Origin of the sequence: Paraburkholderia fungorum (assembly GCF_046027605.1) — a bacterium.
Taxonomy (GTDB): Bacteria; Pseudomonadota; Gammaproteobacteria; order Burkholderiales; family Burkholderiaceae; genus Paraburkholderia; species Paraburkholderia fungorum_F.
This window is the reverse complement of the sequence record NZ_JAQQEF010000001.1, coordinates 1-56,799: the sequence shown is the minus strand read 5'-3', so window position 1 is coordinate 56,799 and position 56,799 is coordinate 1. Positions and strand designations below refer to the sequence as shown.

Below are 56,799 nucleotides of genomic sequence, written 5' to 3'. Positions count from 1 at the left end.
GATCCGCCGCCGGGGCAACCGCGCTTGATCGGTGCCGATGCGTCGCATGCGTGGGTGTCCGTGCATTGCCCGGAAGTCGGCTGGATCGATCTGGATCCTACCAATGACGTGCTTGCCGATGTGGATCATGTAACGCTCGCGATCGGGCGCGATTACAGCGACGTGTCGTTGCTGCGCGGGATGATTCTGGGGGGTGGTGCGCATCGGGTGGATGTGGGGGTGACGGTGTTGGCGCTTTGACTCGCGGTTTAATCCGCTACTACTGCACGGTGTTTTCCCGCTTTGTCCCTCAGTGAGGCCGCTTTCTGGTCGGGCAAGTTCACCCCGCGTGCCGCGCCATCAGCCGCGGTACGCCCTTTTATCCCGCTTTCGGGGAAAACCCTCTCCCTCCATTCCCACTCCCCGGGAATCCAATTTTTGAAAACCGAGAACGTTCTGGCATTCTGATTCCGTTATTCATCGTGGATAGCTTCATCGTGAACGCGGAACAGGGTGTGACAGGGGCTGAACGGGTGCTGCTGGTGCTGGCGGCGCTCGCCAGTCATGGCAAGGCCATGTCGGTCAAGGATCTGCTCGCCGTTACCGGTCTCGCGCAAAGCACGCTGTACCGGCAGATCGCCTTGCTCAAGCGCTGGGGTTTCGTCGCGGAAAACGCGGGCCATTACGCGCCCGGCCCGATCAGCCTGCAACTCGCGCTCGGCTTCGACGTGAATTCGCTGCTCGTCGAAGCGAGCCGTAGCGAAATGCAGCAACTCGCGCGTGCTTCGCAGGAAAGCATCGGGCTGGTAGTCGCGGTCAAGCATCAGGTGATGTGTCTGGAAATGGTCGACAGCCAGCACTCGTTGCGCTGCTCATTTGAAAAAGGCCGCGCGGTGCCGCTGAAAGCCGGCGCTTCGGCGAAATCGCTGCTGGCTTTCATGGCCGACAAGGCGCGCACCGAGGTCCTCGATACGGTGTTCGACAACGACCCCGCCGGCCGTGTCGCCATCGAAGCCGAACTCGAACAGATTCGCGCTCAGGGCTATGCCGTCAGCGACAGCGAAGTCGACCCGGGCGTGTGGGGCGTGAGCGCCCCGATCTTTCATCGCAGCGGACGCGGCGTGGGCAGCAGTGCGTCGATCACGCTGATGGCGCCCTCCACGCGCGCCATCGGCCGCGAAAGCCAATTCATCGACGGGACGCTACGCACGGCCCGCGCTATTTCCGAGCATATGCAAACCGATTGATCGGGCAGGGCCGCTCGCGGCCGAATTCGATCTGGATACCGAACGAACTGAACGAACTGAACCAGCCAAACCAAACCAACCAGACCACAAGGAGCCCTCCCATGAAACTGAATCGCCTGTTTTCCCTCGCGTGCATCACGGTTGCAGTGACGTTTGCCGGCTTTTCCGGCGCGGCGTCGGCGCAAACGCCGGACGTGCTGAACGTCGCTACCGACGCGACCTTCCCGCCGATGGAATACACCGAAAACGGCGCCCGCACAGGATTCGATATCGACCTGATGAATGCACTCGCTAAAGCGATGGGCAAACGCGTGCAATGGACCGACATCGACTTCAAAGGCCTGATTCCGGGCTTGATCGCGCATCGTTTCGACGCAGCGATCTCCGGCATCTACATCACCGACGACCGCGCCAAGGTAGTCGACTTCACCGATTCGTACTACGCAGGCGGCCTCGTCGCGCTGGTGAAGAGCGATTCGCCGGTCAAGTCGGTCGCCGACCTGAACGGCAAGAAAGTGTCGGTCCAGGTGGGCACGAAATCGGTCAACTTCCTGCGCGACAATTTCCCGCAGATCAACCGCGTGGAAGTGGAGAAGAATCAGGAAATGTTCGACCTGGTCGGCATCGGCCGTGCTGACGCCGCTGTGACCGGCAAACCGGCCGCCTATCAGCTGGTAAAGACGCGCCCCGGCTTCCGTGTGCTGGACAAACAGTTGACGACCGAAGCCTACGGCATCGCCGTGCGCAAGGACGAACCGCAACTGAAAGCGGCCTTCAACACGGCACTGGCGAAGATCAAGGCGGATGGCACGTACGCGGCGATTCTCCACAAGTGGTTCGGCGCCACCGCGCAATAAACGGCTGAGCAGACACAATGGAACTCGATTTTTCGCCGGTGATTGCCGGTTGGCCGGACATCATGCACGGTGCACTGGTGACGGTCGAAGTGACCGCCGCCGCGCTCGCACTGAGCTGTGTGTTGGGCCTGTTGATCGGTATCGGCCGGCTCACGCCGAAGCGGCGCGTCGTGTACGCGTTCTGCACCGCGTACCTCACCTTCTTCCGCGGTACACCGTTGCTCGTGCAACTATTCCTGTTGTTTTTCGGGTTGCCGCAATTCGGCATTCTGTTACCCGCTTTCGTGTGCGGGATGCTGGGGCTCGGCCTGTATTCGGCGGCTTATGTGTCGGAGATCGTGCGCGGCGCGATTCAGTCGGTGGATCGCGGGCAGATGGAAGCAGCGCGTTCGATCGGCATGTCGTCGGGACAGGCGATGCGCGCGATCATTCTGCCGCAGGCAATCGTGCGGATGATTCCGCCGCTTGGCAACGAGTTCATCGCGTTGATCAAGAACTCGGCGCTGGTGTCGCTGCTGACGATCGACGATCTGATGCATGAAGGCCAGAAGATCATCAGCGTGTCGTACCGTTCGCTCGAAGTGTATCTGGCCATCGCGCTGGTGTATCTGGTGTTGACGCAGGTGACCAATTACGCGCTGCATCGTGTGGAGCGCCGCTTGCGTGCAGGAGGGATGGTGCAATGAATACCGTAGCCAAGGTAGTTGAACCTATCGTCAGCATTCGCGGGCTGACCAAATCGTTCGGCTCGCATACCGTGCTGAACGGCATCGACTTCGACATTCAGCCGCAGCAGGTGGTGGTGGTGATCGGACCGAGCGGCTCGGGCAAGAGTACTTTTCTGCGTTGCTGCAATGGGCTTGAAGAGGCTGAAGGCGGCACGATCGATATCTGCGGGCATCGCCTGGTCGATCAGGGCGCGATGCTCAAGGAGCGCTCGCTGAATGCGCTGCGAACTGAAGTGGGCATGGTGTTTCAGTCGTTCAATCTGTTTCCGCATCTGTCGGTGCTTCATAACATCACGGTCGGTCCGCGGATGTTGCGTGGCGCCAGCAAGGCCGAAGCCGAAGCGGCTGCGATCGCGTTGCTGGAAAAAGTCGGCCTCGCGCACAAGGCGCATGTGATGCCGGCGAGTTTGTCGGGCGGTCAAAAGCAGCGCGTTGCGATTGCCCGTGCGTTGGCGATGCAACCGCGTGTCATGCTGTTCGACGAGCCCACGTCCGCGCTCGATCCCGAGCTGGTCGGCGAAGTGTTGCAAGTGATGAAGCTGCTCGCGAGTGAAGGCATGACGATGGTGGTCGTCACGCACGAAATGGGTTTTGCAAAGGAAGTCGCCGATGTGGTGGTGGTGATGGACGGCGGCGTGATCGTCGAGGCCGGACCGCCGGCCGAGATTTTCTCGGCGCCCTCGCAGCCGCGCACGCGGGCCTTTCTGCAGGCGGTGTTGTCGCGCGCATGAGAGTTCCATTCGATGACAAGGTGTGGAGCGGCCGTTCCGACGACGGCGAACCCGGCGACACGCGGCGTGTTTTCAATCAGGTGGTGCCGTTTGCGTTCGGCCGCATGATGCGGCATGAGGATGGTTTGCGTGTTGCGCCGCGCATTGGAAGTGATGCGCCGGTGGTCGTCGGCTTCGGTTCCGATGAAGGCGTGCGGCGCAATCAAGGGCGTATCGGCGCGGCGCATGCGCCGAAGGAGCTGCGTCGCGTGCTGGCGGGTTTGCCGGCGAAAACGTCGATGGCGGCACTCGCCGATGCGGGCGATGTGGTGTGCGACGACGGCGACCTGGAAGGCGCGCAGGCGGAACTCGCGAACGTGGTGAGCGAAGTGCTCGCGAGCGGCGGCCGGCCGTTGGTGTTCGGCGGCGGACATGAGGTTGCGTGGGGGACGTATTGCGGTTTGCGCATGCATCTGGAGCGTGTGGCTATGGGCACAGGCGCAAGCGGCGGCGGAGGTGCGGATAGCGATGCGGTTTCGTCAGCGGCTGTCGCTGCGGCGAAAACACCCCGCAAGCTGCTCATCATCAACTTCGACGCTCACTTCGATCTGCGCCAGAAACGGCCAGCTAATTCGGGCACGCCATTCGACCAGATCGCGAACGATTGCGCCGAACGAGATGTCCCGTTCAACTACGCCTGTTTCGGCATCAGCGATCTGGGCAATACTGCTTCGCTGTTCGCACATGCGGAAGAACTCGGCGTGCGCTACGTGCTCGATATCGACATGCAGGAACCGCAATTGCCGCAGCGTTTAGCCGATCTGCAACAGTTGCTGGATACAGCGGACGACGTTTATCTGACCATCGACCTCGACGTGCTGCCGGCTGCCACGGCACCGGGCGTGTCGGCGCCGGCCGCGTTGGGCGTGCCCTTGTCGGTGGTCGAAGCGATGGTGCAGCGCGTGCGTGCGTCGGGCAAACTGCGCGCGGCGGATATTGCGGAGTACAACCCGTCGCTCGATCAGGACAAGCGGACGGCGAGGGCCGCGGCGCGTTTGGTGTATCGGTTGCTTTAGCTCGCAGCACGGCACCGCGTTTGGCGAGGCGGGGAGTGCAGAGTGACTAAACAAAACGGCTCGCCGGATTACTCCTGCGAGCCGTTCTTCATTTCCAGCATAGCGCGGGCTTACTGCACGAACGCCCCAATCGCCAGAAACGGATTCACCTTACTGGCATTATTCGCCGGATCGTACGTGGTGAACTGCTGGTTCACACCATTCATCAACACACCATACACAGGGCCGACCTTGACCATCACACCGGTGTCGCCGGCCTTGAAGATCGGCGTGGTGCCGGACAAGAAGTCCTTGGTGGCCGTGACGTTGACGAGACCGGGTTGCGTCTGCGTAAAGTCGAGTGTGAAGTTGGTCGCCGCGGTCGACGTGAACGGGTTCAACAGCGCTGCGGCAGGACTCTGGAACAGTGTCGCGCCGTAATTCACCCCGGCGTTGATCGATGCGCTGGCATCGAGGCAAGCTCCCGCTGACGGATAAATGATCTGCCCGTTGACCAGGCTCGCAAACGAGCTTTGCCCCGGATAGGCGACTACGCCGCACGCCGACGCACTATTCGCGCCGATATAGCCACCCGTCAGTGCGGTTGGCGCGATCTTCGTGGCAGGTGCAAGCAGCGAGATGCCGAGCTGATCGTCGATCACGTTCGCAAGCAGGTTGCTCGCGTCAGTGTGCGCATAACCGACGCGAATGATCACCGGCACCAACTGGCCGCCTACATTGCCGACAATCATGATGCCGTGGGCCGGATTCTGCGTGATCGCGAGTTGCAGGATGTTCACGCCGACCACGGGATAGTTGAGGGTGGCCGGTACCGCGCTGGTGAAGACGTTATCCGGTGTGCCGTCGGTATTGGTGCGCAGCGTCCACGGCATGCCGGTCGATATGCACGAGTACTTCGACGAATCGGCCGTGCAAGTGCCATCGGCATTGAATGTCTCGCTGGCCTGGATCGCATCGGGTTGCCAGCCGGCCATTGTCGAGCCATCTGCGCTTTGCGAAACCGTTCCTTCGGGCGTGACCCGGAAACCCAGTTCGTTATAGGTGCCGGCCACCTGCGTGAAATCGGTGACGGTCTGGCTAAAGCCGAGGAACGGATAGGAATCGAAAGTGCGTGAAGGTACCGTGCCCACGAACAGTCCCGGCACAAGTTCAAGTCCGTCATATTGAATCGTCGCCCCAGGAATCCCCCCGCCGATGATCCCCTGGCCGACGAACAGCATCGGCGGATCCTGCGGATTGATCGTGACGCTATAGCTGCCGTCGGCGGTCTTGCCGTTCTTGAGCATGATCGCGCAACGGTTCTGTTCGGCGGTCGGTAGCGCCAGTGCGCCGCTCGGATTGTCGTAGTCGCCGGTAATCGTCATGCCGGCGCGCGTATCGTTGACCTGGCCCGCGGAGGTTGGCACCGCCGATTCGATGAAGGTCATCTGGTATTGCTTCTTGGTCGAATCGAACTTCATTTTGATGTATTCGCCGCTGCCCGAACCGCCGGTGTAGGTGGTCGAATAATCGAGCGTGTCCGGGCACAGCCTGGCCGCTACGACCGGTGTGCCGGGTGGCTGGCCTTGAGGCGGGCAAGTGCTGCCTGAACATTGCGGCACGGATACGGCAGCCGGGTCGTCGGCTTTGCCGCCGCCGCACGCGGCGAGCAGCACCGGCAGCGCGAGCGTACCGATCAGTGTCGCAGTGGAGGAACCTCCACACAGTTTAAATGCCATTGTTTGTCTCCTCGTGAAGCGTCGTTCGTTATTAATCGGCGCGATTACGCTAGATCCACGCAGTGCCGTTGATCTTTTCCGTTTGCCGCATGAATTGCCGTCTGTGCGTATAGCACCCGCGGCTTTATCATTAAATGAAAGCCAAGGCAGGCGGGATAGCAACCGTACGGGATCGAACGCCAAAGCGAGACCACCGTTTTAAGCGGCCTCAAACTGCCACAAGCGATGCGGTCGGTAGTCTCGATGGCGGCGCGCGCTAGCCGGCCACTCAGTCAGGCGGCGAGCATTTTATTAGGTGAAACAGCGTAAATCAGGCGCGGTAGAAGCGGCTTTAATGTGGAAAATTGGCGTGGCATAGGCAATCCGGATTGCGGATCTTGCCTTGGTTGTTCTTAATGACATTCACGTCTCCTTGGCCTGTTATTTGATTTAATGTTTGCGGCTGAACATTAAGCTGCGGCTGAGGACTTGTACATAGTGGCATCAATCCAAACTCGTGCACCGGGTCTTCCTGCCGTGTGCTGGGGCTTACGTCGATATTTCAAACGGACGTATGTATGGATGCCGGCCTCGAGTCCACCGGTTGCCGGATCGCCGTGATTCCTGCGAGGTATGCCGCGAACGCAAGTAAACTTGACTCTGTGCGTATGCACATATAGACTGCCCAGCATGAACCGTCCTCTCTCTTACGACGAATGCAACTGCTTCGCGCTGCGCCAGGCGGCGCGGCACGTTACGCAGATCTACGAGCGCCATCTGGGCGCGGTAGGGCTGACGGCCGCGCAATTCACGATTCTCGCCAAGCTGGCGCGCACGCCGAACTTGCCAATGGCGGAGCTTGCGGACGCCATGGTCATGGAGCGCACCACGCTGGTTCGCGCCATGAAGCCGCTGCAGCGCGACGGCCTGGTGGTTGCCGAATCGGCGGAGCATGACGGCCGCACGTTTCTGTTCAGTCTCACGGAAAAGGGCGAAACAACCTTCGACCAGGCCGCCATCGCATGGCGCGCCGCGCAAAACGAGTTCGAAGAAAAGTTCGGCCACGCGCGTGCCAAGGTGCTGCGCGCCGAACTCTTCAGCATTACCGGGTAGCCAAAGCGTATGAGCTCGTTCCAACGAGCATTTGTACGCCTAGTTGTGTGCATACGCACTCACAGAAAAAGGAAGTGCATCGATGGACGGGCTCTTCGACGACGACTGCTTTGCAATTCGCCAGGCTGCACGCTATGTATCGCAGCTTTACGACCGTCACCTTGAGAATGTCGGCCTCACCATCACGCAGTTTTCGCTGATGGGCCGATTGAAGCGCACCGGTCCGATGACCATGAAGCAGCTGGCCGAAGCCATGCGTATGCAGCGCACCACGCTGGTTCGCACGATCCAGCCGCTGCGGCGCAACGGACTGGTATCGAGCGAGACACTCGGGGTGGACGCGCGGGCGCTGTCGATTGCACTGACGGCCGTGGGCGTTGAGCGTCTTGAAGCAGGGCGCAAGCATTGGTATGCGGCGCAAGCCGAATTCGAGGATCGCTTCGGCGAACAGCGCGCGGCGGCATTGCGCACCGAGTTGTTCGCCATCACAAGCGATCCGGTTTGAATCAAGCCCGCATGAAGCGGGTCAAGCCCCGGCGCAGCACAACGCGCCGTTTTTTTAGCTCAACGAGTGCATACGCACATTCGAAAATCATGTCCACTACACCTTCGACTATTGCACCGCCCAGCGTGGCAAGCGCCGCCAAACCGGCCCGGCGCATTCCGTGGATGCTGCTCGCCATCATCACGGTGCTTGCCGTGCTGGCGCTTGCTGTGTCGTACTGGTTCTTCGTCGGCCGCTTTGTCGAATCGACCGACGATGCATACGTGGGCGGCGATGTCACAGTGATGTCGCCGAAGGTGAGCGGCTTCGTCACGGACGTGCTGGTGCGCGACAACCAGTTCGTCCATGCGAATCAGGTGCTGATCCGGCTCGATGCGCGCGATTACGATGCCCGCCTCGCGCAGGCCACCGCGGAAGTGCAGAGCGCGCAGGCCGCCGTCACCGAGTTGCAGGCGAAGAAATCGCTGCAGCTCGCCACCATCAACGAACAGGCCGCCGAGGTGCGCGCCTCCGGCGCCGAGTTGACCCGCAGCGCCGCCGATCAGACGCGTTATCGCGAACTGGTGAAGGACGAGGCGGTATCGAATCAGGTCGTCGAACGCGCGGACGCCGATCTGACCAAGGCCCATGCCGCGGTAGAGCGTAGCAACGCCGGGTTGATTGCGGCGCAACGCCAGATCGCCGTGCTCGATGCGCAGATCGGTGACGCCCAGGCGCGCATCGCCACCGCCCAGGCGGCGCAGCGGGTTGCGGCATTGAACGTGGAATACACGACGATCCGCTCGCCGATCGACGGTTACATCGGCAATCGCACCGCACGCGTCGGCCTGCTGGCGAACACGGGCGTTTCGCTGCTGACCGTGGTGCCGTCGAGCGGATTGTGGATCGACGCCAATTTCAAGGAAGACCAGCTCAAGAAGATGCGTGTCGGCGATGGCGTCGACGTCGATCTCGACGCGTCCAGCCAGCGGATTCACGGCGTGGTGGAGAGTCTCGCCCCCGCGACCGGTGCGACCTTCAGCGTGCTGCCGGCGGAAAACGCCACCGGCAACTTCACGAAGATCGTGCAGCGCGTGCCGGTGCGTGTGCGTCTGGACGTGCCGAAGGACATGCAAGGCGTGCTGCGCCCCGGCCTTTCGGCAACCGTGAAGGTGCATGTCGACGCCCCCCAATCCCCCAAGCAGACGTCCATCGGGGCGGGGGACTTCCCTCGGGGCGCCGGCAATGCCCCGGCCCGTGGATAAACCGATCATGACTCAGGTCCCCGCCCCTTTCGCCAATCCGGCCGACCAGCCGACGCGCACCAAGTTCTTCGCGTTCGCGCTGATGTGCCTCGGCTTTTTCATGGCGACGCTCGATATCCAGATCGTTGCGTCGTCGCTCAGAGACATCGGTGGTGGTTTGTCCGCGAGCCAGGACGAACTCTCCTGGGTACAGACGTCCTATCTGATCGCAGAAATTCTCGTCATTCCGATGTCCGGCTGGCTCACGCGAGTGTTTTCCACGCGCTGGCTGTTCGCGTTCTCCGCGCTCGGCTTCACGATCACCAGCATGCTGTGCGGTCTCGCATGGGACATCAACTCGATGATCCTGTTTCGCGGCCTGCAGGGTGCGCTCGGTGCGGCGATGATCCCGACCGTTTTCACCACGGCGTTCGTGCTGTTCCCCGGCAGACAGCGGCTGATTGCGGCCACTACGATCGGCGCACTGGCCACGCTCGCGCCGACGATTGGTCCGGTGATCGGTGGCTGGATCACGGCGCAATGGTCCTGGCATTGGCTGTTTTATCTGAACCTGGCGCCAGGCATCGCCGTCACGCTGCTGGTGCCGAAATACGTTCACATCGACGAGGTCGATCTTTCGCTGCTGAAAAAAGGCGATTACCTCGGCATCCTGCTGATGTCCGGCTTTCTCGGCTGCCTCGAATACGTGCTGGAAGAAGGCCCGCGCAAGAACTGGTTCGGCGACGACGTGATCGTGCTGTGCACCTGGGTGTCGGCGATCTGCGGATTCCTGTTCATCGTGCATGCGTTCACCGCGAAAGAGCCGATCGTCGATCTGCGGGCGCTGGCGATTCGAAACTTCGGCATCGGTAGTTTGCTGTCGTTCATCACCGGGATCGGGATTTTCTGTACGGTGTTCTTGACGCCGGTGTTTCTGGCGCGCGTGCGGGGCTTCGATTCTTTGCAGATCGGTTTGGCCTTGCTGTCGGTCGGCTGCTTTCAGCTGGTCTCGCTGGTGGCGTACTCGACCTTGGCCCGGTTTGTCGATATGCGCAAGCTGATGGTGTTCGGACTGATTCTATTTGGACTCGGCTGTTATCTCTATGTGCCGTTGACCAGTCAGTGGGGTTGGAAAGAATTGCTGCTGCCGCAGGCGTTGCGCGGCATCGGCCAGCAGTTCTGCATCGCACCTATCGTCACGATGTCGCTCGGCTCCTTGCCGCCGTCGCGGCTGCGCTCGGCAAGCGGGCTGTTCAATCTGATGCGTAATCTCGGCGGCGCGATCGGCATTGCGGTGAGCAGCACGATGCTCAACGATCGGTTGAATCTCCATTACGAGCGGCTCGATGAACACTTGAACGCGGGGCGTCCGGTGGTTGAATCGATCTTGCGGCAGCAAAGCGCGCACTTCGCTGCAGTCGGCGGCAATGCGCTGAATGCGGCTAATGCGGGGCTCGGCCAATTGCATGCGCTGCTGATGCGCGAGGCGCTCGTGCTCACGTTCTCCGACACGTTTTTTGTGCTGTCACTGTGTTTTGTCGTGGGTTTGCTGAGCGTGCTGTTTACGCGCCCGTTCGGCGCTTCTGCTCCGCCGCCCGATGCTCATTGAGGAATCCAGCATGAAACCAATCGTTATCAAAGCACTGGCGAGCGCGGCGCTGTTGACGCTTGCGGCGTGCGCGGTGCAGCCCGAGACGCACGCGGACCTGACGCATACGGTTCAGACCCTCGCGCCGAGCGCATGGAATGTCGACGCGCCGCAAGACAGTGTGAGCGCCAACACGTGGTGGGCGCAATTCGGCGACCCTGTGATGCATCAATTGGTCGAGTCGGTGCTGACCGGCAATCTCGACGTGCAGGCCGCCGTGGAACGCGTCAAGCAGGCACAGGATCTCGCGACGCAGAATCGCGCGGCCTTGCTGCCCGAATTGAACGCCAGCGCGAGCGCATCCGACTCGCGCCAGAACACGCCGCCGCCGCTCGGCTATGTGCGCCAGGCCGGTATCGGCGTGACGGCGAGCTGGACGCCGGACGTCTTCGGCGGTGAACGTCTTGCCGTGCTGGCGGCGCAGGCGCAGGTGGCGGGCCGTCAGGCGGCCTTGAACCAACTGCGTCTGGCGCTCGCGGCGAACACGGCGGCGGCGTATATCGATCTGCGTTGGGCGCAATCGCAATTGCAGATTCTCAGCGACAACGAACAGATCCGCGCCCGGGCCTTGAAGCTCACGCAACAGCGTTTGCATTACGGACTATCGACACAACTCGACGTCGCGCGGGCGCAGAACCAGCTGGAGGATTTGCAGGCGCAGATCCCGCGCATGCAGTCGACGGTGCAGCATCAATTGAGTCTGATCGCGGTGTATTCGGGGCGCACGCCGGAAAGCGTCGACGGTTTACTGCTGGCCAATGCACGCGACATTCCGGTGCCCGCGCAAAGCGTGCCGCAGACGCTGCCGTCCGACGCGCTGTTGCAGCGGCCCGACGTGCGCACGGCCTACGCGACAGTGGAACAGCGCGCGGCGGAAGTGGGCGTGTCGAAGGCGCAGCGCTATCCGCAGTTCAAACTCAATCTCGCCGATGGCTTGCTGGCTTCGTCGTACCTCGGCTTGCCGACACTGACCGATAACCTGTTTAGCGCCGCATTGAATGCAACGAGTCCGATCTTCAACGCCGGGCGCATTACCGCGAACATCGACGCGAGTGAGAGCCGGATGCGCGAGTCGCAACTTGGTCTGCAGCAGACCATGCTGCAGGCGCTCAAGGAAATCGAGGACAACCGCAGCGATCTGGTGAGTGGCGCGGTGCAAGTGCAACGTCTGGGCGGCGCGCTCGACGCATCGAACCATGCGCTGCGTCTGTCGACGGAGCTTTACAAAGGCGGCGCGTCGAGTTTCCTCGATGTACTCGACGCGCAGGAAGCGTATCTGCGCGATTCGGAATCGTTGAATCAGGCCAAACGCGAGCACGCGCTCGCGGCCGTGGCGCTATACCGCTCACTGGGTGGCGGCTGGGATGTTCCTGACACGGTCGCGGCGGCATCGGCGAATTGATGCGCGTGCACGTGGCGATGAATCGAGTAGTCCAACTGGAGATGAATGATGAATACGCGAGAAGTGGTGATCTGCAATCCGGTGAGAACGCCGATCGGTGCGTTCGGCGGATCGCTGAAAGATGTGCCCGCAACCGAACTCGGCGCGGTCGCGGTGCGTGAGACGTTGCGTCGCAGCGGGCTCGATCCGGCCGCGTTGGCTTCGGTGGTGCTCGGCAATGTGATTCAGGCCGGCAACAAGATGAATCCGGCGCGTCAGGCGTCGATTGGCGGCGGTGTGCCGGTCGCCGTGCCCGCGTTGACGGTCAATCGTGTATGCGGTTCCGGTGCGCAGGCGATTGCGTCCGCGGCCCAGGAAATCTGGCTCGGCCTCGGCGACGCCGCCGTGGCAGGTGGCATGGAAAACATGGACCGTGCACCGTATCTGCTCGACGGCAGCCGCTGGGGCTATCGGATGGGCAACGCGCAAATCCACGACAGTCTGCTGCGCGACGGCCTGAACGACGCGTTTTCCGGCGAGCATTCCGGCTGGCATACCGAAGACCTGGTCGCACAGTTCGACCTTACGCGCGAAACTCAGGACCGTTGGGCTGCGCGTTCGCAACAGCGTTTTACCGAGGCGCAGGCGCGCGGCGATTTCGACGCCGAGCTGGTCGCCGTGGAAACCCAGGGGCGCAAAGGTCCTCAACATTTTACGAGCGACGAACAGCCGCGCCCGGATACCACCGTCGAAACGCTTGCCAGATTGCGTCCGGCATTCCGCCCGGACGGCACGATTACCGCGGGCAATGCGCCGGGATTGAACAGCGGCGCGGCGGCGATGCTGGTCGCCGAGCGTGGCTTCGCCGAGGCGCGAGGGATCGAGCCCTTCGCGCGGCTGGTGGCGTATGGCGTCGCGGCGGTCGAGCCGGGCATGTTCGGGCTCGGTCCGGTGCCGGCCGTGCAAATGGCCTTGGCCCGAGCGGGTTGGCAACTGGCCGACGTCGAACGCTTCGAGATCAATGAAGCCTTCGCTGCCGTACCCATTGCCGTGGCGCGCAGGCTCGGCATCGCGGATGAACTGATCAACGTGCAAGGTGGTGCAATCGCACACGGTCATCCTATCGGCGCGACCGGCGCCGTATTGACGACGCGCCTCTTGCATTCGATGCGCCGTGACGGCTTGAAACGTGGCATCGTCACGTTGTGCATCGGCGGTGGACAGGGGATCGCGCTGGCATTGGAAGTGATCTGAGATCGGCGGCGGCGCGTTGCCGGGTCCTGAAACGCCAACGCGCGCCGTGGCTATTTGTTGCCTTTTAGATATGCGGCGTATTAACTCCGATACCATTGCCTGGCAAACGCCGAATTGAAGCGAGGATCGTTGCATGAACATGGAACAACTGCTGGAACGGGCGGGTGTCGCGCGAGAAAAGGCTTATGCGCCTTATTCGAAATTCAAGGTCGGCGCCGCGCTGCTGACCAGAGACGGCACCGTATTCGACGGCTGCAACGTTGAGAATGCTGCATACGGACTGTGCAACTGCGCTGAACGTACGGCATTTTTCAGCGCGATTGCCGCGGGTTATCAGCGCGACCAGTTCGCCGCGCTTGCCGTGATCGGCGATACGGATGGACCGATCGCACCGTGCGGCGCATGCCGCCAGGTGATCATCGAACTGGGCGGCCCGGAATTGCCGATCCGCCTCGGCAATCTACACGGTGCGACGCGCGATACCACCGCGCGTGAACAATTGCCGGACGCATTCTATCTATGAGCAAGCACAAGGTTATCTACGACACCGACCCCGGTGTGGACGATGCAATGGCGCTCGTTTTTCAGGCACTGCATCCAGACATCGAATTGCTCGCTCTGACGAGCGTCTTCGGCAACGCCACGATCGAAACCACCACGCGCAATGCGCGTTTCCTGGCCGGACGGTTCGCGCCGGGTGTGCCGGTTGCACAAGGCGCCGCTGCGCCGCTCAAACGCGCGGCGCCCGAGCCGCTCGCCAGGATTCACGGCGATAATGGCTTGGGCAATATCGTGCTCGAGGCCGAGCGTGAAACCAGTCTTGAAGCAGCGCTCGACGATCGTCCCGCGCACCGCTTCATCATCGACACAGTGCGCGCGCATCCCGGCGAAGTCACGATGATCGCCGTGGGACCGCTGACGAACCTGGCATTGGCGCTCGCTGAGGATCCGCGGATCGCGACACTCGTCAAGCAGGTGGTGATCATGGGCGGCGCGTTCGGCACCGACGGCGTGTTCGGCAACGTGACGCCCGCCGCGGAAGCGAACATTCTCGGGGACCCCGATGCCGCCGATATCGTGCTCGGCGCGGCGTGGCCGGTGGTGATCGTGGGGCTCGACGTCACGCAGCGCACTATCATGAGCCAGGACTATCTGGCGTCGCTGCGCGATCGCGGCGGCGCGGCAGGGCAGTTCGTGTGGGACGTGTCGCGGCACTACGAGGCCTTTCATCAGCAAAGCGCGCAACTCAAGGGTATCTACGTACACGACTCGTCGGCCGTGACCTATGTCTTGGCGCCGCATCTTTACACGGTTCGCAGCGGTCCGGTGCGCGTGCTGACGGAGGGTATCGCGGTGGGCCAGACTATCCAGAAGCCGTCCACGATGCCGGTGCCCGCGCCGGATTGGGACAGCCGTCCTGATTGCGAAGTGTGCGTGGATGTGGACGTGCCCGGGATGCTCGCGCTTTACGAGCGCACCATCTGCGGCATGCTGTAGGCATGATCGTCCAGCATTGTCGCCGCGCTTGCCCGATGAGCTTTCTTGCATCGGTTCCTCGCCGTGCGTCCCTTTAACGTATAGCGCGAGGCGTGTGTACGGCGGGCGGCGCCGCGATTGATCTGACGTAACGTCAGTCCGGAACCGTGCGGAACACCGGGGACGCGGTGCGTTGCAACAAACTGGCCGGCATTTGTGGCCGATGCGCATCGTCAATCTTTGCTACATTTCTCCCCACGTGCTGCGTGCGCGGTCCTTAAGGCGTTGGCTTATCGCCTCAGCGCGCGTGACCCAAATCTATCGAGAGGCAAAAGATGCGAATTCTAGTAGTAGGGGCGGGCGCCGTAGGCGGCTACTTTGGCGGACGTCTCGCAGCAGCGGGCCAGGACGTGACCTTTCTGGTGCGCCCCGGCCGTGCGGAAAAACTTCAACGTGACGGTCTCGTCATCAATAGCGCGCGCGGCGATCTGACCTTGCGCGACGTCAAGACGATTCTCGCCGGCGTCGGCGCGGAGCCGTTCGATCTGGTACTGCTCAGTTGCAAAGCCTACAGTCTCGACGACGCGATCGATTCGTTCGCACCGCTGGTCGGCGAATCGACACTGATCCTGCCGATGCTCAACGGCATGCGCCATATCGACGTGCTCAAGGAAAAGTTCGGTGCGTCGCGCGTACTCGGCGGTCAATGCGTGATTGCCGCGACGCTCAACCCCGAGCAGCACATCATGCACCTGAACGAAATGCATGCGATCACCTTCGGCGAGCTGGAAGGCGGCACGTCCGAGCGGGTAGAGGCAATCGCGGACGCCATGGCCGGCGCGAATTTCGATGCAGTGGTCAGCGACAACATCCTGCTGCGCATGTGGGAAAAGTGGGTGTTCCTGGCCACATTGGCGGCCAGCACGTGCTTGATGCGCGGCTCGGTCGGCGATATTCTGGCTGCGCCGGACGGCAAACGCATTATCGAAAACCTGCTCGGCGAGTGCCGTGGCGTGGCCGAGCACAATGGCTTTACCATGGGCCAGGACTTCGACGCCCGGGCCACACAGACGCTGTTCACGCCTTCGCCGCTGACGGCTTCGATGCTGCGCGACGTCGAAAACCACTCGCATACCGAGGCGGATCATATTCTCGGCGATCTGATCTCGCGCGGCGGCGATGCGCAAAAGGGCGAACACGGCTTGTCGCTGCTGCGGATCGCCTATAGTCATCTGAAGACGTATGAAGCGAGACAGACCCGCACGTCCTGAATGACCGGAACGCGGGCGACGGGAACGGCCACAGCAGCTTAACGATCGGAGGTGAAGCATATGCCGAGTCCAAGCGGCTCCGTACCCGCGCTCAGTTCCGCCTCGGCGACGATCTTCTCGATCGGCATCGTCTTTCTCGGCTATTGGGGCTTGTACGACCAGACGAAATGGCAGGTTTCCGATGTCTTTGTCTTCGTGTTCGCGATGATCGGCTTCGGTTGTCTCGGTCTGGTCCCGTGGCTGGCGACGAGTCCCGTTGAAGCGGAAAGCGACGACAGCCGCGTCCGGATCGCGCGGCACATGTTTCTCGCCGGCGTCCTGTCGATCTGGCTGGGTGTGGCGATTTCGGTGATCTTCTGATACGCCGCACCCGAATAAAAAACGCGCGCCTTGTAGCGAACAAGGCGCGCGTTTTTCATTGATGCGGGGAAGTGCGGCGCGGTCATCCTATGCGCCGACCCACCGATACATATGCCAGCTTAACGCTCGATCTGCCGATTCCAGCGCGTATCCCATTGCGCACGATGCGCATTGATCGTGTCCCAATCCACCACGGTCACCTTCTTCACCAGATCGTCGACATTGCCGAGGCTCTGCTGCATCGGCGGCGTCATCTTCGCGAGACGATTGGTCGGAATCTGCTTGCCGGCCTCGGCAGCTTTTGTCTGCGCCGGCGCTGAAAGCAGGAACTGCGCGAGCTTCTGTGCCAATTGCGGATCGGGGTTGTTGTTGACCACGCACAGATCGACCAGCAGCAACACCGGACCTTCCTTCGGATTCACATAGCCGACTGGGATGCCCTTGTCCTGCAGATCGCCCACGGCGGTCGGCGTCAACGGGAACAGACCCGCCTCACCGGTCTGGATCATTTCGGAGATCTTCGCCGAGTTCGCCACGTACTCCACGACGTTCGGGCCGACCGTGCTGGCCCACTTCGTAAAGCCGGGTTCGACGTTCTGCTCGCTGCCGCCCATCAAACGGTTGATCGCCAGAAAGCCGTGCAGGCCGAAGGTGCTGCTCGATGCGGACTGAAACACCACCGTGCCCTTGTATTTCGGATCGGCAAAGTCCATCCACGAAGTCGGCGGCGCCCAGCCTTTTTCAGCGAACAGTTTCTTGTTGTACGCGATGCCGGTCATGCCGAGTTGCACGCCCGCGCCCATGTCGTCCTTCATGCGCGCGAACGGGTAGAGCTCCTTGAGTACCGGCGCGTCGTCAAGCTTCTTGCACACGCCCATGCTGACTGCGCGCGCCATCACGCCGTCGTCGAGAAACACCACGTGGATTTGCGGGTTGGCCTTGTTGGCGAGCAGCTTGGCGAGAATGTCCGACGAGGTGCCGGGCACCACGACCACTTTGACATTGTTGGCTTTCTCGAAGTCGGGAAGGACCTGGCTCGTATAGGCCTTTTCCATCGGACCGCCGTTCATGCCGATGTAGATGGTCTTGCTCTGCGACCATGCCGGCTCGGCCGCACCGAATGCGCACAATGCGGCCAGTGCCGCGATTGTCTTGAACAGTTTCATTGAAGGGCTCCTGAGTTTCACTAAACGATAACGAGGCGATGACTGGGCGATAAGTAAGCGATAAGTAATCGGCAACTGAGCGGCAACCAAGCGGCAACCAAGCGGTAACTAAGCGGTAACTAAGCGGTAACTAAGCGGTAACTAAGCGATAACCTGGGTAAGCACTAGGCGACGGAGGGCGCCGCAACAGCAGCAAAGCGATTGATCGAGAAAGCATCGAGTGGCGTGGCCGTTGCGCCATCGATCACAATATCCGCGAGTACTTCGCCGACGCCTGGCGCCAGCAGAAACCCGCCACCCGAAAAGCCGAATGCATGCAACAGACGCGGCGCCGTGCGGCTCGCACCGATGATCGGATTGCTGTCGGGCGTTTCGCCTTCCACACCGCTCCATGTGCGGATCAGCAACGCTTCGCGCAGCGCGGGCAGCAGGGCGCACGCATCGCGCATCACGGCGCGGGTGGTTTCCGTCGACGGTTGGCCATATTCGCCGTCGCCATGTCCGCGCCCGCCACCGATCACGCAATTGCCGCGCGCCACTTGCCGCGCGTAAATGCCGCCCCCGTATACGCCGAGGTTGTGCGTGATGAACAGCGGCAGGGGCTCGGTGACCCACATGTTCGGATAGATCGGTTGCATCGGCGCGGTTTCGCCGAAGTAACCGGCAACTGTATTCGCCCATGCGCCGGCGGAATTGATCAGCCAGTCGGCGCTGATGCGGGTGTCGCCTGCGCGTAACTGAAAGCGTGTGCCGTCGTGATGAATTGCGGTCAACTCGGTTTGTTCGCGCACATCCGCGCCCGCGGCTCGCGCGGCGCGTGCGAACGCGGGTGAGACCAGACGCGGGTTTGCGTGACCATCGGTTGCGCACAGCGAGCCGCCGACTGCTGCGTGACCCAGCCATGGATAGCGTTGCCGGAACGCCGCGCCGCTGATCAACTGCGCTTGCAAACCGTGACCGCGCGCCATGTCCGCCCATGCTTCGAGCGCCGCAAAATCGGCTTCGCTGCGCGCGAGTCGCAAATGTCCCGACACGGTGAATTCACCGTCGATACCGATCAACTCCGGCAAACGATCCCAGACGCGCCGTGCGCGCATGGCGAGCGGCATCTGTTCGACCGGCCGTCCCTGGACACGCACGCCACCATAGTTCACGCCGCTTGCCTGCGCGCCGCAATAACGCCGCTCGAACAGGCCCACGCGCAAGCCGCGGCGCGCCAGTGCCAATGCCGTCGACGAGCCGACCAGGCCGCCGCCCGCAATCGCGACATCGTAGTGCAGGGTGTCACTCATCGCGTGCCTCCTCGGGAATCTCCGCGACGCCGTCGGCATACATTGCGGGCGATAGCGGAATCGGTTTGACAGGCGGCTGGCTGCGCAGACGGCCTACGGTTTCGAGAGGTTTGCCGGTTTCTTCCGCGAGCAAGGTCAAGGCCGCCTCGCCACACATGCGGCCCTGGCAACGGCCCATGCCGACGCGAGTGAGTGCCTTGAGGCGGTTGATCTCATTCGCTTCGCCGCTACGGATGCAGTGCCGCAAGGTGCCCGCATCGATTTCTTCGCAGCGGCACACGGTCATGTCGTCGGGCCACTGCGCCGCGCATCTGGCGGGCGGCGCGAATGCCGCTTCAATACCCTCGCGAAACACGGCGATGCGTTGCAGGTTGCGCTCGAGCGAAGCCGCATCGCGCATACCGAGGCCACGCGGATGCGCAATGCCGAGATCATCGAGTAGCGCCAACGCGGTGCGGCGTCCGGCGAGTTCGGCAGCGTCGGCGCCGGCGATGCCGGCACCGTCGCCCGCCAGGTAGATGCCGCGCACGGAGCTGCGGCCGGCGGGGTCGAGTTCGGGCAGCCAGCACCGGTTGTGCGCGTCGAAACGGAAGCGGCACCCGGCCAGATCGGCGAGTTGGGTTTCCGGCTTCAGACCGAAGCTGATGCCGACGGCATCGCACGCGATGGTTTCGGTCTTCGCGTTTCCGCTTGAAGCGCGCCATTCGATGGCACTGACGCCGTGCTCGCCGCGAATGCCGATCAGGCTCACATCGCGTTCGATCCGCACGCCGCGCATGGTCAGCCAGCCGACGTAATAGAGTCCTTTGGCGAAGGTAGCGGGTTGCCGTGCGAGTTTCGGCGCGGCCGCGATCTGCTGCGATAGCGGACTCGTGTCAAGCACGGCGACCACCTGTGCGCCGGCTTTCACGTACTGGTAAGCGACGAGATAGAGCAGCGGGCCCGTACCCGCGAGTACCACGCGCTGACCGATCGCACAGCCCTGTGCCTTCAGGGCGACTTGTGCACCGCCTAACGTATAGACGCCGGGCAGTGTCCAGCCCGGCACCGGTAGCACGCGATCGGTGGCGCCGCTCGCGATGATCAGATGCGAAAACGGCACGCTGATTTCGCGTCCCGCATGCAGCGTGTCGAGGCGGCCCGGCTCACATGCCCAGGCCAGCGTGTCGGGACGATAGTCGAGGTGCGCAAGAAGCGTGGCCATGGTCGTATGCAACGCGTCGGCCTTATGCGCTTCAAAACCATAGAGCGTTTTCTTCGAGCGCTGGAACGCGCCGTTCGCGGGCGGTTGACGATAGATCTGTCCACCCCAGCGAGCGTTTTCATCCAGCACGATCGGCTCGATGCCGGCCGCGACCAGCGTTTCGGCCGCGCGCACGCCCGCCGGTCCCGCGCCGACGATAATCACGCGGTGTTCGTTGCTCATTGCCTGTCTCCATTTGCAGTCGCAGGCGAGACGACAGTGGAGTCAGAATCAGAATCAGAAGCAACGGCAGCGACCGAGGCAACGTCATAGCGCCGCGTGACCACCCGCATGCCCTGCGTCACCGGTGTCGAGCACGCGCGCAAACGCAATCCCTCTTCGGTACGCATCCAGCAATCCTGACAGGCGCCAATCAGGCAGAAGCCGGCGCGCGGCGCGCCGCTGAATTCGCTTTCGCGCACACGACGTTGTTGCATCAATACGGCGGTCAGCAGCGTGTCGCCTTGCAACGCGGTGACTTCGTGACCGTCGATAAAAAAGCTGAGCGGCTCGCGCTGCGTCTCCGCGACGCGAATGAACTGCGCATCACGTTTCGGCACGGTGGTTTCGGAAGACGGCAAATTCGACAGCATGTGAGAGAGGGCAGTAGAAGACATCAGTGCTGGCCGATCAGAATCCGGTTGAGCCCATAGACGCGATCGAGCAGCAGCATCGCGCCGGCGGTAATGAAGATCACTAGCGCGGAGACGGAGGCCATCATCGGATCGATCGATTCCGTCGCGTACATGTACATGCGCACCGGCAGCGTGACGGTTTGCGGCGAAGTCACGAAGATCGACATCGTCAGCTCGTCGAAGCTGTTGATGAACGCGAGCAACCAGCCGCCGGTAATGCCCGGCAGAATCATCGGGAAGGTGATGCGGCGAAACGTGGTCCACGCATCGGCGCCGAGCGAGTGCGCGGCATGTTCGACGCTGCGGTCGAGACCGCTGACCGAAGCCAGCACCAGCCGCATCACGAACGGCGTGATGATGATCATGTGCGCGAGCACGAGCCACGCGAACGAACCCGTTGCGCCGATCAGCGCGAAGAAGCGCAGCAGGGCGATACCGAGCACGAGCCCGGGGATCACCAGCGGCGACAGCAGCAAGCCGTTGAGCAAGCCGCGACCCGGAAAGCGTGCGCGTCCGATCGCCAATGCGGCAGGCAACGCGATGATCAACGACAACGTCGCCGACGCAAACGCCAGCTTCAGACTGTTGAAGAACGCCGAGATGAAGTCGGGATAGTTGAGGATTGCGCGGAACCAGCGCAGCGATACGCCGTGCGTCGGCAGCGTGAGCGTTTCGTCGGGCGTGAAGGCGACCAGCACCACGATGACGAGCGGCGCGAGCACGAACGCAATGACGAGCGTGTGGAAAATCAGCGCAATGGGGCCGTTTTTTCTCATGATGTTCTCACCCAGTGATGTGTTGAATGAGCGATGCATTAACCCAGACTTCTGGTGTACTTGCGTTCCAGAACCCGGTAGTACGTGAGCATCACGACCAGATTCGCGACCAGCAGCAGGAGCGCGATGGTTGCGCCCAGCGGCCAGTTCAGCGAGCCGAGGAATTCGTCATAGACGGCGGTGGCGGCGACTTTCAGGCGTCGTCCGCCGAGCAGGCCGGGAATCGCGAAGGCGCTCGCCGACAGGCCGAACACCATCAGGCTGCCGGACAGGATGCCCGGCGTGAGTTGTGGCAACACGATGCGGCGCAACGTCGTGGCGGGCGATGCCATGAGCGAAAGCGCGGCATTTTCCGTTTGCGGGTCGAGCTTCTGCAACGCGGTCCACACCGGAATCACCATGAACGGCAGCATCACGTGCACCAGTGCAATGACAATGGCGAAGGTGGTGTATTCGAGCTTGTACGGCCCAAGCCCAATGAGACCAAAGGCCTGATTCACGAGGCCGTTGCTGTTGAGCAGCATGCTCCAGCCGAACGCGCGTACCACCACCGAAACCAGCAGCGGCGCGAGAATGATCAGCAGGAACATCGAGCGATACGGATCGCGCATGCGCGACAGCACGTAGGCTTCCGGCGTGCCGATCACGATGCACAGCAGGGTGGTCAGAAAAGCGATGCCGAAGGTGCGCAGGAAGATCGTGTGGAAATACGACGATTTCAGCACTTCCGCGTAGTTGCCGAACTGGAATGCGGCGAGTGGGCCGCTCGACGGATCGAAGCGGTAGAAGGTCAGCACCAGCGTCATCACGAGCGGCACCAGCACGAGCGTGGCAAACAGCAGGAAAGCCGGCGCGCACATCAGCCACAATGGCAAAAACGCCTGCCACGGCGCGCGGCGCGCATTGCCGGTCTTCGTGCTGTTGTTGTTCGAAGCGGGCAGCGTACTAGCCATGATGCGCATCCCGTTGAATGAAGCGGATGGCCTCGCTGTTCCAGTCGACACCCACCGCCGCGCCCTCGGGTAGCGGCTCGGTGCCTTCGTTCTGGCAGCACACCAGCACTTCGCCGAGCCGGCTATCCACGCGGTACAGCCATTGGCTGCCGAGGAAGAAACGGCTCGTCACGGTGGCCGTCAAACGCCCCGCGTCCGGCGCGCACAGGCGCAGCTTTTCGGGGCGGATGCACAACGTCACCGCGTCGCCGACGCCGATCACACGCTCGCGCATCGGCAGTTGCGCGGTGTGGCCGGTCTCGGCGAGATCGTGTCCGAGGTCGATGCGGATCGCGTCGCCATCGCGCGACACCACGGTGCCCGCCAGCATGTTCGCCTTGCCGATGAACTGTGAGACGAAACGGTTTTCGGGGCGCTCCTACGCTTCGTATGGCGTGTCGATCTGTGTGATGCGGCCGGCTTCCATCACCACCACGCGGTCGCTGATCGACAACGCTTCCGACTGGTCGTGCGTCACCATGATGGTGGTCGTGCCGATCTTGCGTTGAATGGCGCGCAGTTCGAACTGCATGTCTTCGCGCAGTTTGGCGTCGAGGTTCGACATCGGTTCATCGAGCAGCAGCACGGGCGGCGCGATCACGATTGCGCGGGCAATCGCCACCCGTTGCCGCTGACCGCCGGACAATTCGCGCGGAAAGCGGTGCGCGAGCGTATCGAGCCGCACCAGCGCCAGCGCTTCGCGCACGCGCTCCTTGCGCTCGGCCTTGTCGATGTTGCGCATCTCGAGCCCGAAGCCGACGTTGTCCGCGACGCTCATATGCGGAAACAGCGCGTAGCTCTGGAACACGATGCCGAGGCCGCGCCTGTTCGGCTTCATGTGCGTGATGTCGCGGCCGTCGAGCGTGATGCGCCCGCGCGTCGTTTCGACGAAGCCCGCGATCATCTGCAGCGTAGTGGTCTTGCCGCAGCCGGACGGCCCGAGCAGCGAAACGAACTCGCCTTTTTCAACCGACAGGTTCACGTCGGCGACTGCCTGCAGATCGCCGAACGATTTCGCTACGTCTGTGAGTGTGAGAAACGACATGAGCTGGCCTTTGGATAAATCGACACCGCTTCGATCGGTGACTGATTCGATGGAGCCGACTCTATCTAGCCAAATTGCCGGGCGTCAATTTCAAATTCCGTTTGACGGTATAAGATTGGAAAAAATTCTATTCAATGGAATATATTGGGCAGAATTGGCTGCGACTATTCCGCTGCGTGGCGTTGGGAAAATCCCTGTGAATCATATGCAAGTCCGAAAGAGACGGGCGTGCGGCGAATATTCCGTTCACGGATAAAACCCTCTATAGTGTTCCGGTCAATGAAATAATTCGGAGCGCTGGAGATGAATGCTGCCGCCAAACGAGATGCCGATCCTGCTTTGGCCGACACGGGCGGTGCGCCCGGGCCCGGGATGCTTGAGCGCGCCTTCGCCGTGATCCGCGCGTTATCCGAAGCGCAACCCGACGGCGGCCGCGTCACGCGGCTCGCGAAAGCGGTAGGGCTGACGCAGGGTACGGTGCACCGCATTCTTCATGCGCTGATCGCTGAAGGCATCGTCGAACAGGATGAGAGTTCGAAACTGTATCGGCTGAGTGTCGATTTCTTCGCGCTTGCCGCGCAGGCCGGCAATCCGAGCGGCATGCGCACGCTGTGCCGTCCGGCGTTGCTGCGGTTGTGCGCGAGTCTTGGCGATACCATTTTCCTGCTCGTCAAAAGCAGCTTCGACGCGGTGTGTCTCGACATTTGCGAGGGGCCGTTTCCGATTCGCTCGTTTACCGGCGATATTGGCGGGCGTGTGGCATTGGGTGTCGGTCAGGGGAGTCTGGCGATTCTCGCGTTCCTGCCGGAAGCGGAGCGTGAGGAGATCATTCGCTTCAACGTGCCGCGGATTCGCGGCTACGGCGTGCTCGACGAGGTGTATTTGCGCACCGAGATCGAGCGCGTGCGCCAACTCGGTTATGCGGGGCGCAATAGCGGTGTGCTCGATGGTATGGCGGGCGTGGCAGTGCCGATTCTGGACCGCACCGGGGTGGCGGTGGCAGCGCTGAGTGTGGGCACGCTGGCGGCGCGTCTCGGTGACGATCGCCTGCCGATGGTGGTTGAATTATTGCGGCGCCAGGCCGATGCGATCGGCCCGCAGACCAATCCGTTCGATGTCGCGCTGCGCCGGCCGATGCATGGGTTGTCGCGGGCGATGACTACGGAGCGGATTACGGGGTGATGTGAGTGGGGGTTGGGTCTGGGTCGGCTTGTGTCTTTCGCATACCTGCTACGGTCGGCGATCGATGGAGGTCTGTGTCGGACCGGGATTGGCCCAGCGGTTATTCACTTTTGAACCAGCGAGCCGCGGCGTCCGCAGTGTCTTCGGGTCGCGAATTGAACACGATGGACGGGTAGCGCAGGGTCCGAGAAGTCGACCGTTTCAGGGTCCAGGCCGACGAACAATCGGCTAGGGTGCGATCGAGCATAACGACCGTTGCCGCGGTCTGCGTGAACTCCTCGTCAAGCCGGTCGAAGGAAATTTTTGCCGAGGCGATCAGGAGACCAGGTACGAGAGCCGCAAGCGTCGCCATCAGGCCGGCCCCCAGCTTCACGATAGCCGTCGAATCGTCGCTTAGGTGATGCTCGGGAAGGGACGCGCGAAGAAACAAGCCGAGTATCCCGCTGCCGAAGACGCACTATTTCCGGCATCGCCCGGCCAGTGATAATCACCAGCCATTTAGCGCGAGTACATCCAGCGGCTGCAAAGGGTCGAGGGTGTGTGAAAACGCGTTGATCGCCTAAACTGGATTAACTCATTCAGCTTGGGTGACCGGATGAAGCGATTCATAGAAGGTGAAGATCGCAAGCAGGTGACGCTGCTTCCAGAATGCCTTGATGACTTCGTTGCCGAGGACAATCCGATCAGGATCACAACTTCACTGAGGGTAAGGTCGACAAGCGGCAGAAGCAGATCGAGGAGAGCATCCAGCGGTATCTGAGCGCGCTGGAAACTGCCGATCGTACGCAACCCGCTGAGCTGGAAGCAAAGGCGACTCGATTGCAGGACAAGATAGCGCGCTTGCGCGAGCAGATGCGAAACTTCGATCAGATCAAGGAGCAACTCAAGACGCAGCCTGATGGCCCACTCTCGATGACTGATCCCGACGCGCGTTCCATGGCGACGAGCGGCAAAGGCTCGGGAATAGTGGGCTACAACGTGCAGCTGGCAGTAGACGCCAAACACCACCTCATCGTTGCTCAGGAGGTCACCAACTCTGGCTTCACCTACATTGCCCGGGACGACGAATACCGGTGTCCCGCCATTCGAGATGATCGTCGTACCCGCTTGAGGCGCCGAAAGCGACGCCGACGAAGCCCCTCGGACTTAGGGATGGTTGTGCGCGGCGGCCATCGCGCGAACGGCGGCGAGGGGACTCCGAATTGGCGCGGCATCGATGTAGCGCGCGCTGCCGCGCTGCTGGCTAACATCCTCAGTGGCGTCCAGACTCGATGCATGTCTGGGCTGGGTCATCCGATCGACATGGAGAGAGGCCGTGATTTGCCGCAAGCTGAGGGTTCACGCACTCGTATTCTGCGTCGCGGCCGCATTGTTGTGCAGCGTCGCGGCATCGGCAGATGAAGTTAAGGTGATGATTTCGGGCGGGTTTGCGTCAGCCTATCGCGCCCTGGGTCCACAATTCGAGGAGGCGGCTGGCGATACGCTGGTCACCGTCTGGGGGCCCGTGGTGGGCACGGCCGCGAATGCCATCCCTGTGCGACTTGCGCGCGGCGAGTGGGCAGACGTGCTGATCGTGGTTGGCTATGCGCTCGACGATCAGATCAACGCCGGCAAGGTCGTGTCTGGGAGCAAGGTGGATTTCGCACGCTCGGCAATCGGCATCGCGGCTCGCGAGGGAGCGCCGAAGCCAGATATCGGCTCGGTCGACGCATTGCGGCGCACGCTGCTCGCCGCGAAGTCAATCGTCTATCCTGACGACGCGAATGGAGTCTATATCGGCAGCGAACTATTCCGGCGTCTCGGTATCGAGGGGCGAGTGGAGAGCAAGAGCCGCATGATCCCGGCCGAGCGGGTCGCCAGTGTCGTCGCGAACGGCGAAGCGGAGCTCGGATTTCAGCAGATCGTCGAACTGTTGCCGGTGGACGGGGTGACGGTGGTCGGCAGTTTGCCCGCGGAGGTACAAAGGTACACGGTGTTTTCCGGGGGCATCGCCGCCAATGCGAAAAATCCAGCGGGCGCAGAGGCGCTGATCCGTTTCCTGTCATCGCCGGACGCGGCCCCCGCGATTGAGGGGACCGGGCTCGAACCGCTAACGCCGAAGACCGCGAACTGAGCGAAGCTGTGAGCCCAGCGCGCCACCGAGCCAGGTGACGGCCGGATCTTCCGGGAACGGCCATGAAGAGCCAATCATGAGGCGGCGCCGAACGGCCGATCATCGGTCCACTGGAATCAAGACGGGGTGCAGGCCCCAAAGAGCACGAACACATCTTCGCGGTTGACGAGCGTCGTGGACATCGTGCCCGTTTTTGTATCGAGCGCAACGCTCCAGGCATAGCCCAACTCGGTGCCTTGAAGAAGCAACTGCCCATCGCTGGGTTCCATGTGCTGGATTTCGGTCGTGCGCTGCGGCCCAACAATGGTCTTCTTTGCGAAGTTGATGCGGATGAACTGCGGTGCTCCGAGCGTCGCGGGCAGCGTCCGGTAGCAAACCTCACCCACGTCACAGAAGTGCGTGTCGATGGTCGCGCACAACAACGGCTTGCTACCGTCGAAGTCTGCGCTGAGCACCATTGAAGGCATGGCGCAAACCAGGACCGCGAGAGCGGTGGCCGACACAATCTTCAGCATGATGGCTCCTTCTGTTCTGCACGAACCAGTAAGCGAAAGCACAGCCACGGGTTCGGTGAGTGAAGTGCGACGTTTACTGGACGGTATAGCCGCGTCCGGTCATGCAAGCTGCGACTGCGCGGTTATAGGTAGCAAGCTGACTCGACGCCTGCTGCTGCATGCCTTGCTGCTGCGCGGCCATTTGTTGCTGCTCGCGCCGCATGCGCATGCCGCTTCCCATCGTGCCCACGAGCGCACCGATTCCTGCTCCCTCGCCCCAGTGCCCCCCGGCCGCACCGCCTATCAGTGTGCCAAACAGTGCGCCGCCTGCCGCGCCGCGCATCATCTGGCCTTGCTGCTGCTGTGGGGGCGGGCTGTTCGCCATTCGCTCCGCGAGCGCGACAGGGTCGACCCCGGTAGTCTGCTGCGCCCACGAGTGGCATTCCGCCGTGTCGGTTTGCTGGCGCTCCCAGCTCTGGCCACGAGCGGGATAAATGATGGGCTGCTGCGCCTGTAATGCGAAACTGAGCGTGAGCGTCGCCAGGCCAATCCAGTACCGAACAGTTCGTTGCATGGCTCAAAGTCCCATAAGTCCCGGCGACCGCACGCCCACCTGAATGACCGGTGCTCATGCTCGGGCGCCGATGCGCGCAACTCCGGAGTCCCCCTCTTCACCAGCCGGTGACGCACTTCGACGCAATCAACTCGATGGTCGATTGTCATCGCGACATGCCGGATCGCTCATCGATCTGTTTGCATAGCGCTGCCGGTGCCACTCTCAATGATGGTCGAAGAGTGTGATCTGGCCGCTTTTATAGAGCGCTCGGACCTTGGCCTTGAACGAGGCCTTCGGCGTCTTTTTGCATTCGCCGACGATTAAGGCGACGGGCGTTGCGGTGTCGACTACCATCGTGTCGGTCTCGCGTACCCCGAGATGATCGACGCCCGCCACCCAGTAGACGAGGGCCGGTTGGTACGCCTCATCCACTGCGACAAAGTCCTCGCATTTCATTTTCGCGGGACTTATTTCCTTGCCCGTTTGAGCCGAGGCGGACAACGTCAAGCCAAGCCCTATGGCAAGTGCAGCAACAACGCTATATTTCATGATGCTTTCCTTACGAAGGTGGTTTTGAGAGTTTGTCCGGTTGACATAAGCAACCCGCTTGCGGCCGCCGGATCTGTTCGCAGAACTTGCCCCGCTGTACGGCTACGCGGGCCGGGATTGCGTGGAAAGTTGAGGGAGGCGAGCTCGCGCGGGGGCGTCGCGATGGTAGCGACCATCGCGAAGGTCGACTTTTTCGCGGAGCCGGGGCGAATAGCCTGACGCCCTAAGCGCTGATGCGACCGAGCCCGTGCGCTAACCTCTGAGACGCGTGATCTTCTGGCCTTGCAGCCCAAGACCGGCCATCAACCCTTGCTGCCCGAAAATGAACGCATAAACGTCGGACTGGAGCGTAGTCGTGGTCAGTGATCTCGCCTTTCCTGCATCCACCACGACGACGCTCGGACCCATGCCGAGCGACCATCCGTCGCTGCTATGGAGGTAATTCACCGCAGCGTCAGTCGTCAGGAACATGGCTTCCGCGAACGTCTGGACACCGGCCTGCAACCCATACGACACGGCCGTGTTGTTATAGACGCCAGTGATTTTCCCGTTCTCGATCAGCACGCCGTCCCCCCCTTGCACGCCAGCGATAAAGCCGGCCTTAACCAGGTTTGGAAAGACGAGTATCGCCTTCGATCTATCGCCAATTTCTTTTGCCTTGGGTTCCTTCGCGTACAAGGTTTGCAGCGCAGCGAGACTGTCCTGCTTGAGAACGGCGTCCTCCGCTACCGGCGTGCCTGCCGTCGACTGGGACCCGGACATGGAACTCCCGCCAGTCGAACAGGCTGTGGCGACGGTGAGGAGTGAAAGAACTGCGACGTAGCGGATTGACTTAGGCATGCGCACTCCCTTTGGCGATTGCAACGCGGTAGCGAGCCGTCATCTGGCCTGCGACCCTGATTGATTGGAACCAATATACGTAGCCGCGCCATTGAAAGGCAATTGGCCTTTGGTCTCATACAGATCGATACGCAGTCGCACTGTGCATGCGCTTCACGTGCATTCGTGGGTGGCTTCACCAGAGGCCGCGCGATCGGAGACAGGCGAATGCCGTGATACCCCTGACGCTATCCCGCATCCGGGAGGAACGGCGACAGACACAGCATCTGAAAGCGGGTAGCGCACGCTACGTGAAGTGCGAACTGACGCTGACAATACGTGAACCACTGTCCGACCGCGATGCTGTTACTTCGGAAATCCCCTGGCAAATAGGTGCGACAAAGCAAATCGCTTGCCGTCGTCGCTCAACGACGCGGTTCTATCCTTGCGATTGACAAGAAGCGGGGTGTCGCGAGTGTCTCGTTTGCGCCGGTCGGCGGGAATGCGATGGTGCGGACTCCGCATTCGGGTTTTCACCGAGTCGAATCGTTGTCGATTTGCAGTCGTATCGCGCGTCGTGTGGATGAGAGCCGAACTATCATCTGGCTTCGAAGCCACATCATTTAAAGCGCCGAACGGAGATGTTAATGACTAAGGTAAGAGTTGCCGGGTTTAGTGTCTCGCTTGATGGCTTTGCTGCGGGAATCGCTCAAAGCCTGGATCACCCGCTTGGTGTTCGAGGCGAGGAAATCTTTCAATGGTTTTTCCCGACGCGGACTTTCCGTCAGATGCTGGGCAAAGAAGGTGGTGAAATTGGCCTTGATGACAGATTCGCGCAACGAGCAATGGAAGGTTTCGGCGCCTTCATCCTCGGTCGCAACATGTTCGGCCCTGTTCGTGGGGAATGGCCGGACGATCAATGGAAAGGCTGGTGGGGTGACAATCCACCGTATCATGCGCCAACCTTCGTGCTCACGCATCATCCACGACCGTCAATTGAGATGCTAGGCGGAACGACATTTCATTTTGTTTCTGGCGGCATTGAGGATGCACTAGAAAAGGCGCGCGAAGCGGCGGCCGGAAAGGACGTCAAGATTGGCGGCGGTGTCGAGACTGTGAAGCAATACATTCAGGCCGGCTACGTGGATGAGATTCACCTCGCCGTTGCTCCGGTTGCGCTGGGTCAGGGGGAATCGCTCTTTAGCGGCCTGGATCTCCGCGCTCTGGGATATCGGACAGTCGAGCATGTACCCACGGACCGAGCCACGCACATTATCCTCGCGAAGTAACGTTGGCGTTCGGGAGACGAATGACTGCATTGCCAGGGCAATTTGGCTAACAGTCTGTCATACAGCGAGGGCGGTAGGCTTACCCACGAAGAATCGTTGCCGCCTCTCGCGAATGAAACACTTTCCTCTTTCCATCACGACAACTCCGGCACAGGCGTGCTGAACGTACGCTCGGCCAACAGTGCGCCATCCTTCGCGTTGCTCACACGGGCCAGGTAGTCAGAATCCCCCCCGGGGTTTCACCGTAGCAGACACAGTTCGGCTATATAACGTCCTCCGTCCGAGGGCGTCTTTTTGCAGTCATGTGCCTTGGACCTCAGATCGGCACCGATCCAGTAATTGACCGCGACCCATAGCGCGGCGCCGCTGGCTATTCGCATAGTCCACAACCCGACCATACGTCTGGCACACGCACCCCGTCCCGTTGACTGCGAAAAAATGATGACCACCGACCGGACGAAGCCAACCAGCAAAACCAGCGCAATAAGAGCGAGCGCGGAGAACGCCATCATGCCTTCGGAATATCCTTGCATGCCGACCCGCAGATAGATGCTCCATAAATTCACTGGCGAAGTGGACTTATGACACAAAGGAAACTCGTCTCCAGACGCGTGCAGGTATACCTCGTCACACCTGCACGCGATAAAGAGCGGTCCTAATCCGCCTATACACAGACCCGTAACCCCGCCCCGCTCAGAAAACCTTCACCGGCACATTCACCACCAACCTGTACTCCATATTGTTGCCATCGGAGTAAAAGCGCGAGGCGTTATGCCACATCGCGATGAACGTAACCTTCGTATCCTTGAAGCGGCCGCTTTGCAGCGTATAGCTCGGAATGAAGCCGAACTCGTGATGATGGCCGTGCACCGGTTCACCATTCTTCCAGTACAGGTCGTGCAGCGGCGCCGACGCCGAAGCATTATCCGCGGCACCGGCCGACGCGTCCGCGCCCCAGCCATACTCGCCCCAGAACATCGCCTTGAGCCCCGGCACGCCCGCGTATTTACCGTCGAACGTGTAGCGCAATTGCAGCGACTGCTCATGCGGTGCGTTGTAGTCGACGTCCATCGAGTTGGTCAGGTAGATGCCGTTGGTCTCGTTGACGTAGTCGAAGAACTGATCGCCGAGCACCTGCTGGTAGCCGAGCAGCAGCGCGTGCGGCCCGTGCTGCGCGGAGACCGACAGGCTGTACGCGTTACTGTTGATATGCCCCTGGCGCGATGCGCCGGTATCGTGCGTCGAGTAGACGTTCGCAAGACCGCTCCACTTGATGGTGGTCGGGTCGCCGAACGATTGCGCCACGGAGCCGTAGTACTGACGCCAGACGTCGTCGGCCTGGTCGACATACAGCGCCATTTCGCCGTTCTTCGCGTAGTGCCACGTGCCGCCCACGTAAGTCAGCCGGTCGATGCGCGTGCCGCCGTACGAGGTAGTCAGGTTGGTCAGATTCGTGTGTCCGCGTGCGTCGACTTTGGTGAAACTGCCGGCCTCCAGCGTCGTGTGAACCAGGTCGTTGCTGACCATCGACACCCCCAGGAAAGTGGGCGGCAACGCGCGGTTGTCGTGTGGTTCGAGGAACGGGTTGGTCACGGTCTGCAGGCCGTACTTCACGACCGTTTCGGAAATGCGCCCCTTGATGTCATACATGCCCGGGTAAGCCCACGCGAGTTGTTGCGAGCCGCCGCCGTCCTTGCCGACATGCACCATATTGCTGGCGCCGTTGCCGCCATCGAGTTTGAGCGCGGCGAACAGCGACGCGTCGACGCCGAAGCCGACCAGGCCTTGCGTGAACCCTGATTCATAGTTGACTTGAGCGCCCTGAACCCACGCGTGCCGATAGATCGACGGCGGGGCCTGAAAGTAGTCGGCGTAGTTGCGGAACTGCAGGTTCAGGTGGCTATCGCCGATAAAGCCCTTGCTCGCTGTCTGACTCGACGGCGGTGCGGGCGGCGTGATGGTCTGGTTAGCTTCCGCGTTGACAACGGCGTTGGTGGTGTCCGGTTGATCGTTACGCACCGAGCCACCCTGGTCCGCCCTGCGCTTGCCCGAGGGGTTCGCTTGCGAGGCTTGCGACTGTGACGCGGGAGACGAAAACGTTTGCGCGAGTGTTTGAGTTTTACCCGTATCGGCGGTGGGCTCCAATACGATGTCATCGGCGTAAGCATTCGCGCCGACGCTCAGTGCGGGCAGCGTGAATGCGCAGTAAAAGAAGGTGGCTGCACGGGTTTTTCTTGACCGGTTTTTAGTTCGACTATCTTTCATGTGGAACGTCTCTGTTATTTTGGTGAGTCCTCGGCTGGCGGTTAGCCAGCCCACGCTTATCGTTCGTCCCGATGATGACAGGACGAACGAATCCAGCGGCGCGACGGACTGCCGCGCCGGAGAATAGGGTTTTCGCTCGTTAGGCTGTCGGCTTTAGCGATGCGCCACGGGCATTTCCTGCGGGGCGCTCGTCAAGGGGACATCTGCTGGCCGTCTTTCACGCGAATGCACGCGACGCGTGTCGCGCTCGCGCCATGCGTGACGGGCTGCGGAATCTCGCTAACCCGCGCGTGCACGAATGACACGACGTGCCATACACATCGCGCTTATCGCCAAGCTTCATCACACGTCCCAGTCACATCACCAGCACGCGATGGCTGATCGCCTTGACGACCGCGAGATCGTGCGCGGCGAACAGCAGCGACAGCGACAACTCGCAGCAGCGAGCCGCGGTAGTGGAGGAACGCGCTGGCGCCAGGGGCGCGCGGTTATCCGCGGTGTCCAGGCCGGGGAGGCCCTTGTTGTCCTTGTTGTTTGCTCGGCACGCAGGATTCCTTACGTTTAGTAATGCGGGCGATCCCTGGCCGGCTCGACCGGAAAAGATGCCTGCTTTTTAGAACAGTCTTGGTGTGCCCACCCAGATGACCACCGACTCCTTGCGTGCGGTGTTCACCCAGCTGTGCGGCACCGTCGATTCGTAATGCGCGCTGTCTCCCGCGTGCAACACGAACGTCTTGCCTTCCAGTGTCAACGACACTTCGCCGTCGATCACATACACAAATTCTTCGCCGGCATGCGTGGTCACTTCGGAGCGTTTTTGCCCTGGCGGCATCCTCACGAGGATCGCTTCGAGCTGACGGCCGCCCGTCAGATTGGTCAGCCGCGCAAACAGATTGGCTGAGTCCGCGAAACCGAAAAACTTCAACTGATCGCCACGGCACACCGAGCGTTCTTCGCTTGGCGTGTCGACGAAATACTGCACCGTCACCCCGAGTGCCTGCGCAATCCCGGCCAGCGACGTGATGGACGGTGACGCCAGACCGCGTTCGACTTGCGACAAGAACGGCTTGGAAATACCTGCCGCGGTTGCCGTGTCGTCCAGGGTGCGCTTGAGCCGTTGCCGCAGTGAGCGGATCTTGCTGCCGAGTTCGAGTGCCGGATTGTTCTGTTGAATTGTCGTGACCATAGCAGGAGGAAATTAGCCCGTCAAAATTTGTTTGATATGAGTAAATATGGTTTGATAGCGGTTTAGGCCGGGGCCGCGGTCCATTCAGCGCCCGGTCATGCGAGCGACCGTTTTTCGAGACAACATTCTATGTTGCCAGAACCGAAATGCGCGGCCGCCGTTTGACCGATGTTGATCCGCGGACCGTTTTCCAGAATCAGTTTTCCGCGCCGCGTGGGCCGCCCACGTGCCGCCGCAACCGTAAGAGCAAGAGGACCATGATGAATTCATCCAATCCGCCCGGCGCACCGGTCTCGCAGACCCGTTCGTTCTCGACGGTCTTCCTGATCGAGATGTGGGAGCGCTTTGGTTATTACGGGATGGCCGCGCTGCTGGTCCTGTTCATGATCGACAAGCTGAACTTCACCGACAGCCATGCCACCCTCACGTGGGGCGCGTTCACGGCGCTGGTGTACGCGTCGCCCTCGATCGGCGGCTGGATCGGCGACAAGATTCTCGGCGCGCGCCGCACGATGATCTTCGGCGCCGTGGTGCTGGCGGCCGGCTATTTCATGCTGGCGCTGCCCAATGAGCAATTGAGCTACATGTACGCGTCGCTCGGCGTGATCGTGGTGGGCAACGGGCTTTTCAAGGCGAATGCCGCGAACCTCGTGCGTCGCATCTACGAGGGCGACGACGCGCGCATTGACAGCGCGTTCACGATCTACTACATGGCGGTCAATATCGGCTCGACGGTGTCGATGCTCGCGACACCGTGGATCAAGGACCATTGGGGCTGGCACACGGCATTCGCGGTCTGCTGCGCGGGCATGCTGCTGTCGGTGCTGAACTACTTCATCATGTTCCGCACGCTCGCGCATATCGGTTCCGCGCCGGACGCCGGACCGATCCGTTGGAAGCGCGTCGGCGCGGTCGCGCTGGGCGGTATCGTGCTCGGCACGGCAACGATGTTCGTGCTGCAGCACAAGGCGATTGCGGTGGCCTGCGTCTACACGGCGGGCGTCGCGATTCTGGCGATCTTCGGCTACATGCTGGTGAAGTGCGAACGCTCGGAGCGCGCGGGTCTGGTCGCCGCGCTGATCCTGACCGCGCAGGTGATCCTGTTCTTCGTGTTCTATGTGCAGATGTCGACGTCGCTCACGCTGTTCGCGCTGCGCAACGTCGATCCGCGTTTCATGCTGTTCGGCGAGACGCTCTTCACGTGGAGCGCCGCGCAATTCCAGGCGCTCAATCCGATCTGGATCATGATGCTGAGCCCAGTGCTCGCGCTGCTCTATACGAAGCTCGCAAAGAGCGGCAAGGACGTGCCGGTTGCGGTCAAGTACGCATTCGGCTTCGCGGTGGTGGCGGCCGGCTTCTTCGTGTATGCGGCGAGCGGCAACTACGCGGTGAACGGACGCGTGTCGTCGTGGTTCATGGTGGGCGGCTACGGCCTGTATTCGCTCGGCGAATTGCTGGTGAGCGGGCTGGGTCTCGCGATGATCGCGCGCTACGTGCCGGCGCGCATGAGCGGCTTCATGATGGGCGCTTACTTCGTTGCAACCGGCGTGTCGCAGTATCTGGGCAGCGTGGTCGCAAACTTCGCGCAGATGCCGGCGGGCGATCTGGACCCGCTCGAATCGTTGCCGTTGTACACGAAGCTGTTCACGGGCCTGGGCTGGCTCGCGGCGGTCGGCGCGCTGGTTGCCGTGCTGCTGTTGCCGCTGATGCGCAAGCTTTCGCGTGAGCATCAGCGCTGCAGCGACGAGGCGCGCGAGAGCGCGCGGCAAACCACTGCGCTGAGTGGTGCGAGCGCGGATTAAGCCAGTCGGCGGCAGAATGAAATGGCGCGCCGCGTGTTACACGGGCGCGCCATTTTTGCGTTCTGGGTCATGCTTTCGCGTTCGTCCCTTCGATGGCGGCGACCGAGGTAAGCTTGCGGCTGGCACCGGCCTTTCGGTTCTGCCATTTCCCGTATATTTCAGGTAACCACTCGGATGGACATCCACATTGCGGTTGAAGGGCGTCACGATCTGTCCGGACAGATCTACCGGCAGTTGCGTGCCGGCATACTCGCAGGGCGTCTCGCCGGCGGCACACGCCTGCCTTCCACGCGCGATCTCGCGACGCAACTGGGCGTGTCGCGCAAGACCACGCTCGACGTATTCGAGCGGCTGCTCTCCGAAGGCTATCTGAGCGCCCGCGCCGGTTCGGGCACCTTCGTCGCCGATGGTCTCGAGCGTCTTCCGGTGGAGCGCTCGCCGCATGCGCGGGCCGCCGACTCCGCGCGCGAGCGGGTGACGGCGAAACAGCAAGCCGCGGCGCGCGCCCAGCCGCTGTGGGAGCAGATGCCTGAGACCTTGCCGCTGCCGCGGCCTACAGTGGCCTCGCCGTACGACTTTGTCGGCGGCGCGACCGACAAGTCGCTGTTCCCCTTCGACGTCTGGCGCCGCTGCGTGAACCACGCATTGCGGATGCAAGCCCGCGGCCCGGGCACGTATCGCGACGTGGCCGGCGAGCAGGAGTTGCGCCTCGCGATTTCGCGCTATCTGGCGTTCAACCGCGCGGTCACGAGCAACTGGGACGACGTGATCGTCACGCAAGGCGCGCAGCACGCGCTCGATCTGATGGCACGCATCACGTTGCGGCCCGGCGAGATCGCGGCGCTCGAAGATCCCGGCTATCCACCGGCCCACGCCTGCTTCACGGCCACGGGCGCACGCGTGGTGCCGGTCCCGGTGGACAGCGAAGGCCTGATCGTGAGCAAGCTTCCGGACAAGGCGCGGCTCGTCTATGTGACGCCCTCGCATCAGTTCCCACTCGGCATGCCCATGAGTCTGGAGCGGCGGGTCGAGTTGCTCGAATGGGCGCAGAAACGCGGCGCCGTGATCATCGAAGACGATTACGACTGCGAATACCGCTTCGAAGGCCGGCCGATGGAGCCGCTGAAAAGTCTCGACCGCGCCGGTCTCGTCGCTTATCTGGGCACGTTTTCGAAGACGATTTTCCCGGAGCTGCGGGTCGGCTACGTGGTGCCCCCGGCCTCGCTCCATGGTCCGCTGCTGAAGGCCCGCCAGATCGCCGACTGTCACGGCTGCACGCTCACGCAAACCGCGCTCGCGACCTTCATGCTCAACGGCGACTTCGCCAAGCATCTGCGGCGCATGCACAAGACTTATGCGGCGCGCCGCGCGATGCTGCTGAAGCACTTGCGGGGCGATCTCGCGCCGTGGTTCGAACCGATCGTGCCGACTGCCGGCATCCATCTGGCAACGCGGCTGAAGGCGCCGTTGACCGAGGAAGCGCTGGTGGGCGCCGCGCGTGAGGCGTCGATCGGTTTGTATGGACTCGCGCCGTTCTATTGGCGCGCGAAGCCGGAGCCCGGCTTGATGTTCGGCTATGGCAACATCGCCGTCGAGCATATCGATGCGGCGCTCACGAAGCTCGCCGAGATTCTGCCGCGCCTCTAAAGGCAGCGTGTTCGACGTGCCGAACATGAGCCCGGTGGCGTCGCAACCGGCATGCGCGGGACCGAATTTTCCGCTGGTGCTCTCGAACGTGCTCGGCGCGAAATCGCAGCAGCCGATTTTCAAGCCGTACACGCTCATCGAGCGCGCGCTGACGGCCACGACGCCCGACGGCAAGACCGTCAGCGCGCCGGTGAAAATCGGCGTGATCGGCTTCACGCCGCCCGCGATCATGGCGTGGGACAAGCGCTGGCTCGACGGCAACGTGTACACGCAAGGGCTGGTGGAAAGCGCTTCGAAGTACGTGCCGGAAATGAAGGCCAAGCGCGCGCAGATTGTCGTCGCGATGTCGCATGGCGGCCTTGACGATTCGACCTATTCGCCTTCGATGGAAAACGGCAGCTACTATCTTTCGAAGGTGCCCGGCATCGACGCGATGCTGATCGGCCACTCGCATCAGGTATTCCCCGACAAGAACAGCACGGTCACGCAATTCGACCTGCCGGGTGTCGACAAGGTGAAGGGCATCGTCAACGGCGTGCCGACCGTGATGGCGAATTTCTGGGGCAAGCATCTCGGCGTGATCAAGCTCGCGCTGAACTATACGAACGGCACATGGGCGGTGGACCGCAATTCGAGCACGGCGCAAGCGCGTTCGATCCAGAACGCGGATAACAGCTACGTGGCGGTCGATCCAGCGATCTCGCAGGCGATTGCGGCCGAACACAGTGCGACCAGCGCTTCACGAAGGTGGCGACGGCCGGCCAGGTGACTTTCACGGCGGCGCCGAACCTGGTCGCGCTCGCGCAGAGCAACGGCATTACCAACGTCACTCAGCTCCGGGCCGACGACGGCATCGGCAAGGGTCTCGCGGTCTACTCGGTGAACCTCAACCAATGAGGGCGCGTTTCTCTCTGAAGCTGGCGGTCTTGGCGGCGACTGCCTCGCGACGACGCGCTGGCGCGGCAATGGCTGACGCGCGCGGCCAATGCGGAGTTACCCGAAGCCAATCTGGCGTTGGCCATCGCCTATCGCAATGGCGAGCTCGGGATGGCGCGCGACGAAGATGCGTATTGGGCCCACGTGAAAGAGACCGAGCACGATCTGAAGCACGTCAGCCGGCCATGATCGCGCGTTAAGGCGTTGAAGCGTTGAAGCATTGAAAAGGCCCTGCGCTTTTCTGTCGCAGAACAACCTTAGCCGCCCCCTGCAGAGATATTCGCTGCAGGGGGCGTGTTTTTTCCGCCGCATGAATTGGCATGGCGAGCGCGTCGGCGAGCTTTGGTTCGACCATCGAGTCGCCGTCCTTCGGTCATCCCCTTACGCCGAAAGTGCCTCTATTCAGGTATCGAAACGATCTGTAACGCGCGTTACGTGTTCGTGTTGCAGACCGCTTCGAAGCACGCCGACGCACGTTTACCCGCTAAAACAAGGATCAAAATGTGTTGCGAAGTCAGCGCCGCGCAACAAACCTTCGCTGTTATACACAAAAGAGTCGCGCAAATCGTATTAGCGCTTGTAGAATCCGGCGTTGAAGCGTGCACATACCGTGTGCGCTTCGTGCAATTCACTGACCACTACAGGTAGGAGAAACATGCCGACTTCCGCAAAAAAGGTGGCCAAGAAGGCTGCTGCCCCGGTACCGACCAAGAAGGTTGCTGCAAAGAAAGTCCCTGCGAAGAAAGCCGTCGCAGCTAAGAAGGTCGCCGTGAAGGCTTCCAGCGCTCCGTCGCCGATCAAGGACACCTTCACGAAGGCCTCGCTGGCTGCACACGTCGCTGAACGCGCCGCTGTGGAACCGAAGACCGCCAAGGCCGTGCTGGCCGCGCTCGAAGACACGATCCTCGGCGCCGTGCACAAGAAGGGCGCTGGTGAATTCACGCTGTCGGGTCTTCTGAAGATCGTCGTGCAAGCTGTGCCGGCGAAGAAGAAGCGCTTCGGCAAAGACCCGTTCTCGGGTGAAGAGCGTTGGTTCCCGGCCAAGCCGGCTAGCGTGCGCATCAAGGCACGTCCGCTGAAGAAGCTGAAAGACGCAGCAGCAGGCTGATCGCGCTTCATGCGTTAGCGCGGTGTTTAACCGTGCGGTTCTGGCAGCGTGCTTCTAGCCGTCTGTTTTTAACCGTGGCTAACGTTTGAGCCGACCCGCAGTGCGAGTTGTCCAGATCCCCGTGGATGCGAATCCGCGGGGATTTTTTATGCGTGGCCTCGGCGCTTTGCGAGGTGGCGCAAGCGTGCCGCGGTCCTGCCGCGGGTTCGACTCCGCTCCGAAGAAGGCCCCGTGTCAGGTTTTGGCAATGACAGCCGCCGCCCGCCACCGTGCCCCTTGTGCACCGTACTAGCGCATCATGGGCCGCCGCAGTACGATGACGGCGAGGCCGTGCCAGTCGGGATGCGCTGTTAGCGTGCATGCACCGTGTTTTGCACGCAAAAGCTCAATGGCATAGCGCTTGCTTGATCGATTGTCGAACACCGAATGCGCAGCGCATTCGCCTTCTATCCGACAACAAGAGCGGGGCGTGACATGCGATGCTATGACGAGATGCGTCATCATGACGATGCCGTGCGGCCACACTACGCGCGCTTTGAGCGGTGGCTGGTAAAGCAGGGCAATGAGGCGATCGCACGCAAGCGCGCGGAAGCCGACCTGCTGTTCCGCCGGGTCGGCATTACCTTCGCGGTGAACGGCGATCTGTCCGGCACCGAGCGGCTGATTCCCTTCGATCTGATTCCGCGCATCATTCCGCGCAGCGAGTGGCAGACGCTGGAGGCCGGTTTGCGCCAGCGGGTGCAGGCGCTCAATCTGTTTATCCACGACGTCTATCACGATCGCAACATCGTGCGCGCCGGGATCGTGCCGGCCGAACAGGTTTATACCAACGCGCAATACCGTCCCGAGATGCAAGGCGTGAACGTACCGCTCGGTGTTTACGCGCATATCGCCGGGGTCGACGTGGTGCGCGCGGGCGACGAGGGTGAGTTCTACGTGCTCGAAGATAACCTGCGGGTGCCCTCGGGCGTGTCCTACATGCTCGAAAACCGCAAGATGATGATGCGGCTTTTCCCCGAGCTGTTCGTGCAGAACCGCATCGCGCCGGTCGCGCATTATCCCGATCTGCTGCTCGACACACTGCGCTCGGTGGCGCCTGAGGGTGTCGACGATCCGGTCGTGGTCGTGCTCACGCCGGGCATGTACAACTCCGCGTATTTCGAACACACGTTCCTCGCGCAGCAGATGGGCGTGGAACTGGTGGAAGGCAAGGATCTGTTCGTCGACGACAACTATGTGTTCATGCGCACCACCCAGGGGCCCAAGCGCGTCGACGTGATCTACCGCCGTGTCGACGACGATTTTCTCGATCCGCTGGCCTTTCGCAACGATTCGGCGCTCGGCGTGCCGGGTCTGTTGACCGCGTATCGCGCTGGACGTGTCGCGCTTGCGAACGCCATGGGTACCGGGATCGCCGACGACAAATCGATCTACCCGTACGTGCCGGAAATGATCGAGTTTTACCTCGGCGAGAAGCCGATCCTCAACAACGTCCCCACGTTCCAGTGCCGCAAGCCCGACGATCTCGCCTACACGCTTGCGCATCTGTCTGAACTGGTGGTGAAGGAAGTGCACGGAGCGGGCGGCTACGGAATGCTGGTGGGACCGGCGTCGACGAAAGCCGAAATCGAATCGTTCCGCGAACGCCTGATCGCACGGCCCGCGGGTTATATCGCGCAGCCCACGCTGGCGCTCTCCGCGTGTCCGACCTTTGTCGAGGCGGGTATCGCGCCGCGCCATATCGACTTGCGGCCCTTCGTGCTGTCCGGCAAGAGCGTGACGATGTGCGCCGGCGGGCTCACGCGCGTGGCGTTGCAGGAGGGCTCGCTCGTCGTCAATTCGTCGCAGGGAGGCGGGACTAAAGATACGTGGATGGTCGACTGACGCGATCGCCAACGCGATCGCCAACGCGGTTGCCACGGTGGCGCATGTCACCGCCCATGCAACTGATGCAACTCATGAAGCCATCCCGGCCACCGCGTGCGCAACCTAACGCGCCGGCAGATGAATCAAACCGCCGCCGGCTCACACGGATAACCCGCGCGGACCTCTTACTTTTGCACAGGTCTCGCGTCATCAGATACGGAACGCCGTCATGCTAAGCCGAACCGCCGATCACCTCTTCTGGATGGCCCGCTACATGGAGCGCGCGGAGAACACCGCCCGCATGCTCGATATCAACCTGAAGGCGCTGCTGTTGCCGCAAACGCCCGAACAGGAGGCGCGCGCGCAACGTTCGGTGCTGCGCATCTCCGAACTCGAGTCTGCCTTCGCGCAACGCTACGACGAACCGACCCGCGAAAACGTGCTCGATTTCATGGTGGCCGATGCGACCAATCCGTCGAGTATTCATTCGTGCTTGCAGGCCGCGCGTGAAAACGCGCGTGCCGTGCGCGGCACCTTGACGACCGAATGGTGGGAAACCATCAACGACACCTGGCTCGAGTTCAACGAACGTGCCGCGTCCGGCCAGGCGTCGAGCAATCCGGGTGCGCTGTTCGAATGGGTGAAGTTCCGCTCGCACCTGTCGCGCGGCGTGACGATCGGTACGGCGTTGCAGGACGACGCGTTCTTTTTCACGCAACTCGGCACCTTCCTCGAGCGCGCCGACAACACCGCGCGGATTCTCGACGTGCGCTTTGCCGACGTCGAGCCGAATTCACGCGACGCCGCGCGCCAGCTCGAGGACTTCTACTACTGGACCTCGATTCTCAGTTCGGTGTCGGCGCTGGAAATTTATCGCAAGGTGTATCGCGATGTCGTCACGCCGGCGCGGGTGGTCGAATTGATGATCCTGAACCAGCAGATGCCGCGCTCGCTGCTCGCTTCACTCGAAGGCGTGTGCGCGAATCTCGCGATGCTGCGCACGTCCGGCTCGAACCAGTGCGAGCGGTTTGCCGGCAAGCTGCGCGCCGAGCTGGTGTACTCCGACATCCGGCAGATTTTCGAAGCCGGCCTGCACGCCTATCTGACACAGTTCCTTGCTCGCGTGTTCGAGCTCGGCAATCTGGTTGCGCGTACCTATCTGATGCTGCCAGTCGCCTGACGGAGTTTTTTATGTACCTGACGATCCGCCACGACACGTCCTATCGTTACGAAGCGACTGTCCACTATTCGATCCAGCAACTGCGGCTGACGCCGTCGAGCGGCGCCTCGCAGGTGGTGCGGCGCTGGAGCATCGATGCGCCCGGCAAGCTCGACGCGACCTTCGATGCCTACGGCAATGTGCTGCATACGCTCGTCATCAACAAGCCACATGGCGAGATTCGTCTGCATGTGGCGGGCGAAGTGGACACGATTCCGCTGATCGACGGTCAATTGCCCGACGCCGTCGGCCCGATTCCGCTCGAGCATTTCACCTGCTCGACGCGTCTTACCGAGGCCGACGCGGCGATTCGCGAGCTGGCCGCATCGGTGTCGAGTCTCGCGAGTTCGAGCAATCTCATCGAGTTATCCGAACAGATCGTGCAGCGCGTGAAGTACAACTCCGGTATCACCGAAGTCACCAGCACGGCCGCCCAGGCGCTCGCGCTCGGCAACGGCGTGTGCCAGGACCATGCGCATCTGATGCTGGCCTGCTGCCGCGCACGCGGTATTCCGGCGCGCTACGTGAGCGGCTATATCGAACCAGGCGATGTGGGCCCCGCAAAAAGTCCTCTTGGCGAAGAGCACGGCGCGAGCCACGCATGGGTCGATGTATGGCTCGACGGCAAGGGCTGGATTTCCATCGACGTCACGCATGCCGCGTTTGCCAGCGAGATCTACTGCCGCCTCGCCGTCGCACGCGATTACGAAGCCGCCGCACCGGTGCGCGGCCGGCGTATCGGCGGGCTGGACGAGCAGTTGAAAGTGTCTGTCACGGTCAGTGCGCAGTCGCCGCAATAGGGGCAGCGCTGCGTTTTTGACGTTTGCGCTCGGTGGCCGCGAAAGGACCGCCGGAACGCGTCCCCAGCGAGCGCCACCCCGCATAGCTGTTCAGTTTGCCCGCGCTGTGGCCGTAATACGCGGTGAACGCGTCTGCGCGCCGCATTACAATAGCGGCGTTCTGTCGTTTTTTTGCGGGTACCTTTCGTTATGACTTACTGTGTCGCGATGTCGGTGGACGAAGGGCTCGTGTTCCTCTCGGACACGCGCACCAATGCGGGCGTCGATCACATCAGCACCGCGCGCAAAATGTCGGTGTTCGAGCATCCGGGCGAACGCATGCTCGTGCTGCTGGGCGCCGGCAATCTGTCGCTCACGCAAGCCGTGCTGCACGAGCTCTCCGAACCGACGGATCCCGCGCTGCCCACGCTCTGGAGCGCGCCCACCATGGCCGACGCGGCCCGCGTGATCGGCCGCGCGGTACGCTGCGTGCATCAGCGCGAAGCCGAGGCGTTGCAGGAATTCGGCGTCGACTTCAATTGCAGCTTCATTCTGGGCGGTCAGATCGCGGGCAATCGGCCGCGTCTGTTCATGATCTATGCGGCGGGGAATTTCATCGAAGCGTCGGCCGTGAATCCGTATTTCCAGATCGGCGAGGCCAAGTATGGCAAACCGATCATTGACCGCGTGCTCACGCCTTCCACACCGCTCGACGAAGCCGCCAAGTGCGCGCTGATCTCGATGGATTCGACGCTGCGCTCGAATCTGTCGGTCGGTTTGCCGCTCGATCTGCTGGTCTACGAGAAGGATTCGCTGCGCGTCACGCGCTTCGTCTCGATCGATCACGACAACGCCTACTTCGAGATGATTCACCGTACGTGGGGCGAGCGGCTGCGTCAGGTGTTCGGCGAGATTCCCGATCCGGACTGGCAGGATTCGCCCAATGTGCCGCTGCTGCAGCGCGAGCGGACGCTGGTGCTGCATCGTGCGCCGGTGGGCGCCGACGGTGTCGAGCATGAACTCGATGCGAAGCCGGCACAGACGCTGGCGCAATCGGAAAGGGGCAAGGCCCAGCGGCGCTAGGCGATTCGGGCGCTCTTGCGGCCCGGTTGCCTCACAGCGAAGTCGTCGTGAGCCCACCAAACGAAAAAAAACCAGCCACCGGCTTTCGCCTGTGGCTGGTCTTCAACTGCGTGTTGCTTCAGCAGTCCGTCAGGTTCGATTAGAACTTGTGGCGGATGCCCAGGCTGACCAGTTCTTGCGAGCTGGAAGCCGAGTTGTAGCTGTACGAACCGATTGCCGCGCCTGCGTTGACCAGTGTGCCGTTCGAAGCACGTTGTTCGCCGCTTGCGTGCTGATATGCGCCAACCAGGTAGATGTCCGTGCGCTTCGACAGGTTGTAGTCGCCGCCCAGGGAAACCTGGTGATACGTTGCGCCCGCGTCGCCGCTAGACTTCGTGTAGACGTAGCCCACGCCAACCAGCATTGCCGGCGTTGCCTGGTAACCCAGGTATGCGCCGCCGACGTTGTACTTCTGGGTCGAACCGAAGCCCGAGTTCGCGTCCGGCTTGTACTGTGCGTTGCTGTAACGCAGGTTAGCCGTGAACGGGCCTGCTACGTATTGCACAGCGACCGAAGCGATACCGATCGACTTCGCAGCGGCGTAAGCGCTGTTGATCTGGTTGTCGAACGTGCCGTCCGACGTGCTGCCGTTCCAGCCCGGCGTCGGCGGCGTGCCAGCCGTGCGGCTAGCCAGCGTGTTGCCGTTGTCGGCGCGGAAGTAGCCTGCAGCCACGCTGAACGGACCCGTTGCGTACGTTGCAGCGCCCGCCCACGTTTGACCCGAACCCGTCTGGCCAGCCACGCCGCCCAGAGCGTACATACCTTCGAACTGGAAGCCGCCCCACACCGGCGAGGTGTACTTGATGGCGCTGTTCGTGCGCGAGGAGTTGTCGTTGTTGTCGACGTCGCCCGGCGTAGCGAAGGTGGAACCGAAGTAGTTGTCACCCGTCAGCGGCTGAACCAGGTCGACCAGCGGGTCATATTGACGACCCAGCGTGACCGTACCCCATTGGTCGCCCGTCAGGCCGACGTAGGCTTGACGACCGAACATCCGGCCGCCTTGACTCAGCTTGCCGTTGTTCACGTCAAAACCGTTTTCCAACTGGAAAATCGCCTTCAGGCCGCCGCCCAGATCTTCCGTACCCTTCAAGCCCCAGCGATCGCCTTGCAGGTTGCCGCTGACCAGGCCAACCTGGTTGCTGTTATGGCCGGATGCGTCAACCGTGTTGTGAGCGAACTGGACCGATTCGTCGATCAAGCCGTACAGGGTAACGCTGCTTTGAGCATGTGCCACGCCCGTGACGCCGAGAAGCGCCAGCGAGAGGGTAGACAGTGCGATTCGTTTCATCCATTTCTCCACGCAGATGATTAGTTTCGTTGTTGCGGAAAGGAGAATAGCTCACTGCTTCAATCGACAAGAACAGGAAAAAAAAGACTGTCTCTAAAAAGTGACAAACGACGCAAAGCCTTGTATTTAAAGACGGTTAACGATTATTGCCATTTCCGCAATATTGATTCGTTGACGGCACATTATTGTTGTTTTGTTGACAGTGAAGGTTCCGCTACCTTGGTTTTAGACACGCGTTTGAATGGTATTTGTAATCTAGTCGTCTAACCGTCTTCGCCGTTCTGCAGCGTCCACGGAAAAGTGGGGTCACGTTTCGCTTGACGCGGTGTTGTGGACAGAATTTATGCGTTGTGGGTGGGCAGGTCAGTGCGAGCGCGAAGCACGCAGACTTCAGTCAGTTCTCAGCCGCGACGGCCGTTATCGTCCCCATTGCGGCGCGCAAGGGTGGCGGCAGCAAGGCCAGCCGCCGCCGCAAACAGCACCGAGGTCCACGGATTCCGTCTGACATAGCGATCAGCCGCGACGGCCGTGCGGCCGGCTTCCACCAGCGTAACGGCAGCGACGCGTGTCGCTTGTGCTTCAGCGAGGACAACGGTGCGGCCGATCTTGAGTGCGGTCGCCCGCGCTGAAGCCCGGTTGCGCGCTTTCGCCCGCTGCAAGGCCGACGCGGAAGCGGCCGCGCCACGCGCTGCGGCGGCTGCCGCTCCGGTTGCAGGAGCAAAGCCGGCGGCAGCACCGGCGTCGCGATCTTCCTCGCGAAGCAGCGCATCGGCCGATACCGTCGAGGCCGCGAGTACCGAAGCGAGTTTGGCACGGCTGCCGGGCGGCGAGTCTTCCTGCATGCCCCAGCTGCCGCGCGGGTCGTGCACGCGTCCGCGTGCCGCCGAAAACTCCGCGCCGAGCAGAAGCACGGCAGCCGAGAAGTACAGCCACATCAACAACACGGCCAGCGAGCCCGCTGCGCCGAACGAGCTCGCCATGCCGGCATGCGCGATATAGAGCGCGAACAGTTTCTTGCCCGCCGAGAACAATACCGCCGCGACGATCCCGCCGACAAACGCATCGCGCCACCGCACCTTGTCGTCCGGCAGAAACTTCAGAAGGCCAGCAAAGGCGCAGGCCAGCACCAGCAAGCCGACCCCGAGTTGCAGCAGGTTGCCGATCACCACGTAGGGCGAGTCCCCCCACAGCCACTTGCCGATGAATGTGATGACCGTGTCGAGTACCAGCGAGACGATCAGCAGGAACGCGACCCCGAGCACGAGACCGAACGAAATCAGGCGCACGCGCACCAACGCGATCACGCTCGACGAGCGCGGCCCAGTATACGGCCACACTATATTGAGTGCGGTGTTGAGCGAGGAGAAGGTGGCCGAAGCGCCGATCGCCAGCATCGTGAATGAGATGATCGCCGCGACGCCGCTGGCGCTGCCGCTGTGGTGGGCGTTCTCGACGATGGTCTGCACGCCGGCGGCGGCCTGGTCGCCGAGCAGGCCGTGAATGTGATTGAACAGCTCGCCGCGCGCGGCTTCGGCGCCGAAGAACCAGCCCGCCACGGCAATCACCATGACCAGCGTGGGCGCGAGCGAGAATGCCGCGTAGAAGGCAATGCTGGCGGCCATGGCTGCGCAGCGGTCGTCGGCAAACTGTTTGAATGCGCCGATCGCCCAATTGGCCTGCTTGCGGGCCACCAGCTGGAGGTTCTCGGCGGAAAGCGTGTCGATGTCCATGGTCGTGTTTCTCAATGGGATACTGGCGCCCGGATGCGCCGTGTGCGTGCCGTTGAGGTGGCGTCGGGGCGGTCCACGCATCGATACCTTTCGCAAACCTTGTGCCTGTCACTATAACAAGCGTGGCATCGGCATGCGCGCGCGATGCGGCGCAAGCTCGCGTGCCGTTAGAATGTCGACGGACCTTCACACTCTGATCACCATGCACTCGCACGAACTCGTCAAGCAGCTGGACATCATTCCCACGGAACAATTGAGCGCGCATTTGCCTGCGCACGTCGTCGAGCAATTGCCGACCCAGGGCGTCACCGTATTCGCCGTTAGCGACGACGCTTCGGACACCGCCGCATTCAGCGCGCGCTACGGCTTTGGCCTCGAAGACTGCGCCAACACGATCGTGGTCCGCTACAAGAAAGAGGGCGCCGAGCATTACGCGGCGCTGGTCTCATTGGGTTCGCTGCGCCTCGACATCAATGGCGCGGTGAAGGCTGCGCTCGGCGCGCAGCGCCTTTCGTTCGCCAGGCGGGAGGCCGCCGTGGAGCATAGCGGGATGGAGTTCGGCGGTATTACCGCCTTCGGCTTGCCGGCAGACTGGCGCATTCTCGTCGATGCCGCGGTGATGGAACGTGCTCAGATCGTGATGGGAGCCGGGGTGCGGGCGGCCAAGTTGCTGTTGGCGCCCGAGGTGCTGCAGCAGTGGCCGCGCTGCGAAGTGGCCTCGCTTACGCTGCCGGCAGAATGAGCAGCGTGGGATAGATCACCGCGGCCGTGAAGCGGAACTGTGAAGCGGAACGCCGGGAACGTCGACAGCGCGGAGCAGACCGCGCAATCGTCGGCAGGGATTGCAGTGTTCGCGTTTCCGGAGGAGCAGTGATCGAGCCCGCCGCGCTCAGTGCAGGCCGCCCGGCCCCGCTTTGGCGTGGACGAAATAACCTTCGAGGATATCGACGACGCGCCAGAGCGAACACGGTCGCCGGCAATGGCCATCGAAACCGGCTTGTTTGAGCCCGGCAATCGGATCGAGTGGCCAGATGTTGCTCATCGCCAGTAACAGTATTCCGGCATTCGATGGCTCGTCGCGCACAGCGCGCGTAAATTGATAGTCCGAGGCGGAATCGAGCCTTGTGTCCAGCAAGATCGCATGCGGCTTCCACCATTTCAGGAAGCGATCCAGTTTGATCACGTCGGCGGCATAGACCGCGTCGAATCCCTTCAGCGACAGCAGCAGCAACAGCGATTCGCCAATCGCCTTGTCACGGTGCCCTATCATGACCCGGCGCGACGGTGCCTCTTCCACCACGCCACCGAATCTCCAGATTGCGAACTCGGATTCATCCTCGAGCGAAACTCGTCTTGTCACGGGCCCTCCGGCAGGCTTCACGAATCTTCTAATGTAGTAAAAAAGACATGGCTTCGGGACAATTTACCTCTGAGCAATCTTCTCATATTACAGGGGCATGGCGGCCCGGTACGAGCGTTTTTGCTCGACTGCGAGGCGGCTCAACCCGCGCCGCTTCCCGAGATCTCAATGCCGGCGCGGCTCAGCAAGCGCTGGTTGCGCTCCGACAGATTCTTCACACGTAATTGCTTGCCGGCTTTTCGATAGCGTTCGAACAGTCCCTGCAGCGCGGCCAAGGCGGAATGATCCGCGAGCATCAGATGGCTGCAGTCGACCGTGATGTGGCCGGGATCTTTTGCCGGATCGAAAAGCTCGTGAAAGCGGGTGGTCGACGCGAAAAACAGTGTGCCGCGCGGAACGTAGGTTTTGTCGCCGCCGCGATCTTCGATATGCGCGTGAATTTCGCGGGCGTGTTGCCAGGCGAAATTGAGCGCGGCGATCACGATGCCGCACAACACCGCGATCGCCAGATCGGAGAACACGGTGATGGTTGTCACCGCAACGATGACCAGCGCGTCGTTGCGCGGCACCTTGCCCAATACCCGCAGCGAACCCCATGCGAAGGTCTGCTGCGCCACCACGAACATCACGCCGACCAGCGCCGCCAGTGGAATCCGTTCGATCAGGGGCGACAGAAACAGGATGAACATCAGGATCATCACACCGCTGACGATGCCCGACAGCCGCGAACGCCCGCCGGAATTCAGATTGATCATGGTCTGCCCGATCATCGCGCAGCCACCCATGCCGCCGAACAGGCCCGAAGCGATATTTGCCGCGCCCAGCGCGAGACATTCGCGATTCGGCTGGCCGCGGGTTTCGGTGATCTCGTCGGTCAGGTTGAACGTGAGCAGCGTTTCCAGCAGACCGACGACGGCCATCAGAACCGCGTAGGGCAGCACTACATGCAGCGTGTCGAGATTCAGCGGCACGCTGGGCACATGCAGGCTCGGCAGGCCACCGGCGATATGGGCCATGTCGCCGAGCGTACGCGTAGGCAGATGCGACAGTTGGCTGAAGAGCCCCACGCCGACGATCGCGACCAGTGCGGGCGGCGCGGCGCGTGTGAGCCGCGGCAGCAGATAGACGATCAGCATGGTTAGCGCGACGAGACCGCACATCAACAGCAACGCGCTGCCGTGCAGCCATTGTTCGCCTTGCGGCGTGCTTTGCCTGAAGTGCGCCAGTTGCGCCATCGCGATGATGATCGCGAGGCCGTTGACGAATCCGAGCATCACCGGATGCGGCACCATGCGAATCAGCTTGCCCAGCCGCAACGCGCCGAACAGCACCATCAGGATGCCGCTGAGTATCACGGTGGCGAGCAGATATTGCACGCCGTGTTGCACGACCAGCGCCACGATCACCACGGCCATCGAACCGGCCGCGCCGGAAATCATGCCGGGGCGCCCGCCAAATAAAGCCGTGATCGTGCAGATGAAGAACGCGCCATACAAACCCATCAAGGGATTGAGGTGGGCGACCAGCGCGAAGGCGATACATTCCGGCACCAACGCGAACGACGAGGTGAGGCCCGCGAGCACATTGCTCTTGATACCGGGAAGATTGGTGAGCCAACTGGGCGTGGGACTAGCAGTGTTCATCTGAAGGGAACGGAGACTTCGGGTCGAGCCACGTCGGCTTTGCGGCTGCGCAATCGATACGTAAGAGTTGGCATGCCGTCGCTTTCCGCACGCGAAAGTCTTATGCGCGCGGTCAGTGGAGTGGGAAACCGGGGGCAAACAGCGCGGCGATACGCGAGGCGCCAGACAGGATGAACGTCGTGGCAAAGGCGGAGCAGCGGCCAGCAGGATTGCAAAACGGGTGAATTTTACAGCAGTGCGGTCAAAGTGACCGGCGCGGTTGTTAAAGCGTTGATTGCGGAGCGAGTGATAAGGGGTACACGGGATGTCACGCAGCCGCATGCGCGGCTGCGTGACTGCGTGACTGCGCCTGATTGTGTGTGCTAGCGATTGCATCAGCGTGCCATGCGCAATACACCAAAACCATCACCCGCTGGCTCGAACACATTCGCCGCGTGCTTCTCTCAGATGATCAGACGCGAGACCTTGGTGCCTTCGAGCGACACACCGGCCATCAGGCCGCCGTTCGTCAGTACAAAAGCTTCGACCGGGCTGGTAGCGGTCGAGGTATCGACCGCGCCGTTCGCGCCGATCTTCAGCAAGGCGACCGTTGCGTCAGCACCTGCTGCCCATCCTTGACTACCGAGGAATTTGTCGAGCGCCTCTTGTGTCATGAACAGAAACACCAGTGCCTTCGACTGCGCGCCGATCTGCAAACCGAACGAGCCCGCGACGGTGCTGTAGTAGCCCGACGTGCGTCCGCCCACCCGCAGCGCGCCTTCGCCGTATTGGCCGCCGACCCAGAAGCCCGCGGAAATCACGGACGGGAACACCAGCACGCCGCGCGCCTTGCCAACCAGTTCACGCGAACCGTCGACGTTCGCGTACAGACGGGAGAGCGTGGAATCGACACCGGCATTGATCGTGTCGCGCTTGCCGGCGTTCGCCGAAGGCGACGCGCTCGAGGACGGCGACGTGGTTGTGCAGCCGGCGAGACTAAAGCCCGCGGTTGCCAAAGCGGCGCTGGTGGTCATGATGAATTGTCGTCTGCGCATGATTATTTTCCCCTGAGCGTGATGGAGGTTACGTTTTCTGTCTGAACGATAAGTGCCGTGAACGCCGTGGCGCCGGCAAGCTTGTACGTCAATTGCTATTCAGCATTTAACGTGCCTGACGCCGCGGTTCCATCTCAGACAGCCACCACGAGCTGAGGTTCGCGCGGGGACTAACGACGTTCGACGCCGCGTCCCCTCAGTCTCTACGCCGCCGGGCGGATATTCTGATTGTGGCGGAACAGATTGTGCGGGTCGTAGTGCTTTTTCACGGCGGCGAGACGCTCGTAGTTCGGTCCATACGCGTCAGCCACCCGGCCGCTTTCCTCCTCCGTCATGAAGTTGACGTACACGCTGCCGAGCGCGAACGGCGCGGATGCGTCGAAGAAGGCACGAGCCCAGCCAATGCAGCGCTCGTCGTCGCTTGCGTCGTCCCAACGGCCGTGCACGTTCATCGCGTATTGCGTGTCACGACTCGAATAGGCGGTGGCTTCAACCGGCACCCGGCTCGTCTGCGCGCCGATTTGCCCGAAGAAGATTTCGCACTGCGGCGAGGGCAGCTTGCCGATCGCGTCGAGCAGGGCATCGATGAGACCGTCCGAGATAGCGCCTATGTTGTGCGACTTCCAGTAATTGCGCGCGCCTGGCGTGAGCAGCGGATCGAAGGCCTGTTGCCACATGGCGTAGGGCATCGGGCCAAGATGTTCGCCAACGGGTGTGCCGAAGCCGCGCACGGCCTGCACCGCAGCGGGCCCGTTTTCGATCGGACCGGTGTAGCACATCGCGAATACGATGACCGGCTTGCCGTGAGCTTCGGGCGGCAGGAACGGCAGCGGCGGGGCAAGCCGCGAAACGACCCACACGCTCAGATCGTCCGGCATCTGTTCTGCCGCCGTGCGGTACTGGAGCAGGGCATTCTTCGCCTGCTCGATCGGCAATACCACGAGTCCGCCGTAGACCAGTGGCCCAACCGGATGCAGCGCGAATTCGAAACGCGTGACGACGCCGAAATTGCCGCCGCCGCCGCGGATTGCCCAGAACAGATCTTGGTGTGAATCGGCGCTCGCGTGGAGCAACTCGCCGTCGGCGGTGACGACGTCCGCTGACATCAGATTGTCGACGGTCAGGCCGTATTTGCGGCTCAGCCAGCCGAAGCCGCCACCCAGCGTCAAGCCTGCCACACCAGTGGTCGAGTTGATGCCGAGCGGGGTGGCGAGCCCGAACGCTTGCGCTTCGTGGTCGAAATCGCGGAGCGTCGCGCCCGGCTCGACATACGCGCGCCGCGCTGCCGGATCGATATGTACCGATTTCATCGACGACAGGTCGAGCACGAGGCCGTCGTCGCACAGCGCGCTACCGGCGATGTTGTGGCCGCCGCCGCGCACCGCCAGCGGCAGACCGTTGTCGCGCGCGAATGCTACGCCGCGGCGCACATCGGCCGCGCCGGCGCAGCGCAGGATCATTGCCGGATGCCGGTCGATCATCGCATTCCAGATGCTGCGGGCCTCGTCGAAACTCGCATCGCCGGGCAGCAGCAGTTGGCCTCGGATCGCGGCTTTGAGTTCTTCGACGGCACTGCTGGACACACTCACCATGACACACCTCCAGACACAGAAGAGACGCTTTCAAAACACTATTCAGCTGAACAAAGCAAAATGAAAGTGTCTGAAAGGTTTGATTTGCGTCCAGTAAACGGGCCTGCCTCGGTAAGTCAAACGAAGGTAAACCCGCGCTCACGGTTGATATCGCGCGAAAGCTCATGCCACAAGTGTCTGCGCGTCGCGGTGGGAAGGATGACCCTGTGCGCCGCCCGGGATGGTGGAAACGCTTCGGGAAAAGTCGCCGCGAAGAAGTGTTGGTTGGGCGCTGGGGTGGTGGCCGCGTGGCGACACTTCTGCCGCATCAACCCTTCACGAGGCCGCCGTCCACAATCAGATTCTGACCGGTGACCGCGCGCGCCCACGGCGATAGGAAGAACAGCACGGCGTCGGCGAACTCTTCAGGTGTCGTCACGCGCCGCACCGGTGTCGAACTGGCGATCAGGTCGAAGACGAATTCCGGCGTAGCCGCGCTCGCGTCCGTGGTGCGTAGCAGGCCGCCCGAGACCATGTTCACCGTGATGCCGTCTGGGCCGAGATCATGAGCCGCGGTGCGCGTGAGCGATAACAGCGCCGCTTTGGCCGCCGTGTAGTCGTGATAGGGGACCACGGGATTCTGAAACAGATTCGTGCCGACATTCACGATGCGGCCGAAGCCGCGCGAGCGCATGCCCGCGGCTGCTGCTTGCATCGTATTGAGCGCGCCCTTCAGCGATCCGTCCAACTGCTGCTGGAAGCGCGCCCAGTCGATCGAGTCGATTTTCGGGCGGGCGTCGCCGTCGAACTGAAAGTCGGCCAGCGCGTTGTTGACCACTGACACGAGGGGTTGCCCGGTTTGCGCTTGAGCGGTTTCGAACAGACGCGCGACGGCGGTCGCGTCAGTCACGTCGGCCTGGATTGGCAGGGCACGGTCGCCGAACTCTTCTTTTAGCGCGTGGGCCAGCGTTTCGCTCTTGCGGTAATTCACCACGACGCCTGCGCCTTCGCGTATCAGTGCACGCGTGATTGCCGCGCCGAGTCCGCGGGCGCCGCCCGTTACCAGCACCCATTGTTCGGATAAAAGCATCTCTCTGTTCCCGTTGTTGATGAGGTTGCGATTTCCTATTGTCGCCTGATTCGCTTTTTTTTCGCGCGCTTTCCTGGTGAGTGCGGCGACGCATGGATCGCGATGGCGCGGATCCGCAGGCGCTGGTCGATGTGCGTTACGAGGAAACTGCGGAAGAGCGTGAGTGCGTTGTCGGTGTGATGGCCCTCACTCCCGTCTTTGCAAATTCTCTTTTGTGTGCGGACCGACACTTATGCGAAGCGCTTGTTCGCGTCACGGTCAACTCTTTTGCGCGGGATCTGCGCACTTCAATAAAAAATGAGTCTACGGGTTCTTCGATTCATGCGATGAATAAGTCCATGTGAGAAATAAAAATAATAGTTTGGACTGCGTATCTAAAGATAAAAATTTCCGGCCGCTTTAAAGAATGGCAATTGACGATCTTTGACAGTCATGCAACGCAATTAATCGGAAACAGGCCGTCAATCGCACATTGCGTGGGCTAGCGCACGGTCACCTGGTGGTGCTGCGCATAACTTCAACGTCCATCAGGCCCAGCTGTGCCCTTTCAATGCTTTGTTCGCGCGCAGCCAGTTGTCTCTCCCGAATCACGTCAAATCGGACCGGGGTTGTCTGCGGGAGAGATGCAGGGTGTCGCGCGTTTTCGTGTGGCACGCCGCAATGTCGACCGGGCTTTGAAGTTTGACTTTTTTAACGGCGAACAAGGATTCACTCGTTATCAGGATCTGTTCTTCAGAAAACATGATTAGGAGAATGAAATGAAAAAGTACAACGGGGACGGGCGGGCGTTGGGGACAAGCAAAGCGGTATTGGCGGTTGCTGTGAGTCTTTATGCTGCGATGGCGGGCGCGCAAACGAGTCCTGCAGCACCTGTGGCGTCGTCGGCGAATTCGACGAAGCTGATGGTCGCGCAAGCATTGCCGGTCGATTGTCCACTTTTCGACACGCTTGGCTGCAAGCCGGAACACGGTGGATTGCGGGCGTCCACCGCAATTGGCGTGGCAGCGGCGGCTACGGGTCCGGGGTCGACTACGGGCCCACAGAGCAACAATGGCGGCGGGACTTCGTCGAACGGGTCGGGGGCTAACGGTGGTGGAGGCGGCGGCGCGGGAGTCGGTGCCGGGAGTGGGGGGAGCGGGAGCGGTGGGGGCGGTGATGGTGGGACGGGCGGCACAGGCGGCAGTGGTGACGGCGGGACAGGTGGCACAGGCGGCAATGGCGACGGTGGGACAGGTGGCACAGGCGGCAATGGCGACGGTGGAACAGGTGGCAATGGTGATGGCGGTGGGCATCACGGCGGCCATGGTGGCCATGGCGATGGCGGGCATGGTGACGGTGGCCATGGCGATGGCGGCCATGGTGACGGTGGCCACGGCGATGGTGGTCACGGCGATGGTGGCCATGGTGACGGTGGCCACGGTGATGGTGGCCACGGCGATGGCGGCCATGGCGACGGCGGTCATGGCGATGGTGGCCACGGCGATGGCGGCCATGGCGACGGTGGCCATGGCGACGGTGGCCATGGTGATGGTGGTCATGGCGATGGTGGCCACGGCGATGGTGGCCACGGCGATGGCGGTCATGGCGACGGCGGTCATGGCGATGGTGGCCACGGCGATGGTGGTCATGGTGACGGCGGTCACGGCGATGGCGGTCATGGCGATGGTGGCCACGGCGATGGCGGTCATGGCGATGGTGGTCATGGTGACGGCGGTCACGGCGATGGTGGCCATGGAGATAGCGGTCACGGCGACAGCGGTCATGGTGACGGTGGCCATGGCGACGGTGGCCATGGTGATGGTGGTCACGGCGACAGCGGTCATGGTGACGGTGGCCATGGCGATGGTGGCCATGGCGATGGTGGCCACGGCGATGGCAGCCATGGCGACGGTGGCCATGGTGATGGTGGTCACGGCGACAGCGGTCATGGTGACGGTGGCCATGGCGATGGCGGCCATGGCGACGGCGGTCATGGCGCTGGTGGCCACGGCGATGGCGGTCATGGCGATGGTGGTCATGGTGACGGCGGTCACGGCGATGGTGGCCATGGTGACGGCGGTCATGGCGCTGGTGGTCAAGGTGGTAGCGGCCAGGGCAACGGCGGCCAAGGAGGCGGAGGCCAGGGTAACGGAGGCCAAGGTGGTGGAGGCCAAGGCAACGGTGGTCAAGGTGGTGGCGGCCAAGGCAACGGCGGTCAGGGCGGCGGAGGCCAGGGTAACGGAGGCCAGGGCAACGGTGGTCAAGGCGGTGGAGGTCATGGCAACGGCGGTCAAGGCGGCGGAGGCCAGGGTAACGGAGGCCAAGGCGGTGGAGGCCAAGGCAACGGCGGTCAGGGCGGCGGAGGCCAAGGCAACGGCGGGCATGGCAACGGAGGCCAAGGCGGTGGAGGCCAGGGCAACGGAGGCCAAGGCGGTGGAGGCCAGGGCAACGGTGGTCAAGGCGGTGGAGGCCAGGGCAACGGTGGTCAAGGCGGTGGA

General features: G+C 62.0%; 51 protein-coding genes and 5 pseudogenes (1 of these 56 only partly in view). 32 read left to right on the top strand and 24 right to left on the bottom strand.

What is annotated here, in order from left to right; genetic code table 11:
* The 6 genes from PQR53_RS00280 to PQR53_RS00255 form a co-directional block, all read left to right on the top strand.
* Positions 1–240: the end of a transglutaminase family protein gene (locus tag PQR53_RS00280; protein ID WP_408450443.1), read on the top strand. It extends 651 nt beyond the left edge of the window; the window shows 240 of its 891 coding nt (coding positions 652–891); its start codon lies beyond the left edge, outside the window; the stop codon is at positions 238–240.
* A 236-nt stretch (positions 241–476) separates the two neighbouring features.
* A complete protein-coding gene (locus PQR53_RS00275) occupies positions 477–1,226 on the top strand; it encodes an IclR family transcriptional regulator (RefSeq protein WP_408451134.1) in 750 nt (249 codons plus the stop codon).
* Between the two features lie 101 nt (positions 1,227–1,327).
* On the top strand, positions 1,328–2,083 hold the full coding sequence (locus tag PQR53_RS00270; protein ID WP_408450441.1) for a transporter substrate-binding domain-containing protein: 756 nt from the start codon (positions 1,328–1,330) through the stop codon (positions 2,081–2,083).
* Between the two features lie 17 nt (positions 2,084–2,100).
* Complete coding sequence (locus PQR53_RS00265) at positions 2,101–2,769, top strand: amino acid ABC transporter permease (RefSeq protein WP_323047223.1); 669 nt, start codon at positions 2,101–2,103, stop codon at positions 2,767–2,769.
* Positions 2,766–3,542 carry an amino acid ABC transporter ATP-binding protein gene (locus PQR53_RS00260; protein ID WP_408450439.1) on the top strand — a complete coding sequence of 259 codons (777 nt, stop codon included), beginning with the start codon at positions 2,766–2,768 and terminating at the stop codon, positions 3,540–3,542. Before PQR53_RS00265 ends, PQR53_RS00260 begins: the two co-directional genes overlap by 4 nt.
* Positions 3,539–4,597, top strand: a complete 1,059-nt coding sequence (locus PQR53_RS00255; protein WP_408450438.1) for a formimidoylglutamase — start codon at positions 3,539–3,541, stop codon at positions 4,595–4,597. Before PQR53_RS00260 ends, PQR53_RS00255 begins: the two co-directional genes overlap by 4 nt.
* A gap of 110 nt (positions 4,598–4,707) precedes the next feature.
* Here PQR53_RS00255 and PQR53_RS00250 read toward each other — a convergent pair whose 3' ends face one another.
* On the bottom strand, positions 4,708–6,315 hold the full coding sequence (locus tag PQR53_RS00250; RefSeq protein WP_408450436.1) for a DUF2957 domain-containing protein: 1,608 nt from the start codon (positions 6,313–6,315) through the stop codon (positions 4,708–4,710).
* A gap of 669 nt (positions 6,316–6,984) precedes the next feature.
* Between PQR53_RS00250 and PQR53_RS00245 the strand changes: the two genes are divergently transcribed.
* The 10 genes from PQR53_RS00245 to PQR53_RS00200 all read left to right on the top strand — a co-directional run bounded on the left by PQR53_RS00245 (position 6,985) and on the right by PQR53_RS00200 (position 16,525).
* Positions 6,985–7,407, top strand: coding sequence for a MarR family winged helix-turn-helix transcriptional regulator (locus PQR53_RS00245; RefSeq protein WP_408450434.1), 423 nt, complete (start codon positions 6,985–6,987; stop codon positions 7,405–7,407).
* An 82-nt stretch (positions 7,408–7,489) separates the two neighbouring features.
* Positions 7,490–7,912 (top strand): MarR family winged helix-turn-helix transcriptional regulator, encoded by a 423-nt coding sequence (locus tag PQR53_RS00240; RefSeq protein WP_408450432.1) that lies wholly within the window; start codon positions 7,490–7,492, stop codon positions 7,910–7,912.
* Between the two features lie 89 nt (positions 7,913–8,001).
* Entirely contained in the window at positions 8,002–9,156 is a 1,155-nt protein-coding gene (locus PQR53_RS00235) for an HlyD family secretion protein (protein WP_408450430.1), read from the top strand.
* 7 nt (positions 9,157–9,163) lie between these two features.
* Positions 9,164–10,744: a DHA2 family efflux MFS transporter permease subunit gene (locus tag PQR53_RS00230; protein WP_408450428.1), complete on the top strand. Its 1,581-nt coding sequence runs from the start codon at positions 9,164–9,166 to the stop codon at positions 10,742–10,744.
* Positions 10,745–10,754: 10 nt separating this feature from the next.
* Positions 10,755–12,185: an efflux transporter outer membrane subunit gene (locus PQR53_RS00225; RefSeq protein WP_408450426.1), complete on the top strand. Its 1,431-nt coding sequence runs from the start codon at positions 10,755–10,757 to the stop codon at positions 12,183–12,185.
* Between the two features lie 48 nt (positions 12,186–12,233).
* Positions 12,234–13,418: a thiolase family protein gene (locus tag PQR53_RS00220; protein WP_408450424.1), complete on the top strand. Its 1,185-nt coding sequence runs from the start codon at positions 12,234–12,236 to the stop codon at positions 13,416–13,418.
* Between the two features lie 133 nt (positions 13,419–13,551).
* Positions 13,552–13,941, top strand: coding sequence for a cytidine deaminase (locus tag PQR53_RS00215; RefSeq protein WP_408450422.1), 390 nt, complete (start codon positions 13,552–13,554; stop codon positions 13,939–13,941).
* Positions 13,938–14,915, top strand: a complete 978-nt coding sequence (locus PQR53_RS00210) for a nucleoside hydrolase (RefSeq protein WP_408450420.1) — start codon at positions 13,938–13,940, stop codon at positions 14,913–14,915. Before PQR53_RS00215 ends, PQR53_RS00210 begins: the two co-directional genes overlap by 4 nt.
* Positions 14,916–15,229: 314 nt before the next feature.
* Positions 15,230–16,165: a 2-dehydropantoate 2-reductase gene (panE, locus tag PQR53_RS00205; RefSeq protein ID WP_408450418.1), complete on the top strand. Its 936-nt coding sequence runs from the start codon at positions 15,230–15,232 to the stop codon at positions 16,163–16,165.
* Between the two features lie 60 nt (positions 16,166–16,225).
* Complete coding sequence (locus PQR53_RS00200) at positions 16,226–16,525, top strand: hypothetical protein (protein WP_408450416.1); 300 nt, start codon at positions 16,226–16,228, stop codon at positions 16,523–16,525.
* 119 nt (positions 16,526–16,644) lie between these two features.
* On the opposite strand, the gene PQR53_RS00195 is transcribed toward PQR53_RS00200, so the two are convergent.
* The 7 genes and pseudogenes from PQR53_RS00195 to PQR53_RS00165 all read right to left on the bottom strand — a co-directional run bounded on the left by PQR53_RS00195 (position 16,645) and on the right by PQR53_RS00165 (position 23,674).
* Complete coding sequence (locus PQR53_RS00195; RefSeq protein ID WP_408450415.1) at positions 16,645–17,691, bottom strand: ABC transporter substrate-binding protein; 1,047 nt, start codon at positions 17,689–17,691, stop codon at positions 16,645–16,647.
* 164 nt (positions 17,692–17,855) lie between these two features.
* Entirely contained in the window at positions 17,856–18,983 is a 1,128-nt protein-coding gene (locus PQR53_RS00190) for an NAD(P)/FAD-dependent oxidoreductase (RefSeq protein ID WP_408450413.1), read from the bottom strand.
* Positions 18,976–20,409, bottom strand: a complete 1,434-nt coding sequence (locus PQR53_RS00185) for an FAD/NAD(P)-dependent oxidoreductase (protein WP_408450411.1) — start codon at positions 20,407–20,409, stop codon at positions 18,976–18,978. The genes PQR53_RS00190 and PQR53_RS00185 overlap by 8 nt, the downstream gene beginning before the upstream one ends.
* Entirely contained in the window at positions 20,406–20,819 is a 414-nt protein-coding gene (locus PQR53_RS00180; RefSeq protein ID WP_408451133.1) for a (2Fe-2S)-binding protein, read from the bottom strand. Before PQR53_RS00180 ends, PQR53_RS00185 begins: the two co-directional genes overlap by 4 nt.
* Positions 20,820–20,842: 23 nt before the next feature.
* Positions 20,843–21,637 carry an ABC transporter permease gene (locus tag PQR53_RS00175; RefSeq protein ID WP_408450409.1) on the bottom strand — a complete coding sequence of 265 codons (795 nt, stop codon included), beginning with the start codon at positions 21,635–21,637 and terminating at the stop codon, positions 20,843–20,845.
* 38 nt (positions 21,638–21,675) lie between these two features.
* Complete coding sequence (locus PQR53_RS00170; RefSeq protein WP_408450408.1) at positions 21,676–22,590, bottom strand: ABC transporter permease; 915 nt, start codon at positions 22,588–22,590, stop codon at positions 21,676–21,678.
* Positions 22,583–23,674 (bottom strand): annotated as a pseudogene (locus PQR53_RS00165) (ABC transporter ATP-binding protein). Before PQR53_RS00165 ends, PQR53_RS00170 begins: the two are co-directional and overlap by 8 nt.
* A 303-nt stretch (positions 23,675–23,977) precedes the next feature.
* On the opposite strand from PQR53_RS00165, the gene PQR53_RS00160 reads away from it, so the two are divergent.
* Positions 23,978–24,856, top strand: coding sequence for an IclR family transcriptional regulator (locus PQR53_RS00160; RefSeq protein WP_408450406.1), 879 nt, complete (start codon positions 23,978–23,980; stop codon positions 24,854–24,856).
* Positions 24,857–24,956: 100 nt separating this feature from the next.
* Here PQR53_RS00160 and PQR53_RS00155 read toward each other — a convergent pair whose 3' ends face one another.
* The gene (locus tag PQR53_RS00155; protein WP_408450404.1) at positions 24,957–25,286 is read right to left on the bottom strand and encodes a hypothetical protein; all 330 of its coding nucleotides are present in this window, start codon (positions 25,284–25,286) and stop codon (positions 24,957–24,959) included.
* Positions 25,287–25,540: 254 nt separating this feature from the next.
* Here PQR53_RS00155 and PQR53_RS00150 point away from each other — a divergent pair.
* Positions 25,541–25,897, top strand: a pseudogene (locus PQR53_RS00150) (IS5/IS1182 family transposase); the annotation flags it as partial.
* Between the two features lie 370 nt (positions 25,898–26,267).
* Entirely contained in the window at positions 26,268–26,969 is a 702-nt protein-coding gene (locus tag PQR53_RS00145) for a substrate-binding domain-containing protein (protein WP_408451132.1), read from the top strand.
* A 116-nt stretch (positions 26,970–27,085) separates the two neighbouring features.
* Here PQR53_RS00145 and PQR53_RS00140 read toward each other — a convergent pair whose 3' ends face one another.
* The 4 genes from PQR53_RS00140 to PQR53_RS00125 all read right to left on the bottom strand — a co-directional run bounded on the left by PQR53_RS00140 (position 27,086) and on the right by PQR53_RS00125 (position 29,330).
* The gene (locus PQR53_RS00140; protein WP_408450402.1) at positions 27,086–27,484 is read right to left on the bottom strand and encodes a hypothetical protein; all 399 of its coding nucleotides are present in this window, start codon (positions 27,482–27,484) and stop codon (positions 27,086–27,088) included.
* 73 nt (positions 27,485–27,557) lie between these two features.
* Positions 27,558–28,037, bottom strand: coding sequence for a glycine zipper family protein (locus PQR53_RS00135; protein ID WP_408450400.1), 480 nt, complete (start codon positions 28,035–28,037; stop codon positions 27,558–27,560).
* Between the two features lie 204 nt (positions 28,038–28,241).
* Positions 28,242–28,568 (bottom strand): HdeA/HdeB family chaperone, encoded by a 327-nt coding sequence (locus PQR53_RS00130; protein WP_408450399.1) that lies wholly within the window; start codon positions 28,566–28,568, stop codon positions 28,242–28,244.
* A 252-nt stretch (positions 28,569–28,820) separates the two neighbouring features.
* Positions 28,821–29,330 carry a lipid-binding SYLF domain-containing protein gene (locus tag PQR53_RS00125; RefSeq protein WP_408450397.1) on the bottom strand — a complete coding sequence of 170 codons (510 nt, stop codon included), beginning with the start codon at positions 29,328–29,330 and terminating at the stop codon, positions 28,821–28,823.
* Positions 29,331–30,034: 704 nt separating this feature from the next.
* Here PQR53_RS00125 and PQR53_RS00120 point away from each other — a divergent pair.
* Positions 30,035–30,676: a dihydrofolate reductase family protein gene (locus PQR53_RS00120; RefSeq protein ID WP_408450396.1), complete on the top strand. Its 642-nt coding sequence runs from the start codon at positions 30,035–30,037 to the stop codon at positions 30,674–30,676.
* Between the two features lie 693 nt (positions 30,677–31,369).
* Here PQR53_RS00120 and PQR53_RS00115 read toward each other — a convergent pair.
* From PQR53_RS00115 to PQR53_RS00105, 3 genes and pseudogenes are all read right to left on the bottom strand, one after another.
* Complete coding sequence (locus PQR53_RS00115) at positions 31,370–32,941, bottom strand: OprD family outer membrane porin (RefSeq protein ID WP_408450394.1); 1,572 nt, start codon at positions 32,939–32,941, stop codon at positions 31,370–31,372.
* 241 nt (positions 32,942–33,182) lie between these two features.
* Positions 33,183–33,377: pseudogene (locus PQR53_RS00110) on the bottom strand (peptide ABC transporter ATP-binding protein); the annotation flags it as partial.
* Positions 33,378–33,554: 177 nt separating this feature from the next.
* The gene (locus PQR53_RS00105; protein WP_408450392.1) at positions 33,555–34,127 is read right to left on the bottom strand and encodes a cupin domain-containing protein; all 573 of its coding nucleotides are present in this window, start codon (positions 34,125–34,127) and stop codon (positions 33,555–33,557) included.
* Between the two features lie 260 nt (positions 34,128–34,387).
* Here PQR53_RS00105 and PQR53_RS00100 point away from each other — a divergent pair, with 260 nt between their 5' ends.
* The 9 genes and pseudogenes from PQR53_RS00100 to PQR53_RS00060 all read left to right on the top strand — a co-directional run bounded on the left by PQR53_RS00100 (position 34,388) and on the right by PQR53_RS00060 (position 44,567).
* Positions 34,388–35,929 (top strand): peptide MFS transporter, encoded by a 1,542-nt coding sequence (locus tag PQR53_RS00100; RefSeq protein WP_408451131.1) that lies wholly within the window; start codon positions 34,388–34,390, stop codon positions 35,927–35,929.
* Positions 35,930–36,103: 174 nt separating this feature from the next.
* A complete protein-coding gene (gene pdxR, locus PQR53_RS00095) occupies positions 36,104–37,576 on the top strand; it encodes a MocR-like pyridoxine biosynthesis transcription factor PdxR (protein WP_408450390.1) in 1,473 nt (490 codons plus the stop codon).
* Position 37,577: 1 nt separating this feature from the next.
* A pseudogene (locus tag PQR53_RS00090) lies at positions 37,578–38,309 on the top strand (bifunctional metallophosphatase/5'-nucleotidase); the annotation flags it as partial.
* Between the two features lie 32 nt (positions 38,310–38,341).
* Positions 38,342–38,473 carry a hypothetical protein gene (locus PQR53_RS00085; RefSeq protein ID WP_408450388.1) on the top strand — a complete coding sequence of 44 codons (132 nt, stop codon included), beginning with the start codon at positions 38,342–38,344 and terminating at the stop codon, positions 38,471–38,473.
* A gap of 694 nt (positions 38,474–39,167) precedes the next feature.
* Entirely contained in the window at positions 39,168–39,620 is a 453-nt protein-coding gene (locus PQR53_RS00080; protein ID WP_007177969.1) for an HU family DNA-binding protein, read from the top strand.
* A 474-nt stretch (positions 39,621–40,094) separates the two neighbouring features.
* Complete coding sequence (locus PQR53_RS00075) at positions 40,095–41,504, top strand: circularly permuted type 2 ATP-grasp protein (RefSeq protein ID WP_408450386.1); 1,410 nt, start codon at positions 40,095–40,097, stop codon at positions 41,502–41,504.
* A 211-nt stretch (positions 41,505–41,715) separates the two neighbouring features.
* Positions 41,716–42,666: an alpha-E domain-containing protein gene (locus PQR53_RS00070; RefSeq protein WP_179740661.1), complete on the top strand. Its 951-nt coding sequence runs from the start codon at positions 41,716–41,718 to the stop codon at positions 42,664–42,666.
* 11 nt (positions 42,667–42,677) lie between these two features.
* Positions 42,678–43,505 carry a transglutaminase family protein gene (locus PQR53_RS00065; RefSeq protein WP_408450384.1) on the top strand — a complete coding sequence of 276 codons (828 nt, stop codon included), beginning with the start codon at positions 42,678–42,680 and terminating at the stop codon, positions 43,503–43,505.
* A 189-nt stretch (positions 43,506–43,694) separates the two neighbouring features.
* Positions 43,695–44,567, top strand: coding sequence for a proteasome-type protease (locus PQR53_RS00060; RefSeq protein ID WP_408450382.1), 873 nt, complete (start codon positions 43,695–43,697; stop codon positions 44,565–44,567).
* Positions 44,568–44,706: 139 nt separating this feature from the next.
* Here the strand turns inward: PQR53_RS00060 and PQR53_RS00055 are convergent, their stop codons facing one another.
* Together PQR53_RS00055 and PQR53_RS00050 are read right to left on the bottom strand one after the other, a co-directional pair.
* The gene (locus PQR53_RS00055; RefSeq protein ID WP_408450380.1) at positions 44,707–45,894 is read right to left on the bottom strand and encodes a porin; all 1,188 of its coding nucleotides are present in this window, start codon (positions 45,892–45,894) and stop codon (positions 44,707–44,709) included.
* Between the two features lie 401 nt (positions 45,895–46,295).
* Positions 46,296–47,624, bottom strand: a complete 1,329-nt coding sequence (locus tag PQR53_RS00050) for a YihY/virulence factor BrkB family protein (RefSeq protein WP_408450378.1) — start codon at positions 47,622–47,624, stop codon at positions 46,296–46,298.
* Between the two features lie 202 nt (positions 47,625–47,826).
* Here PQR53_RS00050 and PQR53_RS00045 point away from each other — a divergent pair, with 202 nt between their 5' ends.
* On the top strand, positions 47,827–48,366 hold the full coding sequence (locus PQR53_RS00045) for a YbaK/EbsC family protein (RefSeq protein WP_408451130.1): 540 nt from the start codon (positions 47,827–47,829) through the stop codon (positions 48,364–48,366).
* 147 nt (positions 48,367–48,513) lie between these two features.
* Here PQR53_RS00045 and PQR53_RS00040 read toward each other — a convergent pair whose 3' ends face one another.
* From PQR53_RS00040 to PQR53_RS00020, 5 genes are all read right to left on the bottom strand, one after another.
* Positions 48,514–48,984 carry a histidine kinase gene (locus tag PQR53_RS00040; protein ID WP_408450376.1) on the bottom strand — a complete coding sequence of 157 codons (471 nt, stop codon included), beginning with the start codon at positions 48,982–48,984 and terminating at the stop codon, positions 48,514–48,516.
* Between the two features lie 140 nt (positions 48,985–49,124).
* Positions 49,125–50,627, bottom strand: a complete 1,503-nt coding sequence (locus PQR53_RS00035) for a SulP family inorganic anion transporter (protein ID WP_408450374.1) — start codon at positions 50,625–50,627, stop codon at positions 49,125–49,127.
* 443 nt (positions 50,628–51,070) lie between these two features.
* Positions 51,071–51,661 (bottom strand): BPSL1445 family SYLF domain-containing lipoprotein, encoded by a 591-nt coding sequence (locus tag PQR53_RS00030; RefSeq protein WP_408450372.1) that lies wholly within the window; start codon positions 51,659–51,661, stop codon positions 51,071–51,073.
* A gap of 203 nt (positions 51,662–51,864) precedes the next feature.
* The gene (locus tag PQR53_RS00025; RefSeq protein WP_408450370.1) at positions 51,865–53,253 is read right to left on the bottom strand and encodes an FAD-binding oxidoreductase; all 1,389 of its coding nucleotides are present in this window, start codon (positions 53,251–53,253) and stop codon (positions 51,865–51,867) included.
* Positions 53,254–53,560: 307 nt separating this feature from the next.
* Positions 53,561–54,322, bottom strand: a complete 762-nt coding sequence (locus tag PQR53_RS00020) for a 3-oxoacyl-ACP reductase (protein ID WP_408450368.1) — start codon at positions 54,320–54,322, stop codon at positions 53,561–53,563.
* A gap of 92 nt (positions 54,323–54,414) precedes the next feature.
* Between PQR53_RS00020 and PQR53_RS00015 the strand changes: the two genes are divergently transcribed.
* Complete coding sequence (locus tag PQR53_RS00015) at positions 54,415–54,666, top strand: hypothetical protein (protein WP_408450366.1); 252 nt, start codon at positions 54,415–54,417, stop codon at positions 54,664–54,666.
* A 243-nt stretch (positions 54,667–54,909) separates the two neighbouring features.
* On the opposite strand, the gene PQR53_RS00010 is transcribed toward PQR53_RS00015, so the two are convergent.
* Positions 54,910–56,340 (bottom strand): hypothetical protein, encoded by a 1,431-nt coding sequence (locus PQR53_RS00010; protein WP_408450364.1) that lies wholly within the window; start codon positions 56,338–56,340, stop codon positions 54,910–54,912.
* Between PQR53_RS00010 and PQR53_RS00005 the strand changes: the two are divergent.
* Positions 56,294–56,799 (top strand): annotated as a pseudogene (locus PQR53_RS00005) (hypothetical protein); the annotation flags it as partial. The gene PQR53_RS00010 and the pseudogene PQR53_RS00005 sit on opposite strands and share 47 nt — an antisense overlap.

Bases quoted from the DNA above. Each gene is read 5' to 3' on its own strand.
- PQR53_RS00270 (WP_408450441.1), top strand. From the start codon at position 1,328: ATGAAACTGAATCGCCTGTTTTCCCTCGCGTGCATCACGGTTGCAGTG.
- PQR53_RS00265 (WP_323047223.1), top strand. From the start codon at position 2,101: ATGGAACTCGATTTTTCGCCGGTGATTGCCGGTTGGCCGGACATCATG.
- PQR53_RS00260 (WP_408450439.1), top strand. From the start codon at position 2,766: ATGAATACCGTAGCCAAGGTAGTTGAACCTATCGTCAGCATTCGCGGG.
- PQR53_RS00255 (WP_408450438.1), top strand. From the start codon at position 3,539: ATGAGAGTTCCATTCGATGACAAGGTGTGGAGCGGCCGTTCCGACGAC.
- PQR53_RS00250 (WP_408450436.1), bottom strand. From the start codon at position 6,315: ATGGCATTTAAACTGTGTGGAGGTTCCTCCACTGCGACACTGATCGGT.
- PQR53_RS00245 (WP_408450434.1), top strand. From the start codon at position 6,985: ATGAACCGTCCTCTCTCTTACGACGAATGCAACTGCTTCGCGCTGCGC.
- PQR53_RS00240 (WP_408450432.1), top strand. From the start codon at position 7,490: ATGGACGGGCTCTTCGACGACGACTGCTTTGCAATTCGCCAGGCTGCA.
- PQR53_RS00235 (WP_408450430.1), top strand. From the start codon at position 8,002: ATGTCCACTACACCTTCGACTATTGCACCGCCCAGCGTGGCAAGCGCC.
- PQR53_RS00230 (WP_408450428.1), top strand. From the start codon at position 9,164: ATGACTCAGGTCCCCGCCCCTTTCGCCAATCCGGCCGACCAGCCGACG.
- PQR53_RS00225 (WP_408450426.1), top strand. From the start codon at position 10,755: ATGAAACCAATCGTTATCAAAGCACTGGCGAGCGCGGCGCTGTTGACG.
- PQR53_RS00220 (WP_408450424.1), top strand. From the start codon at position 12,234: ATGAATACGCGAGAAGTGGTGATCTGCAATCCGGTGAGAACGCCGATC.
- PQR53_RS00215 (WP_408450422.1), top strand. From the start codon at position 13,552: ATGAACATGGAACAACTGCTGGAACGGGCGGGTGTCGCGCGAGAAAAG.
- PQR53_RS00210 (WP_408450420.1), top strand. From the start codon at position 13,938: ATGAGCAAGCACAAGGTTATCTACGACACCGACCCCGGTGTGGACGAT.
- panE (WP_408450418.1), top strand. From the start codon at position 15,230: ATGCGAATTCTAGTAGTAGGGGCGGGCGCCGTAGGCGGCTACTTTGGC.
- PQR53_RS00200 (WP_408450416.1), top strand. From the start codon at position 16,226: ATGCCGAGTCCAAGCGGCTCCGTACCCGCGCTCAGTTCCGCCTCGGCG.
- PQR53_RS00195 (WP_408450415.1), bottom strand. From the start codon at position 17,691: ATGAAACTGTTCAAGACAATCGCGGCACTGGCCGCATTGTGCGCATTC.
- PQR53_RS00190 (WP_408450413.1), bottom strand. From the start codon at position 18,983: ATGAGTGACACCCTGCACTACGATGTCGCGATTGCGGGCGGCGGCCTG.
- PQR53_RS00185 (WP_408450411.1), bottom strand. From the start codon at position 20,409: ATGAGCAACGAACACCGCGTGATTATCGTCGGCGCGGGACCGGCGGGC.
- PQR53_RS00180 (WP_408451133.1), bottom strand. From the start codon at position 20,819: ATGCTGTCGAATTTGCCGTCTTCCGAAACCACCGTGCCGAAACGTGAT.
- PQR53_RS00175 (WP_408450409.1), bottom strand. From the start codon at position 21,637: ATGAGAAAAAACGGCCCCATTGCGCTGATTTTCCACACGCTCGTCATT.
- PQR53_RS00170 (WP_408450408.1), bottom strand. From the start codon at position 22,590: ATGGCTAGTACGCTGCCCGCTTCGAACAACAACAGCACGAAGACCGGC.
- PQR53_RS00160 (WP_408450406.1), top strand. From the start codon at position 23,978: ATGAATGCTGCCGCCAAACGAGATGCCGATCCTGCTTTGGCCGACACG.
- PQR53_RS00145 (WP_408451132.1), top strand. From the start codon at position 26,268: ATGATTTCGGGCGGGTTTGCGTCAGCCTATCGCGCCCTGGGTCCACAA.
- PQR53_RS00140 (WP_408450402.1), bottom strand. From the start codon at position 27,484: ATGCTGAAGATTGTGTCGGCCACCGCTCTCGCGGTCCTGGTTTGCGCC.
- PQR53_RS00135 (WP_408450400.1), bottom strand. From the start codon at position 28,037: ATGCAACGAACTGTTCGGTACTGGATTGGCCTGGCGACGCTCACGCTC.
- PQR53_RS00130 (WP_408450399.1), bottom strand. From the start codon at position 28,568: ATGAAATATAGCGTTGTTGCTGCACTTGCCATAGGGCTTGGCTTGACG.
- PQR53_RS00125 (WP_408450397.1), bottom strand. From the start codon at position 29,330: ATGTCCGGGTCCCAGTCGACGGCAGGCACGCCGGTAGCGGAGGACGCC.
- PQR53_RS00120 (WP_408450396.1), top strand. From the start codon at position 30,035: ATGACTAAGGTAAGAGTTGCCGGGTTTAGTGTCTCGCTTGATGGCTTT.
- PQR53_RS00115 (WP_408450394.1), bottom strand. From the start codon at position 32,941: ATGAAAGATAGTCGAACTAAAAACCGGTCAAGAAAAACCCGTGCAGCC.
- PQR53_RS00105 (WP_408450392.1), bottom strand. From the start codon at position 34,127: ATGGTCACGACAATTCAACAGAACAATCCGGCACTCGAACTCGGCAGC.
- PQR53_RS00100 (WP_408451131.1), top strand. From the start codon at position 34,388: ATGAATTCATCCAATCCGCCCGGCGCACCGGTCTCGCAGACCCGTTCG.
- pdxR (WP_408450390.1), top strand. From the start codon at position 36,104: ATGGACATCCACATTGCGGTTGAAGGGCGTCACGATCTGTCCGGACAG.
- PQR53_RS00080 (WP_007177969.1), top strand. From the start codon at position 39,168: ATGCCGACTTCCGCAAAAAAGGTGGCCAAGAAGGCTGCTGCCCCGGTA.
- PQR53_RS00075 (WP_408450386.1), top strand. From the start codon at position 40,095: ATGCGATGCTATGACGAGATGCGTCATCATGACGATGCCGTGCGGCCA.
- PQR53_RS00070 (WP_179740661.1), top strand. From the start codon at position 41,716: ATGCTAAGCCGAACCGCCGATCACCTCTTCTGGATGGCCCGCTACATG.
- PQR53_RS00065 (WP_408450384.1), top strand. From the start codon at position 42,678: ATGTACCTGACGATCCGCCACGACACGTCCTATCGTTACGAAGCGACT.
- PQR53_RS00060 (WP_408450382.1), top strand. From the start codon at position 43,695: ATGACTTACTGTGTCGCGATGTCGGTGGACGAAGGGCTCGTGTTCCTC.
- PQR53_RS00055 (WP_408450380.1), bottom strand. From the start codon at position 45,894: ATGAAACGAATCGCACTGTCTACCCTCTCGCTGGCGCTTCTCGGCGTC.
- PQR53_RS00050 (WP_408450378.1), bottom strand. From the start codon at position 47,624: ATGGACATCGACACGCTTTCCGCCGAGAACCTCCAGCTGGTGGCCCGC.
- PQR53_RS00045 (WP_408451130.1), top strand. From the start codon at position 47,827: ATGCACTCGCACGAACTCGTCAAGCAGCTGGACATCATTCCCACGGAA.
- PQR53_RS00035 (WP_408450374.1), bottom strand. From the start codon at position 50,627: ATGAACACTGCTAGTCCCACGCCCAGTTGGCTCACCAATCTTCCCGGT.
- PQR53_RS00030 (WP_408450372.1), bottom strand. From the start codon at position 51,661: ATGCGCAGACGACAATTCATCATGACCACCAGCGCCGCTTTGGCAACC.
- PQR53_RS00025 (WP_408450370.1), bottom strand. From the start codon at position 53,253: ATGGTGAGTGTGTCCAGCAGTGCCGTCGAAGAACTCAAAGCCGCGATC.
- PQR53_RS00020 (WP_408450368.1), bottom strand. From the start codon at position 54,322: ATGCTTTTATCCGAACAATGGGTGCTGGTAACGGGCGGCGCCCGCGGA.
- PQR53_RS00015 (WP_408450366.1), top strand. From the start codon at position 54,415: ATGGATCGCGATGGCGCGGATCCGCAGGCGCTGGTCGATGTGCGTTAC.
- PQR53_RS00010 (WP_408450364.1), bottom strand. From the start codon at position 56,340: ATGACCACCATCGCCATGACCGCCATCGCCGTGGCCACCAGCGCCATG.